The 57438-nt window shown below is 69.8% G+C and carries 52 protein-coding genes (2 of these 52 only partly in view); 26 read left to right on the top strand and 26 right to left on the bottom strand.

Features of this window, described 5'->3' with window-relative positions; all coding sequences use genetic code 11:
• The 5 genes from LXN57_RS26730 to LXN57_RS26750 form a co-directional block, all read left to right on the top strand.
• Window positions 1-2266, top strand: the 3' end of a protein-coding gene (locus LXN57_RS26730) for an RHS repeat-associated core domain-containing protein (RefSeq protein WP_251800969.1). It extends 3785 nt beyond the left edge of the window; the window shows 2266 of its 6051 coding nt (coding positions 3786-6051); the start codon falls outside the window, past its left edge; the stop codon is at window positions 2264-2266.
• Window positions 2267-2307: 41 nt separating this feature from the next.
• Window positions 2308-2907 (top strand): hypothetical protein, encoded by a 600-nt coding sequence (locus LXN57_RS26735; RefSeq protein WP_251800970.1) that lies wholly within the window; start codon window positions 2308-2310, stop codon window positions 2905-2907.
• A 258-nt stretch (window positions 2908-3165) separates the two neighbouring features.
• On the top strand, window positions 3166-3729 hold the full coding sequence (locus tag LXN57_RS26740; protein ID WP_251800971.1) for a TetR/AcrR family transcriptional regulator: 564 nt from the start codon (window positions 3166-3168) through the stop codon (window positions 3727-3729).
• Window positions 3726-4811 (top strand): glycosyltransferase, encoded by a 1086-nt coding sequence (locus LXN57_RS26745; RefSeq protein ID WP_251800972.1) that lies wholly within the window; start codon window positions 3726-3728, stop codon window positions 4809-4811. The genes LXN57_RS26740 and LXN57_RS26745 overlap by 4 nt, the downstream gene beginning before the upstream one ends.
• Window positions 4812-5090: 279 nt before the next feature.
• Window positions 5091-6599 (top strand): ATP-binding protein, encoded by a 1509-nt coding sequence (locus LXN57_RS26750; RefSeq protein ID WP_251800973.1) that lies wholly within the window; start codon window positions 5091-5093, stop codon window positions 6597-6599.
• Between the two features lie 123 nt (window positions 6600-6722).
• Here LXN57_RS26750 and LXN57_RS26755 read toward each other — a convergent pair whose 3' ends face one another.
• The 10 genes from LXN57_RS26755 to LXN57_RS26795 all read right to left on the bottom strand — a co-directional run bounded on the left by LXN57_RS26755 (window position 6723) and on the right by LXN57_RS26795 (window position 15589).
• Entirely contained in the window at window positions 6723-8300 is a 1578-nt protein-coding gene (locus LXN57_RS26755; protein ID WP_251800974.1) for a right-handed parallel beta-helix repeat-containing protein, read from the bottom strand.
• A 130-nt stretch (window positions 8301-8430) separates the two neighbouring features.
• Complete coding sequence (locus LXN57_RS26760; RefSeq protein ID WP_251800975.1) at window positions 8431-9654, bottom strand: pectate lyase; 1224 nt, start codon at window positions 9652-9654, stop codon at window positions 8431-8433.
• Window positions 9655-9775: 121 nt separating this feature from the next.
• On the bottom strand, window positions 9776-10141 hold the full coding sequence (locus tag LXN57_RS26765; RefSeq protein WP_251800976.1) for a SpoIIE family protein phosphatase: 366 nt from the start codon (window positions 10139-10141) through the stop codon (window positions 9776-9778).
• A 192-nt stretch (window positions 10142-10333) separates the two neighbouring features.
• A complete protein-coding gene (locus LXN57_RS26770; RefSeq protein WP_251800977.1) occupies window positions 10334-10696 on the bottom strand; it encodes a lactonase family protein in 363 nt (120 codons plus the stop codon).
• A gap of 239 nt (window positions 10697-10935) precedes the next feature.
• A complete protein-coding gene (locus LXN57_RS26775) occupies window positions 10936-11802 on the bottom strand; it encodes a cytochrome c biogenesis CcdA family protein (protein WP_251800978.1) in 867 nt (288 codons plus the stop codon).
• 40 nt (window positions 11803-11842) lie between these two features.
• Window positions 11843-12400, bottom strand: coding sequence for a TlpA family protein disulfide reductase (locus tag LXN57_RS26780; RefSeq protein WP_251800979.1), 558 nt, complete (start codon window positions 12398-12400; stop codon window positions 11843-11845).
• Window positions 12401-12676: 276 nt separating this feature from the next.
• Window positions 12677-13219, bottom strand: a complete 543-nt coding sequence (locus tag LXN57_RS26785) for a DUF4395 domain-containing protein (protein ID WP_251800980.1) — start codon at window positions 13217-13219, stop codon at window positions 12677-12679.
• A gap of 118 nt (window positions 13220-13337) precedes the next feature.
• Entirely contained in the window at window positions 13338-14360 is a 1023-nt protein-coding gene (locus LXN57_RS26790; RefSeq protein ID WP_251800981.1) for a class I SAM-dependent methyltransferase, read from the bottom strand.
• Entirely contained in the window at window positions 14332-14457 is a 126-nt protein-coding gene (locus LXN57_RS48000; protein ID WP_285904679.1) for a hypothetical protein, read from the bottom strand. The genes LXN57_RS26790 and LXN57_RS48000 overlap by 29 nt, the downstream gene beginning before the upstream one ends.
• 55 nt (window positions 14458-14512) lie before the next feature.
• Window positions 14513-15589 (bottom strand): class I SAM-dependent methyltransferase, encoded by a 1077-nt coding sequence (locus tag LXN57_RS26795; RefSeq protein ID WP_251800982.1) that lies wholly within the window; start codon window positions 15587-15589, stop codon window positions 14513-14515.
• 147 nt (window positions 15590-15736) lie between these two features.
• On the opposite strand from LXN57_RS26795, the gene LXN57_RS26800 reads away from it, so the two are divergent.
• Complete coding sequence (locus LXN57_RS26800; RefSeq protein WP_251800983.1) at window positions 15737-18565, top strand: AfsR/SARP family transcriptional regulator; 2829 nt, start codon at window positions 15737-15739, stop codon at window positions 18563-18565.
• A 50-nt stretch (window positions 18566-18615) separates the two neighbouring features.
• Here LXN57_RS26800 and LXN57_RS26805 read toward each other — a convergent pair whose 3' ends face one another.
• From LXN57_RS26805 to LXN57_RS26815, 3 genes are all read right to left on the bottom strand, one after another.
• On the bottom strand, window positions 18616-19887 hold the full coding sequence (locus LXN57_RS26805; RefSeq protein WP_251800984.1) for an RNA polymerase sigma factor: 1272 nt from the start codon (window positions 19885-19887) through the stop codon (window positions 18616-18618).
• Between the two features lie 7 nt (window positions 19888-19894).
• The gene (locus LXN57_RS26810) at window positions 19895-20254 is read right to left on the bottom strand and encodes a YciI family protein (protein WP_251800985.1); all 360 of its coding nucleotides are present in this window, start codon (window positions 20252-20254) and stop codon (window positions 19895-19897) included.
• Between the two features lie 240 nt (window positions 20255-20494).
• The gene (locus LXN57_RS26815; RefSeq protein ID WP_251800986.1) at window positions 20495-21496 is read right to left on the bottom strand and encodes an RNA polymerase subunit sigma-70; all 1002 of its coding nucleotides are present in this window, start codon (window positions 21494-21496) and stop codon (window positions 20495-20497) included.
• A gap of 120 nt (window positions 21497-21616) precedes the next feature.
• Here LXN57_RS26815 and LXN57_RS26820 point away from each other — a divergent pair, with 120 nt between their 5' ends.
• Window positions 21617-21964 carry a VOC family protein gene (locus LXN57_RS26820; protein ID WP_251800987.1) on the top strand — a complete coding sequence of 116 codons (348 nt, stop codon included), beginning with the start codon at window positions 21617-21619 and terminating at the stop codon, window positions 21962-21964.
• 140 nt (window positions 21965-22104) lie between these two features.
• On the opposite strand, the gene LXN57_RS26825 is transcribed toward LXN57_RS26820, so the two are convergent.
• Window positions 22105-22563, bottom strand: coding sequence for a hypothetical protein (locus tag LXN57_RS26825; protein WP_251800988.1), 459 nt, complete (start codon window positions 22561-22563; stop codon window positions 22105-22107).
• A gap of 72 nt (window positions 22564-22635) precedes the next feature.
• On the opposite strand from LXN57_RS26825, the gene LXN57_RS26830 reads away from it, so the two are divergent.
• Entirely contained in the window at window positions 22636-23538 is a 903-nt protein-coding gene (locus tag LXN57_RS26830) for a LysR family transcriptional regulator (RefSeq protein WP_251800989.1), read from the top strand.
• Between the two features lie 105 nt (window positions 23539-23643).
• Here the strand turns inward: LXN57_RS26830 and LXN57_RS26835 are convergent, their stop codons facing one another.
• A complete protein-coding gene (locus LXN57_RS26835) occupies window positions 23644-23988 on the bottom strand; it encodes a hypothetical protein (protein ID WP_251800990.1) in 345 nt (114 codons plus the stop codon).
• Between the two features lie 157 nt (window positions 23989-24145).
• On the opposite strand from LXN57_RS26835, the gene LXN57_RS26840 reads away from it, so the two are divergent.
• Both LXN57_RS26840 and LXN57_RS26845 read left to right on the top strand, forming a co-directional pair.
• On the top strand, window positions 24146-24544 hold the full coding sequence (locus LXN57_RS26840) for a nuclear transport factor 2-like protein (RefSeq protein ID WP_251800991.1): 399 nt from the start codon (window positions 24146-24148) through the stop codon (window positions 24542-24544).
• 40 nt (window positions 24545-24584) lie between these two features.
• Window positions 24585-25301 (top strand): helix-turn-helix transcriptional regulator, encoded by a 717-nt coding sequence (locus LXN57_RS26845; RefSeq protein WP_251800992.1) that lies wholly within the window; start codon window positions 24585-24587, stop codon window positions 25299-25301.
• A 77-nt stretch (window positions 25302-25378) separates the two neighbouring features.
• Here LXN57_RS26845 and LXN57_RS26850 read toward each other — a convergent pair whose 3' ends face one another.
• Entirely contained in the window at window positions 25379-28915 is a 3537-nt protein-coding gene (locus LXN57_RS26850; protein ID WP_251800993.1) for a ThuA domain-containing protein, read from the bottom strand.
• A 326-nt stretch (window positions 28916-29241) separates the two neighbouring features.
• On the opposite strand from LXN57_RS26850, the gene LXN57_RS26855 reads away from it, so the two are divergent.
• From LXN57_RS26855 to LXN57_RS26880, 6 genes are read left to right on the top strand one after another with little or no spacing between them, the layout of a single operon-like run.
• On the top strand, window positions 29242-30756 hold the full coding sequence (locus LXN57_RS26855) for a sugar ABC transporter ATP-binding protein (RefSeq protein WP_251800994.1): 1515 nt from the start codon (window positions 29242-29244) through the stop codon (window positions 30754-30756).
• Window positions 30753-31724 (top strand): ABC transporter permease, encoded by a 972-nt coding sequence (locus tag LXN57_RS26860; protein ID WP_251800995.1) that lies wholly within the window; start codon window positions 30753-30755, stop codon window positions 31722-31724. Before LXN57_RS26855 ends, LXN57_RS26860 begins: the two co-directional genes overlap by 4 nt.
• Window positions 31725-31726: 2 nt before the next feature.
• The gene (locus tag LXN57_RS26865) at window positions 31727-32698 is read left to right on the top strand and encodes an ABC transporter permease (RefSeq protein ID WP_251800996.1); all 972 of its coding nucleotides are present in this window, start codon (window positions 31727-31729) and stop codon (window positions 32696-32698) included.
• Between the two features lie 9 nt (window positions 32699-32707).
• Window positions 32708-33886, top strand: a complete 1179-nt coding sequence (locus LXN57_RS26870; protein WP_251800997.1) for an ABC transporter substrate-binding protein — start codon at window positions 32708-32710, stop codon at window positions 33884-33886.
• A gap of 5 nt (window positions 33887-33891) precedes the next feature.
• The gene (locus tag LXN57_RS26875; protein WP_251800998.1) at window positions 33892-34743 is read left to right on the top strand and encodes a sugar phosphate isomerase/epimerase family protein; all 852 of its coding nucleotides are present in this window, start codon (window positions 33892-33894) and stop codon (window positions 34741-34743) included.
• Between the two features lie 51 nt (window positions 34744-34794).
• Window positions 34795-36102 carry an RICIN domain-containing protein gene (locus LXN57_RS26880; RefSeq protein WP_251800999.1) on the top strand — a complete coding sequence of 436 codons (1308 nt, stop codon included), beginning with the start codon at window positions 34795-34797 and terminating at the stop codon, window positions 36100-36102.
• Here the strand turns inward: LXN57_RS26880 and LXN57_RS26885 are convergent.
• Window positions 36093-36755 carry a hypothetical protein gene (locus tag LXN57_RS26885; RefSeq protein ID WP_251801000.1) on the bottom strand — a complete coding sequence of 221 codons (663 nt, stop codon included), beginning with the start codon at window positions 36753-36755 and terminating at the stop codon, window positions 36093-36095. The genes LXN57_RS26880 and LXN57_RS26885 overlap by 10 nt on opposite strands.
• Before the next feature lie 419 nt (window positions 36756-37174).
• Between LXN57_RS26885 and LXN57_RS26890 the strand changes: the two genes are divergently transcribed.
• On the top strand, window positions 37175-37876 hold the full coding sequence (locus tag LXN57_RS26890) for a FadR/GntR family transcriptional regulator (protein ID WP_251801001.1): 702 nt from the start codon (window positions 37175-37177) through the stop codon (window positions 37874-37876).
• Between the two features lie 24 nt (window positions 37877-37900).
• Here the strand turns inward: LXN57_RS26890 and LXN57_RS26895 are convergent, their stop codons facing one another.
• From LXN57_RS26895 to LXN57_RS26920, 6 genes are all read right to left on the bottom strand, one after another.
• A complete protein-coding gene (locus LXN57_RS26895; protein WP_251801002.1) occupies window positions 37901-38932 on the bottom strand; it encodes an ABC transporter permease in 1032 nt (343 codons plus the stop codon).
• Window positions 38925-40439 (bottom strand): sugar ABC transporter ATP-binding protein, encoded by a 1515-nt coding sequence (locus LXN57_RS26900; protein WP_251801003.1) that lies wholly within the window; start codon window positions 40437-40439, stop codon window positions 38925-38927. Before LXN57_RS26900 ends, LXN57_RS26895 begins: the two co-directional genes overlap by 8 nt.
• Window positions 40436-41503, bottom strand: coding sequence for a sugar ABC transporter substrate-binding protein (locus LXN57_RS26905; protein ID WP_251801004.1), 1068 nt, complete (start codon window positions 41501-41503; stop codon window positions 40436-40438). The genes LXN57_RS26900 and LXN57_RS26905 overlap by 4 nt, the downstream gene beginning before the upstream one ends.
• Window positions 41504-41670: 167 nt before the next feature.
• Entirely contained in the window at window positions 41671-42969 is a 1299-nt protein-coding gene (locus tag LXN57_RS26910; protein ID WP_251801005.1) for an enolase C-terminal domain-like protein, read from the bottom strand.
• A 161-nt stretch (window positions 42970-43130) separates the two neighbouring features.
• Complete coding sequence (locus LXN57_RS26915) at window positions 43131-43811, bottom strand: permease prefix domain 1-containing protein (protein WP_251801006.1); 681 nt, start codon at window positions 43809-43811, stop codon at window positions 43131-43133.
• On the bottom strand, window positions 43793-44131 hold the full coding sequence (locus tag LXN57_RS26920; RefSeq protein ID WP_251801072.1) for a PadR family transcriptional regulator: 339 nt from the start codon (window positions 44129-44131) through the stop codon (window positions 43793-43795). The genes LXN57_RS26915 and LXN57_RS26920 overlap by 19 nt, the downstream gene beginning before the upstream one ends.
• A 101-nt stretch (window positions 44132-44232) precedes the next feature.
• On the opposite strand from LXN57_RS26920, the gene LXN57_RS26925 reads away from it, so the two are divergent.
• From LXN57_RS26925 to LXN57_RS26950, 6 genes are all read left to right on the top strand, one after another.
• Entirely contained in the window at window positions 44233-46491 is a 2259-nt protein-coding gene (locus LXN57_RS26925; RefSeq protein WP_251801007.1) for a PEP/pyruvate-binding domain-containing protein, read from the top strand.
• Between the two features lie 391 nt (window positions 46492-46882).
• Complete coding sequence (locus LXN57_RS26930) at window positions 46883-48013, top strand: alpha/beta hydrolase (protein WP_251801008.1); 1131 nt, start codon at window positions 46883-46885, stop codon at window positions 48011-48013.
• A gap of 69 nt (window positions 48014-48082) precedes the next feature.
• On the top strand, window positions 48083-48832 hold the full coding sequence (locus LXN57_RS26935; protein ID WP_251801009.1) for a response regulator transcription factor: 750 nt from the start codon (window positions 48083-48085) through the stop codon (window positions 48830-48832).
• Complete coding sequence (locus LXN57_RS26940) at window positions 48822-50174, top strand: HAMP domain-containing sensor histidine kinase (protein ID WP_251801010.1); 1353 nt, start codon at window positions 48822-48824, stop codon at window positions 50172-50174. Before LXN57_RS26935 ends, LXN57_RS26940 begins: the two co-directional genes overlap by 11 nt.
• A gap of 317 nt (window positions 50175-50491) precedes the next feature.
• Window positions 50492-50875 (top strand): thioredoxin, encoded by a 384-nt coding sequence (gene trxA, locus LXN57_RS26945; protein ID WP_251801011.1) that lies wholly within the window; start codon window positions 50492-50494, stop codon window positions 50873-50875.
• Between the two features lie 60 nt (window positions 50876-50935).
• Window positions 50936-51205, top strand: a complete 270-nt coding sequence (locus tag LXN57_RS26950) for a metal-sensitive transcriptional regulator (protein ID WP_251801012.1) — start codon at window positions 50936-50938, stop codon at window positions 51203-51205.
• Window positions 51206-51384: 179 nt separating this feature from the next.
• Here LXN57_RS26950 and LXN57_RS26955 read toward each other — a convergent pair whose 3' ends face one another.
• Entirely contained in the window at window positions 51385-52077 is a 693-nt protein-coding gene (locus tag LXN57_RS26955) for a DUF2202 domain-containing protein (RefSeq protein WP_251801013.1), read from the bottom strand.
• A gap of 201 nt (window positions 52078-52278) precedes the next feature.
• A complete protein-coding gene (locus LXN57_RS26960) occupies window positions 52279-53469 on the bottom strand; it encodes an NAD(P)/FAD-dependent oxidoreductase (RefSeq protein ID WP_251801014.1) in 1191 nt (396 codons plus the stop codon).
• A gap of 364 nt (window positions 53470-53833) precedes the next feature.
• On the opposite strand from LXN57_RS26960, the gene LXN57_RS26965 reads away from it, so the two are divergent.
• From LXN57_RS26965 to LXN57_RS26975, 3 genes are all read left to right on the top strand, one after another.
• Window positions 53834-55195 (top strand): MBL fold metallo-hydrolase, encoded by a 1362-nt coding sequence (locus LXN57_RS26965; protein WP_438872919.1) that lies wholly within the window; start codon window positions 53834-53836, stop codon window positions 55193-55195.
• A gap of 85 nt (window positions 55196-55280) precedes the next feature.
• The gene (locus LXN57_RS26970) at window positions 55281-55883 is read left to right on the top strand and encodes a rhodanese-like domain-containing protein (protein WP_251801016.1); all 603 of its coding nucleotides are present in this window, start codon (window positions 55281-55283) and stop codon (window positions 55881-55883) included.
• Window positions 55880-56812 (top strand): sulfite exporter TauE/SafE family protein, encoded by a 933-nt coding sequence (locus tag LXN57_RS26975; protein ID WP_251801017.1) that lies wholly within the window; start codon window positions 55880-55882, stop codon window positions 56810-56812. Before LXN57_RS26970 ends, LXN57_RS26975 begins: the two co-directional genes overlap by 4 nt.
• Window positions 56813-56897: 85 nt before the next feature.
• Here LXN57_RS26975 and LXN57_RS26980 read toward each other — a convergent pair whose 3' ends face one another.
• Window positions 56898-57438 carry the 3' portion of a DUF302 domain-containing protein gene (locus LXN57_RS26980; protein ID WP_251801018.1) on the bottom strand. The gene runs 164 nt beyond the window's last position, so only the last 541 of its 705 coding nucleotides appear in the window; its start codon lies off the right edge, out of view; the stop codon is at window positions 56898-56900.

Consider the following 57438-nt stretch of genomic DNA (forward strand, 5'->3'; position numbering starts at 1 on the left):
CGACCAGCTCACCTCGGCCTGCTACGGGGTGGCGTCCTGCACCGACAAGACGGTCAAGCCGGTCGGGCGCATCGATTACCGGTACGACCTGGTCGGCAACCGCACCAAGCAGGTCCGCTCGGGCACGGCCGGCAACGACGTCACCGAGTACGAGTACGACGATGCCGACCAGTTGGTCGAGGAGGAGCTCGAGGGCCCGGACCACGAGCGTGAGACCGAGTACCGCTACGACGCCCGCGGCAACCAGATCAAGGCGGGCGGCGACCGGCTCGAGTACAACCTGGACAACACGATCGCCAAGGCGACGCTGGCGTCCGGGCAGGCCACCACGTTCCGGTACGACGCCGGGGGTCTCCGGATCGCCTCGACCACGGCGTTCAAGGCGGAGTCCACGACGCAACGCTGGTCGTGGGACGTGGCCGGGACGCTGCCACAGATCGGCCTGGACACCGTCGAGCAGGGCGGCACGGTCGTCGAGAAACGCGGCTTCGCGTACGGGCCGGACGACGAGCCCCTCGCGCTGCTGGACCCGGCGTCCGGGGTGCACCCGTACACCCATGACTGGCTGGGCGGCACGTCGAGCCTGCTGTCACCGTCCGGTGTGCCGCAGGAGAGCTACGACTACGACCCGTACGGCAACCCGCGGGATGGGCCGACCCTGGCCGGGCAGCAGCGGCCGGAGGCGAGCGTCGAGAACCCGATGCGGTTCGCCGGCGCCTACCAGGACGACACGTCGGGCAAGGGCAACTACTACCTGCGGGCCCGCAACTACGACCCGGGGACCGGCCGTTTCGACAGCCGCGACCCGATGCCGACCGGGGCGGGCGCGAGCTCGGAGTACACGTACGCCGCGAACAACCCGGTGGCGTTCAGCGACCCCACCGGCATGGTCCCCGATGCCGGGCCGACCACGACGGCCACGACGCCGGCCGCCACGACCGGTCCGTCGCCGGAGGACCTGGCCAAGGCCAACCAGCTGCAGTCCAAGAGCACGCTCGACGTGATCCTGGAGGCCGGTGGGCAGATCCTGATGGAGTTCCTGGGGATCAACGACATCCTCAACTGCCTCAAGGGCGACCTGGTCGCCTGCGTCTCGATGGTCGTCGGGGCGCTGCCGTGGGGCAAGATCTTCAAGGCCAAGAAGATCGGCGAGGCCATCTTCCGGGCCGGCAAGGCCGTGGTCACCTTCTTCCAGGAGCTGAAGTGGGCCAAGGCGATCATCAAGGGCGCGGAGGACGCGGCCAAGGCAGCCAAGGAAGCAGCGGCGGCAGCGGCCAAGGCGGCCGCCGAGAAGGCAGCCGCCGCCCGGGCCGCGGCTGAACAAGCGGCCAAGAAGGCGGCCGCCGAGGCTCAGGCCAAGGCGAAGGCCGTGGCGGCCAAGGCCAAGGCCAAGACGAAGAAGGAAGCGGGGGACGGATCCGCCTGCCCCACGCCGCACAGCTTCGTCGCCGGCACGCCGGTGCTGCTGGCCGACGGTTCCACCAAGCCCATCGAACAGCTCGAACCGGGCGACACCGTACAGGCCGGCGACCCGGAGACCGGCGAGGCCGGCGACCGGCAGGTCACCCACACGATCCGCACTGACGACGACAAGGAGTTCGTCGACGTCACGGTCGGCTCCGACACGGTGACGACCACCGCGCACCACCCGTTCTGGTCGGTGACCCGTGAGAAGTGGGTCGACGCGGGCGACCTGCGCGACGGCGAGGTGCTGCGGACCGCGGCGGGCACCTACGTCCAGATCTCGGCGGTGGATTCCTACGAGCACGAAGAGATCACGTACGACCTCAGCGTCGACGACCTGCACACGTACTACGTGGTCGTCGGCGACGCGCCGGTACTGGTCCACAACACCACGTTCGACGCGACGACCTGCAAGGTCTCGTACGAGACCAATGACGTGGGAATTCACCGGAACCTGTCTCCGCAGGCCAACCGGGCGCCTGGTCACACCAACACCATGGCCGACAACCAGGTTCAGAGTCATCACGTCATCCAGGACGAATGGGCGAGAAGGCAGAGCATTCCCGGCTATTCGCGTGGCGCCGCGCCGACCATTCTGATTCAGTCGTCGTCCGGTCTGCCGCATGCCCAGATCAGCGGGATGCAAAGGGCCTTGCGGAACCGTGTGGGGTACGGTACGTCCATCCAGGACGAGTTCCGGTCGTCGTATCAGCAGATGATATCGGCCGGTGTGCCGCAGAAGGCAGCGAGAAAAGCAATCGCACGGGCCTATAAGTATTTCAACAATCTCGGGGCCATCTAGCGCCTGCCGCCGTCGGCGGTGACGACGGAAAGGAGTCGGAGGTGGAGATGATCGAGCAGTTGGTCGCCCGGACGGACCCCGCCTACCAGCGGTGGCTGGGCGAAGCCACCGACGATGTCGTCACCGCCGCCGGAGCGGTCGTGTACCGGCGGGAATCCCTGCCGGAGCGCAACACCACCTACGGAGTCGGCGAGTGGCTCGCGGGCTACCTCATGATCGGCCAGGAAGGCGATCGGGGATTCTTCCTCAGGTGCGACGGCGGCGGCCCGGTGTTCTGGGCCGACCTGGGCGGTCTCGGCGAAGCCGACCTCGAGATTGCTGCTCCCGCATTCGAGGCGTGGCGGAGTTCCGGCTTCGCCCTGCCGCCCGATCCGGTGCCGGACATGCCGTTGACCGCCGACGTCTATGTAGACAGGATCCCGCTCGACGGAGTGGCGCTGCTCATGCGCGCCAGGAAACTGCTGGGCGCGGACTGGCCGGTCGGAGAACTCCGGAGCATGCTCGCCGTCCAACCGTTCCTGGCCGCGCGATCAGCTCATCCGTACGCGCTGCGGCGTGAGCTGGAATCCGTCCCCGAGTTGCGGCATCACCTGTTCTATTCCAGTGATGCCGGCCTGGAGGCGGTGTGGGCGAAATGTTGACAGCCGCGAATCGGTGGAACTCGTCGAAGGGGTCTTCGCGGTCGGCGACCTCCGGTCCGGCTCCACCAGGCGAGTAGCCACCGCCGTCGGCGCCGGCGCCGACGGCGGTGCGATGAGGGATTCGGTCGGCGTCGTCGTGAGAGCGGGTCGGCGCCCAGGCGGAGTCCCGGTACAGGCCAGGACGGCAGACCGAAACGAGACCGAAGTGGTGCGCGTCGTACCCGTCGCCGCAGCGCTTTCATGTTAATGTGGATTAACATGAAAGCATCGCGTGGGTACACCCAGACGGCTCGTGCCGAGTCCGCGGCCGCCACCCGGCAGCGCATCCTTGAGGCGACGGTGACGGCGTTCGGTCAGCTGCCGGAGGTGACCCTCGCCGGCGTCGCGGCTCTCGCCGGCGTCAGCGTGCAGACGGTGCTGCGCCACTTCGGCAACCGTGACGCGTTGATCGCGCAGGCGGCATCGATGCTCGCCGACGAGCGGGCGGCGCCGGCCGGCGATCCCGGGCATGCCATCCGGGTGCTCTACGACCAGTACGAACGTCGCGGCGATGCCAACATCCGGCTGCTCGGCAAGGAGGACACCGCCCCGCACGTCAAGCGCCTGATGGACCGCGGCCGAGCCATGCACCGCGACTGGGTCGAGCAGGTGTTCGCGCCGATCATCAGTGGTCTGACCCCGGTCGCTCGCGAGGCGCTGATCGACCTGCTGATCGTCGCCACCGACGTCTACACGTGGAAGGTGCTGCGCCGCGACCGGCGGCTCAGCCGGCGTTCGGCGGAGTCCCGCGTGCGACAACTCGTCGAGAGGATCCTGCAGTGAGCGACGTCCTGGTCGTCACGTGGGACGCCGGCGGCACCGTCGCCCCGGCCGTGGGGATAGCCGCCGAACTTCGGTCTCGCGGTCACCGCGTGCGGGTGCTCGGCCATGCCCCGATGCGTCGGACGGTGGAGTCCGAGGGTCTTGCCTTTCACGGGTACCAGCGGGCCCGCGGCTGGCAACCACGTGCCCGGCTGAGTACCCGCCGGGCCGAATTGGCCTATCTTGGCGCATGCGTCGACCGGGGCGCCGGCCGGGACGTCGTGGCCCTGCTGCGTGAGCACCCATGCGACGTAGCTGTTGTCGACTGCATGCTGCTGGGCGCGCTGGCGGCGGTCCGGCGGGCCGGTGTACGACACGTGTCGCTGGTACATACCCTCTACGGGTACTTGCGGCAGGAATTCGGCACCGGAGCGCTCAACGCGGTCGCAACGGTGAAAGGCATGCGGCCACGTCGCCTCTGGGACGGCGCCGACCGGACGCTGGTCACCACCGTGGCGTCACTGGAGCCCACGTCCCCATTGCCGGCCAATGCGCGAGTCGTCGGCCCGATCGTGCCACCTGCCGCCCCGGCCAGCTCTGCCGGGAAGCTGTTGGTGAGCCTGAGTTCGCTGTACTACCCCGGCCAGGCCGGCACCCTGCAGGCCATCGTGGACGCGGTCGCGGACCTGCCGCTGCCGGTCGTGCTCACCACGGGCAACGCCGTGCGGCCCGAGGAGCTTCAACGGCCGTCCACCATGGAGGTGCTCGGATACGTGCCGCACGCCAAGATCATGCCGGACGTGTCACTGGTCGTCGGCCACGGCGGTCACGGTACGACGATGCAGGCCCTCGCGCACGACCTGCCGATGGTGATCGTACCGATGTTCGATCGCAGCGATCAGCCCCTGGTCGGCTCGCTCGTCCAGCACGCCGGCGCCGCCGAGGTCGTGTCGCGGCGGGCAGATCCGGCAACCATCCGTGCCGCCGTCGACCGCATGCTCGCCCCCGGCCCGCACCGGGCCGCCGCCGCTCGCCTCGGCGCGGAGATCCGATCCTCGCCCGGCGCTCCCCATGCCGCCGACGAGATCGAGGCCCTGCTGTGACACGGAACGGTACGGCGGCAACTGGTCGAACCAAGCTCAACGGTCAGGTCGTGCATATCGCAACCACGTTCCCCAAGATCACGTGAGCGGTGCGCGAACATAGCCGATGAGATTGTGTCGACTGTGGAAGCGTTGACTGTGTGATGCTGCTTCGGCTGCCGTATCCGGGCTGAGTAAATGGTTTCGAGCCCTGGGAAATGGTCCTGTGGGTCATGGACTCGTCTTTGGTGGTCCGTAGCTCTGGTGTGCTCGGTCCGCAGGAGAACCTAGGATCGCCCGATGATGGCACGGTGGCGGCAGGCGATCTCGGACGAGCGGCTGCGGCAAGCTGGATGGCTGGTCGACGAGGCGACCCGGCTGTCCATCGCGGGCCGCCGGGACGAGGCGGCCGAGACCGGCGAACGCGGGCTTCGGATGGTGCGCGACGTCGCGCGCTGGGCGCCGGGGGAGGCGTTGCCCCTGCTCGCTCGAGCCACGGCCGACCAGTCGTGGTACCTGGCCGGGCTCGGGCGGCACAGTGCCGCGCTCGAGCTCGCCGAGGAGGCACTGAGCCTGGCACGCGCTGCTCACGACGTCCCGTTGCTGGCAAGGGCGTTGATTGCCGCGGCCGACAGGCTGCTCGAATCGGGCCGAGCGCAGGAGTCCCTGGCCCGCAGCCGGGAGCTGATCGAGCTACCCCGCCTGCGATCCGACACCTGGCTGGCCGACGGCCTGGCGACTCTGTCGATGTCACTTGCCGAGACCGGGCAACATGAAGAGGCGTACCAGATCAGCGAGCAGGCATTGCGCATGTGGCAGACGCTCGCGGCTGAGCAGCCGTCCCTGGCGGTTCACTCCGTGTACGGGCGGATTCTGCTCAACCACGCCAATCGGCTCTACCTGATCGGCCGCTGGACGGAGGCGGCGGAGACCGCCACCCAGACGATCGCGTTCTATCGCGAGATGCCCGGCGTGGACGGCTTGGTCCGGCTCCAGAAGCTGGCCTTGGCGTTGGGCAACTGCTCGATCATCCTGTCCCGGATCCGGCGCCATGACGAGGCGTCGGCGATGTCCACGGAGGCGGTCGCGATCAGCCGCATCCTGGTGGCGGCCCAGTCCGGGCACCGAGCGCAGCTCGCTTCCGGGTTACGGTCGCATGGTGGCCGGCTTGCTGCCCTCGGCCAGGCCGAACAATCGGTGGAAGTACTCGCGGAGGCTGTGGCCATCTACCGGGAACTGGCCGCCGAAGAGCGGAGCAGCTATCTGTCCAAGCTCGCTGAGGCGGTCAGCGACCTGGCGACCGCGTCCGACACCGAGAACGCCACAGCGCTCGCGGAAGAAGCGGTTGATCTGCGTCGCGAGTTGGTTGCCGGCAACCGAGCCGTGCACCTGCCGGGTCTGGCGCTGTCGCTGTCGATCCTGGCGGACAAGCAGGGCGCGGCCGGCCGGCTGGCTGCTGCGCTGCAGACCGGTGACGAGTCCGTACGCCTGATCCGCGAGGCAGCCGAAGCCAACCGGGCCGGCGTGCTGCCGCGGTACGCGTTCCTGGTGCAGGAGCAGACCGAGCGGCTGGATCGGGCAGGCAGGGCGGCCGAAGCCTTGGCACTCGGGGAGGAGGCCATCGGGGTCGCTCGGCAAGCGCTCGGTACGCATCGGGCAGCCGGCCTGGGAGGGCTGGCCGACGCGTTGCTCGCGCAGGCCCGGCGATTGACCGCCGGGCCAGGCCGGAACAAGGCAAACAAACGGCGGGCGAGGGAGCTGAGCCGCCAAGCGGACAGGCTCCGGACAGAACGCAACGCCATGGACTGACCCGGGCCTCCAGCCCACAGCGTCTCTGGTTCGTCATGGCATAGGTTCCTAGGACGATTGACGAGCTGTGTTCCCGCTCGCCCTTGCGCGGTGACCCAGAAGTATCGATCGGCGGATTGTCAGTTAGAACCGGGCTCCGATGTCAGCTCCGTCGGACGGGCGCAGGAAGCCCGAGGCCGGTATCGAGCCGTCGGCGTCGCGCGGCCCGGTGATGATGCTGGGGTTCGTGCTGACGAACGACCAGGTGCCGCCGATGTTCCACGAGTTGCCCGAGCCGCTGGAGCTGGCGCCGAGGTTGACGTTGGTGGCGTTGGCGACCGCGAGGTTCTTGGTCAGAGTGCTGTCGGATCGGTCGAAGTAGAACCCGCCCGATGCGTTGTCCCACGCGGTGCAGTGGTCGACGAGGTGCTGTCCGGGGTTGTTGTTGTCAATCACGCCGCTGCGGGCGTTGTCCCAGGCCATGCAGTTGCGCACGGTATGACTGGCGGACACGGCATTGCCGCCGAGCTTGAATCCGTTGCCGTCGCCGACGAAGTCGGGCAGGTTCCACCGGTTGAAGCCGTTGCCCCAGGCGATGCTGTTCTCGAGCAGGATCGGCGACTGGAACATCCAGAAGTCCAGGCCGTCGTCGGTGTTGTTCCAGAGCCGGGCGCCGCGTACCACGTTGCCTGTCCCGGACCCTTCCTTGATGGCCAGGCCGTCGGCGCTCTCGCCGTTGTTGCGCGGGTCGCGGTTGCCGTACGAGTCCAGGTTGATGATCTGGTTGTTGCTCGATGTGAGGAACAGGTGGAACCCGGACTCGTAGTTGTCCCGGGTGATCAGGCGTTCGTAGTAGTTGTTACTGGAGTCCAGGCCGAAGAGTCCGTACGGGCCGTGAATGACCTCCAGCCCGATCAACCGCCACCAGTCGCCCTCGATGTGGACAGCGCCGCGGTCCGGCCGGGGAATGTCGGAGTCGACCGCACCCGGCGTGTACGGCATGTTCTCGCCGTCGATGATGACCCGTTCGGTGCCGTAGTTGCGCATCGTGATGGGCTGGCTGGGCGTGCCGTCCTTCAGGATGCGGATGTTCGAGCTCGGCGCGTAGGTGCCGCCGCGGATGAAGATGGTGTGCCCGGGCTGGGCCAGGTCGATCGCGCGCTGGATGGTCAGCAGCGGCGCGGCCAGAGTGCCGGCGTTGTTGTCGCTGCCGTTCACCGCCACGTACAGGCTGTCGGCTGGTGCGGGAGTGCTGCCGGTATCGGCCTCGAGGTAGTCGATGTTCGGCAGGCCGGCCGAGGCGGTCGGGTTCAGGCTGATGGTGTTGCTGCCGGCGTTCACCGGCACGGAGAGGGTTTTGGTGACCCAGTTCGACCAGGCTCCGGTGCCCTCGAACGACGGCGACTGCACGGTGGCGCCGTTGACGATCAGGTTCGTCGCCCGGGCCGTGGTGGTGCCGTTGGCGAACCGGACCCCCACAGTGGCTGTGCCCGACGCGGCCGTGTTCACGGTGAATCGCACGTACGCGCCCGCGGCATTGGTCGCGTTGCAGAAGCCGCTACCCGAGAAGCCTGTCCAGTTCGCCTCGACGGCCCCGGTGCATACCGCGGGAGCGGACTCCGCCTCATAGCGGACAGGCGCCGCATGAACGGCCGACGGTGACAGGGCAACGATGGCGCCGGCCAGCAGCCCGGCGGAGGCGATCATGTTTTCGACTCGCATGTAGGTCTCCCTGGCCTCGACGTGGTTTCCAGAGGGATGCGCGCGCGGCCGGTCGGATCGAGTTCGCGGTGGCAGCCGGCACCGGTCACAGGAGGAGCGCCGGGCGCTCCTCCTGTGACTCGGGCAGGCTTTAGCGGTACGTGATGTCGCTCTGGCTGACCTTGCAGTTGCTGTCGTTCCAGCCGGCGCCGAGGTACTTGGGCTCGCTGCCCTTGGCGACGCCTTGGTACTTGCCGCAGACGGTGGCGCTCGAACTGTTGCTGAGGGTGACGCGGGTGATGGTGGCCGTGTCACCCCAGTTGGAGTTGATGCCGGCGACCATGTCGATGTCGTTCAGCAGCACGTTGTCGATGCGCACGTGGCGTGTGTACGAGCTGGTGCAGTTGCCGCAGCCGCGGTACAGCTTGCCGGAGCCGCTCAGGTAGAAGCCGGAGATGTTGACCGTGCCGTTGCCGTTGTGCTGGAACGTCTTGTCGCTGCCGTTCCGGGCGCCGCCGCCGATGACGTAGCTCGTGCCGTTGCCGGTGCCCTTGAAGGTGGCGGCGTCCTCGCCGATGTCGTTCCACCACACGTTGCGGATGGTGCAGGTGCCCTCGCAGTGCACGCCGTCGCCGGCCGGGGAGCCGAGGATGACGTTCTGCAGGGTGCCGCCGTTGGCGATCTTGAACATCGGGTCCTGGGATTCGTTCTGCGAGCCGTCACCGATGCAGCAGTACGTCTTCATGCCACCGTCGAAGGTGCCCGAGACGTTGACCGTGCCGGAGACGCTCGCCGAACCGGCCGAGGACGGCCAGGCGCCCGTCGGCGTGCCGCCGCCCGGGTTGCTGGTCGGGGTCGGGGTCGGGTTGGGCGGGTTCGTGGTGGGGCCGGTGGTCGGGGTTGTGCCACCGCCGCCGGCGTACGTCTCGAACTCGGCGATGCGCGGCGCGCCGGACGCGCTCGTGATGTCGAAGGTGAGCTTCTTCAGCGATGTCGAGGCGAACGAGATCGTGCTCGGGCTGCCGCTGCCACTGGTCAGCACGGCGCCGGTGTCGGCGTTGAGCACCCGCCAGGCGCTGATCGAGCCGCCGCCCGAGGCCTGCCTGATGGTGGCCGAGGAGACCGTCGTGGCGCTGCTCCACTTGACCGAGACGTATCCGGTCGCGCCGGCCGGTGACCAGTAGGTGCCGGTGTTCCCGTCCTTGACGTTGCCGTAGCTGGTGCCGCTGGCCTTGCTGGAGCCGTCGGCGCCGCCGCCCAGGCTGAGGTTGTCGGCCGCGAGGGCCTGGGTGGCCGGCAGCGTCATCACGATCGCGGCGGCGGTGATCGCGGTGGCGGCTCCCGCCGACCATCGTAGGGCGACTGATCGTTTCACTTTGTCTCGCTTCCATCGTCGGGGGTTTCGCGCCGCCCTCCCCACGACAGGAAAGCGCTTACCTCGGGACGATAGGCATCCGTCGATATCAAGACAAGGAGTTGCAGGATTTGCATTCCGGTCAGCCGCCGGGCCGGCCTCGGCTCGTAGCCCGCCAGGGCGACCGGACCGCCTCGTCGAAGTCGCGCTCGGCCTTCCAGCGCAGCCGGGTCGCCGGCTCATCGCGTCGCTTCTCTCCGAGACGTCCGAGGCCCAGGGGTGAGCCAGCCCGCTCAGCCCGCGACCGTTCCACCATCATCATGGTGGTGTCATCCACTGACGGGCTGCGCCGGGAGTCACCGATGTCGTGCGCCATCAGCCCCAGCGTCTCAGCCGGAGGGAACCCGCTGCCGGCGTGGCATTCGGCCAGCTCGATCAGAGCGTCGACGCCGAACTGCCGGCCGTCGCCCAAGCGCGTTTCGGTGACCCTGTCGGTGTAGAGCAGCACGGCTGCAGCACAGCGGTGACCGTCACCTGATCGGTGCAGGCGGTCAGCGGGGGAAGCAGCTGCCACAGCAGTTCTGCCGCTGCCGTCATCTCCCGGGACCGCTGGCCCTGCAGCAGCCGGTCTCCTCGCGACAACGACCCCGTGATCAAATGACCGATCACCCCGGCCAGCATCTCGCAGTTCTCCCGGACGTCATCGCCCTCCACGCCGCCGTCGGGCACGGGCGAACGCCACCACCCCGAGCCGGTCACTGCCATCAACCATCGGCAGCCACCAAACCCGCTCCGGCCCCGAGCCGGTGAGCAGCGGTTCCAACCCCGTGAAAACCTGACCGGCCAGCGAGCCCTCGACGTGCACCGGCGGCAGATTCCCCGTCTGCGGTCGTCCCAGCGGCCGCAGTGACCGCTGTTCGACGTCAATCTGGTAAATCGTCACCCGGATACCCAGACGCGCGACGGCACGCTGCACGGTTGCGGCGAGCTCACCCGGGCGCCACAGGTGCGAGCGAGCGATGACCTCACGCAGTACCGCAGCCCACGGGTCACGATCACTCATAGCGATCCCTAATCCCGTCGTTCTCTCTCCGCAGGAACGCCAACAGCGCGCCCGTGCGCATGCCTCGGAAGGACTCAGCCGCTGCCGGTCGCCGACTGCGCGCCGCTGTCAGTAGCCGATGTCTCCCGGTGTCGGACCGACGCCGGCGGCGATCTTCCCGCTTCGCCGGCCCCGCGCACCTGAGCTCCTGGGCCGGACTGACGCCCAAGCACCGTGAGTCGGGCGCCGCCCCGCCCGAATCAGCGGAGCTGCTTGACGGCCCGCCTGCGCGACCAGGACCACCAGACTGCGGCACCCGCGCTGGCGAGCACGGTGGCGAAGGTGAACGCGACGACGGGCACGCCGAGGTCGGCAACAGCGTTCGAGAACCAGCCCTGCACTGTGAGGGCGGCGCTGATGACAGGGTCGTCCGCCGTGGCACCGCGCAGCACACGCAATTCGTACCAGCCGTAGTAAGCGACGTAGGCGCCGGCGAGAGCGATCACCACACCGCCGGCTCGCGAGATCAGCGGGGCGAGCCGGCGCATCCGGCCGATCACCGACGTTCGCGCCAGCGCCAGCGCCAGCGCCGCGATGCCGACGACCATGCCCATGCCGGCCGCGTACGCGAGGAAAAGCAGGACCCCCGTGAAGGGTGACCCGGCCCGGAAACTGGACACGACGATCGCCAGGAACGGCCCGATCGTGCAGCTCAGCGACGTGAGGGCGTAGCCGGCGCCGAAGGCTGCCATCGACGGGATCGTCCGGACCGCCACCGGCCCGCGCCCGGCCAGCAGGCTGATCCCGGGCAGACTCCGGCCGCAGAGCAGCCACACACCGAGCCCGGCCAGGGCCAGTCCCAGCACGATCGTGAACCACGGCAGGCGCGCCTGCACGAGTCCGGCGACCGGGGCGAGCGCGAGCCCGAACAACGCGAACACCGCCACGAACCCGGTCACGATAGCCGCCGTGCTGATCATCGCCCGGGCCACCGCTCTCGCGCGGGACGCCTGGTCACCGTCGGTGATCAGGACGGTCAGATACACCGGCAGCAACGCGAACCCGCAGGGGTTGAGCGCCGCCAGTGTGCCCGCGGCCACCGCCAGCGCGAACGGCGCCTCGGTCATTGTGGATCACCATCCCGTACGAACGGTGAGCGTCGTGCCATCACGCGCCGGCCAGCAGCTCTTTGACCTTGCCCGTCACCTCTTTCGCGCTCAGCACGCCGTGACCGGTCTGCTGTCCGGCCGCGTCGAGCAGCACGAACGTGCTCTGGGAGGTGATGCCGAAGTGCTTCCAGATTGCGCCGGGCTCGTCCGCGAGATTGGTGATCGACTCGACCTTCGCCAGTCGGACGAATTCCGGCATCGCGGCGGCCTTGTCCAGGCCGGCTACCCCGACGATGGTGACCTTGTCGCCGTACTGCTCGGCGGCGGCCCGCACCCCCGGCGCCTGCTGCAGGCACACCGGGCACCACGGCGCCCAGAACCACAGCACCGCCGGTTTGCCGGCCAGGGACTTCCCGTCGAACGGTTTACCGTCGATCGTGGTACCGGTGAACGCCAGCAGCGAACCGCTCGATCCGGGATCGGCCGCACTGCCAGTACTGGTGCCGCCCGCGCCCGTCGTGCCGGTGCGCTCGCCCCCGGAACCGCAGCCGCTCAGCAACATCGCGGCGACCACGCCGATAACACCCAGCCTGCGAATCATCATCGTCGGCCCCATCCCGTTCGCCGAATGCTGCACCGAGAATACGTTTGAGTGCCCGGGCGAAATCCTTACAGCTCGATGAACGCAGATGCCGGTGCCAGCACCGCGCGGGCGGTGTCGCTCCTGGGACGATGCTGGACGTCGTGCCGGCCCACGACGCCTGCCGCAGCCGAACGCTCGAGCAGCAAACCGTGCGGGCGGGGCGTTCGCTGCGCCAATTAGATATTCAGCGGTTCACGGGACCCGAAGATGCCGGAACCGCGTTCCCTGGGGGAATCGACATCCTTTCCGTCAGGCCGGTTTCAGTCGGCGGACCAGATGGTAAGCCTTGCAACCCAAACACAGCCCGGTGGATGCGTTGAGGGCTGTCAGGCCGAAGGCGAGAGCGGTGAGGCCGTAGCCGGCGACATCGGCGCCGAGTGTGAAGGCGGTCAGCGCCGGAGCGGTGACCACAAAGCCGATGAATTGGGCGAATCTCGGTGGCCGGGCATCCTCCAAGTCGGCCGGCGCTCCGATCCGCGGCCAGATGACACGGGCAAAGATCTGCGCCCACAACGACCACTGAAAACTCACGAACGCGGTGAACGCGAACACGGCGACCTGGGAGGCGAGCAGGCCGAGGCCCAATGGCCGGGCAACGTCAACGATGACCAGCACGCCGGCGAGCACGCTCGCGGTGGCACCGGCGCTGAATCGCAAGAGGCGTGGATCGATGTGGGCGCGGAGCGGGCACGCGCCAATTCTGGTGCCGCGCATGTGGTTCTCCAGACAGTGAGAAGCCAGCTGATCCAGTGCGTTCCAGTCAGGGTACTGAGACCACATCTGCGCGGCCATGGACCGCCGACGCCTCAGTTTCCAGAAATTGTCGACCGGGAATCGTCTGCTGGTCAGCGATCAGTGCCGCGGCACCAGCGCCGGCTCGGCGGTCCTGGGCGCCGCAGGTGGTCCGGCGTCACACGTGCAGCCGGTAGAACCGGAAATTGATCTCCGCTGGCGAGGGCAGGATCTCGATCTCGCTGAACCCTGCCTCCAGGGCGTACCGGCGCAGTGTCTCCGGCCGCATGACGGTGCCGGTGCCGGCGCTGACTTCGTGAGCCATGCCGTCGACCAGGCAGGTCGTGACCGAGAAGCCGTAGAGCACCCGCTCCCAGGGCCCGGCCGGCGCGGTGAACCGCTCCTCGGTCAGCTCGTCCATGACGACGACGAACCCGTCGTCGGCCACGGTGCCGCGCACGGTCCGGAGGAAGCCGACCGGGTCGGAGAGGTCGTGCACGCACTCGAACGCGAACACCGCGTCGTACGGTGTCCCGTCGCCGAGCCGCTGGGCAGCGACGTCCTGCAGCGTGAACGTCACGCGGCCGGCGGCGTCCGAGCCGAGGGCGTGCCGGCGGGCGGCGTCGACGGACGCCGCGTCGACGTCATAGCCGTCCACCGTGACCTCGGGGTAGCCCGTCGCGATGCCGATCGAGGACCATCCTTCGCCGCACCCCACGTCCGCGACCCGCGCGCCGGACCGCAGGCGCGCGTCGAGGCCGGCGACGCCGGGGAGCACCTGCTGCGCGAGTGCGTGGAGGAACAACGGGCGGTTGATCGCGGACTGGCCCTCGCGGGCGTTGCGGCCCAGCCGCTGCCAGCTCACGCCGGCGCCCGTGCGGTACGCCTCGACGATGTCGTCGAGGTGGAGGCCGCTGGCCGCGACCATCCGGGCCAGGGGTGCGAGGTGGGCGAGGCTGTCGTCGTCGAGGAGCACCTCGGCGTGCGTGGCGGGTAGCCGGAACCGCCGGTCCTGCGGTGCGGCGGCCGCGTCGTCGACCGTCAGGTAGCCGCTGGCGGCTTGATGCTCCAGCCACTCCCGGGCGTAGCGCTCCGCGGTCCCGGTGGCGTCGGCCAGTTCGGTCGAGGTGAGCCGGCCCCGCTCGTGCAGCGCGCGATACCACCCCAGCTGGTCACCGAAGTAGACGGCGTACATTTCCATCGTGCCGCCGCTCGGCGAAAGCGTCGGCAGGCAGGCCGGGGGGCGGGGTGTTCAGCAGGTCGGCGTGGTGGCCGGCCGGCTCGAGCGTTGTGGTCATCGCGAGCTCCTTCGTTGTCGATCACACCACCCTGGCGGTGGTGAGTTGTCCGGGGTCAGACGTGGGCGTCGATGACGAGGTTGGTCATCGTCGACGCGGCGACCCGCGCGGAGGTGAAGCCGGCGTCGCGGAACGCCTGGGTGAGACGGGCTGGGCCGGCTTGGGCGCCGAGCGCCGCGCCGCCCTCGGAGATGCTGTGGGGGACACACAGGGCCGAGCTGCCGACGTAGAACACGGGGGCGATCGGGTTGGCCAGATTCGCCTCGAGCGTGTCCTCGGCATAGGGCTCGATCGCCACGACCCGGCCACCAGGCGCCAGAACGCTCCGGGCGTGCGCGAGGGCGGCGACAGGGTCGCCGAAGTCGTGAACCGCGTCGAAGAACAGGACGAGGTCGTACGCGCCGTCATACGATTCCGCGTCACCGACGGAGAACTCCACGCGGTCGGAGACTCCGGCCTCCGCCGCCGCAGCGACAGCCTGCCGGATCGAGTCCTGGTGGTAGTCGACGCCGATGAACGTGGAGTTCGGGAACGCCTCCGCCAGGAGGATGGTCGGGACGCCCAGACCGCAGCCGACGTCGAGGACGCGGATGCCGGTCTCGAGCTGCTCGATCAAACCGTCCACCGCGGAGAACCACTCGCTGAGCATCGAGTTGCGGTACATCGTGCCGTAGAAGCGGGCGACGGCGGTGAACAGGCGGGGGTCGTGCTCGTGCCAGCCGAGTCCCTCGCCGGTCGTGTAGACGTTCGCGAGTTTGTCGCCGGCGGCCCACACCGCGGCGATGAGCTCGAAGCCGGACATCAGCGCAGTCGGGCTCTGCTCGTCGGCCAGGCAGGAGGCGGCCTCGGGCGACAGCGTGAACGTTTTTCCGGCGGCGTTGTAGGTCACGTAGCCGTTGGCGGCCTGGGCCGCGAGCCACTCCTGAAGGTATCGCGGAGCGACGCCGGCGTGTTCGGCGAGTTGGGCCACGGTGGTCGTGCCGAGCGTCGCGAGTGATCGCCAGATCCCCAGCCGGTCGCCGAGGTAGACGAGGATCGCGTTGTACGCTGCCGCCTGGTCGCCGGCGACCTTGGCGGCGAACTCCTCGAGCGTGCCGGAGTCCAGGACGGGTGCGTCGAGCTGTGCGGTCATGATGCGTTGTCGCCTTTCATCGGGGCGCCGGGTTGCGCTGTTGACGAGTGTGGAGGAGCCCGATCCCACGGCCCTGTCATCGCGGTGACAGCGCCGTGACGCCGCAAACTGCGTGACTGCGCGCCCGCGCTGCGGCACAGTGCGGGAATGGACCGATCCCGGCTCCCGCTACGTGTTGACCTTCTCGGTCCGCTCGCCGTCATGGTCGAGGGCCGAGCCGTCGACGTCCCCGGCAGCCGGCGGCGAGCCCTGCTGGCGCTGCTCGCTCTGCAGGCCGGGCGCACGGTGGGGGTTCAGCGGCTGATCGAGGCGTTGTGGCCTGACGACCCACCGGGCAACGCGGTGCAGGCGCTCTACAACCACATCTCCCGTGTGCGCGGTCACCTCGGTCAGTTGGCAGGGCGGCTGGAACGCCGAGGCAACGGCTACCGCCTCCACCTGGAGCCGTGGGAGCTCGATGTCGATGCCGTACGACGCCTGGCTCCCGACGACCCCGGGGCGGCGCTGTCGCTGTGGCGGGGGCCTGCCTTGGAGGAGTTCCGCTCGCTGCCCGAACTGGAGAGCGAATCGGTCCGGCTCGGCGAGCTGAAACTGGAGCTGGTCGAGGAATCCCTGGAGCGACGCCTGGCCACAGGCGAGCATGTCGCCGTGGACGCTGCGGCCGCGGCAATGGCCGCGCCGCTACGTGAGCGGACTGCGCTCCTGCAGGTCCGGGCGCTGGCGGCCGAGGGCCGCGCAGCGGAGGCGATGACGGCGGCCCGGACGTTCCGCCGCCGGCTGGTCGATGAGACTGGGCTGGACCCGACGCCCGTGCTGGCCGAGCTGGAGAAGCGGGTCGCAGCCGGGCTGCTCGGACGCCCCGCGGTCGCCGCGCGTGTCGCCAGACCGAGCGGTCCGATGGTCGGTCGACAGCACGAGCGCGAGGAGGTGCTTCGACTCCTCGCCGATCACGCGGTGGTGATTCTCACCGGTGCGGGTGGGGTCGGCAAGACGCGGTTGGGACTCGACATCGCGGCCGACGTCGACGAGGCGGTGGTCGTACCGCTGGCCGTGGTCGACCGGGCCGAACACGTGTGCCAGGCGGTGGCGTCCACGCTCGGGCTGCGGATGACCGGCGAGGTCGAGCCGGCCGATATCGCGGCCGCTGTGGCGGACCGGTCGCTGTTCCTCGTGCTGGACAACTGTGAACACGTCGCCGCCGCCTGTCGCGATCTGGTGGTCGCCGTCCGCCGCTCGTCACCGGGCGTGCGCGTGCTGGCCACCTCACGCGTGACGCTGCAGGTGCCGGGGGAGTACGTCGTGCGGCTGCAGACACTCCCGGTGCCTCGCGATGCGGCCGACCTCGACGCGTTGCGTCGCATGCCCAGCGTGCGCGCCTTCGTGGAGCACGCTCGGCGGCGCCGGCCGTCCTATGAGCTGGCTGCCGAGGAAGCGGCCGATCTTGTCGAAATCCTGCAACGCCTCGACGGTCTGCCGCTCGGCATCGAGCTCGCGGCCAAACAGGTGGGACTGATGCCGATGCGCGATGTGCTCACCCGCCTGGACCGAGCCCTCGACCTCGCGACCGGACTCGAGGGCCCGGAGGCTCAGCGACAGCGGACCTTGCGTGCGACGATCGCGTCGTCGTATCGCCTGCTCACGCCGGACCAGAAGTGGCTCCTGCGCGCGATCGCGCCCTTCGCCGGCGGGGTGGACGTCGCCACGGTGGAAGCACTGTGCGTCGGCCTGCCCGACGACCCCGTGGACCTGTTGCACGGGCTAGTGGACGCGTCGCTGCTGGTCGCGGACGCGGTCGCGGGTCGCTTCCGGCTGCTGTTCACAGTCCGTGCTTTCCTTCACGACGACATCGAGCTCCTGGCCGAGCGCGACGAAACAACCGCGCGGTTCGTGTCCCGGTGCCGCGTCGTCGCCGAGGAGATCGGCATCCGGATGTCAGGGGCCGACGAGGCGCGCGTCGATCGGAGGCTCCGGGCCGAGCTCGACAATCTGCGCGCCGCGCGCGGCCTGGCGTCCTTCGACGACCGGGTGGCGATCACGCTTGGCGTGAACCAGGCTGCCACGTGGCGCGATCTACCCGAGATCTGGTCCTGGGGCACGGAGCTCGCCGCCGACTCGCTGATCGCCGGTCACCCCGGTCACCCCGCTCGCCCCGCCATACTCGCCGCCGCGGCGGAAGCCGCGCGTCTCACCGGCGAATTCGACGAGGCCGAACGGCTTGCCCGCGAAGCCATCGACGCGGGCGACGAGATCCGCGGCTGGAGCGTGCTCGGGGTTGTCGCGCACTTTCGTGGTGACTTCGGCGCGGCTCGAGAGTGCTGGCTGCGCGCCGCCGTGACACCCAGCCCCGACGAGGCGACGTTCGTCGGCTCCGCCGCGCTCGCCGCTGCGTACGACGGCGACCGCGCATCGGCCCGTTCGCTGCTGGACCGGGCGCGGGTGACCTCCCGGTGCGGATCGCACCGCGCCTTCGTCGCCTACGTCGAGGGCGAGCTGCTGCCATCGACGCAGGCGATCGCGTGCTACTCGGCTGCCGTCCGGGAGGCTGTCTCGGTGGGCTGCAGCTTCATCGAGGGAGTGGCCCGGGTGTCCCTGGCCTTGGCACAGGCACGGACCGGGGACGCGGCGGGCGCGGCCGACGGCTTCGCCTACCTCATTGAGTTCTGGCGGCGCACCGGGCAGATGACCCAGCTGTGGACCACCGCCCGCAACGCGGCCGAGCTGCTCGCCTCGGCCGGCCGGCAGTCAACCGCGGCCCTCCTGCTGGTCGTGGCCGACGCCATTCCCGGAGCTGCCGCCGTCAGCCCGGAGATCGCCCGATACAGCGCCCGGTCGTTCGTGCGGGTGGAGGAGATCGTGGACGAGGACGAGCTGCACCATGTGCGCAACGAAGCGGCGCGGCTGGGTGGGCCCGCGGTGCTCGACCGCGCTGTGACAGAGCTGGGTGAGCTGGCGTCCCGGCCCCTGCCGATCAGCTGACCATCCCGCTGGAAAAGATCAAATCAGGTGCCGTCGCGGTATCAAGAGGATCAGATGTCATCGCAAGGGCCCGTCGGTTCGGTAGCGGTCGGGACGGTACGCAGCAGCGCCGCGCGGCGGGTGAGGTAGCGCTGTTCGGGCAGGCTGGCGGTCATCCGCGCGGCGCGCAAGTAGGACTCGCGGGCGGCGTACGGGTCGCCGGCTTGTTCGAGCAGGTGGGCGCGGACGGCTTCGAGGCGGTGGGTGTGCGTCATCCGCTCGTCGGCGTCGAGGGTGCCGATCAGGGCGAGGCCGGCTCGCGGGCCGTGCACCCGGGCCGTCGCGACGGCGCGGCTGAGCGTCACCATCGGGCCGGGGGCGATCTGGACGAGGACCTCGTACAGGGCGAGGATCTGGGGCCAGTCGGTGAGTTCGTCGTCGGCGGCCTCGTCGTGGACTGCGGCGATCGCCGCCTGGATCTGGTACGGGCCTACCGGCCCGGCCCTCAATGTGCGGGTCAGCAGCTCCTGCCCCTCGGCGATCGCGGCGCCTTCCCACCGGCTGCGGTCCTGCTCGGCGAGCGGGACGATCGACCCCGCGGCGTCGGTACGCGCGGCGCTGCGGGCGTCGGTGAGCAGCATCAGGGCGAGCAGCCCGGCCACCTCGGTGTCGCCGGGCAACAGGCCGTGCAGCAGCCGGGTGAGCCGGATCGCCTCGGTGGTGAGCTCGCCGCGGTGCAAGCCCGGCCCCGAACTGGCGGTGTAGCCCTCGTTGAAGACCAGGTACAGCACGTGCAGGACCACGCCCAGCCGCCCGGCCCGCTCATCCGGCGGCGGTAGCACGAATCGGGCTCCGGCATCACGGATGCGTTGCTTGGCCCGGCCTATCCGCTGCGCCATCGTGGTCTCCGGAACCAGGAAGGCGGCGGCGATCTGCGCGGTGCTCAGGCCACCCACCGCCCGCAGGGTGAGCGCGAGCTGCGACGGCGGCGACAGGACCGGATGGCAGCACAGGAACAGCAACACCAGCGTGTCCTGCGCCTCGGGCGCGGACACCCGCGTCGGATCCAGCGCGGCGGCCGCCTCCCGCCGGCGGCGGGCGCTGTCGGTGCGCCAATGGTCGACCAGAGCCCGGGAGGCCACGGTCAACAGCCAAGACCAGGGCCTTTCGGGTACGCCGTCAGCAGGCCACTGGACCGCGGCAGCGAGCAGCGCCTCCTGCACGGCGTCCTCACAGGCGTCGAACTGCCCGTGCCGGCGGATCAGCGCGCCGAGGACCTGCGGCGCCAGCTCCCGCAGCAGGCCCTCCACCGCTGGTTCGGCGTTCACGGGTTCCCGCCGCACCGGCCGCTCACTCCTGCGCCGACTGGTCCATGATTCGCCGGATCTCCATCGGGTACTCGGTGATCGCGACGACCTGAGACGCGATCTCGACTGCGCGCTGGTGACTGCCGTCGACGATCCAGTACCCGGCGAGGGACTCCTTGATCTCGGCGAACGGTCCGTCCGTCGGCGTCGGGGCGCCGTTGCGGAAGCGGACCGTGGTGGCCTGACGGGAATCCATCAGGTGCTGGCTGTCCACCACCTCGCCGGACGCGCGCAACTCGCCGTCCATCCGCATCATCGCGGACTGCATCTCCTGGATCCACTCGGGGCTCCGGTCGGCCAGTGATGCGCCCAGCCCGCCGAACATCATGATCATGTACTTCATGGTGGTCCCTTCGTCCGGCACCTCTTGGCGGGTGCCGGCGCACGGTCGGAGCAGCCACCCCGATACTCGACATCCTCCACCAAGAATTTTTCTCTTCGCTGGGTCCGCTCAATCGTTCTCGGGCGAGGTGAGCTGCCAACGGTCGTCGCCGTGTCGGCGGGGCGCGACATCGCCGCCGGCGTGGCGGCTTCGGCACGGCACCGGCTACCCATCCGCTGAGCTGGGGGGGGCGAAGGCCGGTCAGGTGCCGGTGGTGGGCAGGTCGAAGATCGGGAAGAGGTCCGGACCGGGAAAGCCGGTGATGGTGGCGACCTGGTCGTCGGTGATGGTCAGGACCATGATCCCGTAGCCCCGGCAATCGCCGGTGTGCTGGTCGGGCAGATAGGCCGCGAGGGCGGGATGACCGTTGGCGCGGGTGACGACCAGCCGGACGAGATCGAGGCGCCCGGCGGCGGGCACGGTGGCGAGGAAACCGGCGACGGCGTCGCGACCGTCGATCCGGATCGCCTCGGGCGGCATGGTCAGCGTGACATCGTCGCGCAGCAGAGCGGCGAGGGCGGGGATGTCGCAGGCATGCCAGGCCCGCAGGAATCCGTCGAGCACCTGCTGTTCCCGGGCGTCGAGGTGTTGTCTGCCGGTATCGGTCGCGGATGCGCCGGCGAGGCTGGCACGAGCCCGTTGCAGGGCGCTGTTCACCCCGGCCACGGTGGTGTCGAGCAGCCCGGCGACGTCGCGGGCCGGCCAGCCGAGGACCTCACGCAGGATCAGCACCGCCCGCTGGGTGGCCGGCAGCAGTTGCAGGGCGGCGATGAACGCGAGGGCGACGCTCTCGCGGCGTTCGGCGATCGTGGCCGGGTCGGCGTCGTCGGCGGGTAACTCGTCGAGCAGCGTGTCGGGGTAGGGCTGCAACCACGCCGCCTCGGTCGAGGAGGCGAGCGGGTCCCGCGCCCGCCGATCGATCATCTTCAGGCAGGTCGTGGTGGTGATGCGGTACAGCCAGTGCCGTAGCGGTCCGGTGCCCTGGTAGCCGCCCAGCCCGCGCCAGGCACGTACGGTCGCCTCCTGCACCGCCTCCTCCGCATCGGTGTAGGAGCCGAGCATCCGGTAGCGGTGCACGTGCAACGCCCGCAGGTGCGGCGCCACCAGCGCCCGGAACGCCTCGCCGTCCCCGGCGCGGGCGGCAGCCAATGCCGGTTCGATGTCCGGATCCGCGGCGCGTCCGAGGCGATGCGAGGTGGTCACCGCGACACCGTAACGCCTCGGTACGACAGCACCGATGAGTTCGCGCGCGGATCGGGATCAGACATCAATGAAGGGGTCGCACCGGCCCCGCGACATTCCGACGGCAGGAAGGTACGGCTGATGGCTGCACCGTTCGTATGGTTCGACCTCACCAGCAGCGGCGACGACGTGCGGGACTTCTACACGCGACTGTTCGGCTGGACGATCGGTCCCGGCAGGGGCGACTATCAGGGCTTTGCCACCGACGGCGAGCAACCCTGGGCCGGGCTGCTGCCCGCCGACGCCGCGAGCGCCGGACGCTGGATTCCCTACGTCGTGGTCGACGATCTCGACGCCGCCGCGAAACAGGCCATCGGCCTGGGCGGCAGCATCGTGCGTGACAGAACCGTCGGACCGGCCGGCGCCGCCATCGTGGTGACCGATCCCGGCGGGGCGGCCGTGGCACTGTTCACCCCTGCCGCTGGTTGACGTTCCGGCCACCGGCCGTGCGGGTTGCCGTGGCCGACCACGACCCGCACGGCCGGCAGCCGACGTCGACAACAACGCCCCGGAACCGCCCCGCGGAAACGCAATCCGGGGTCCGAGTCGCATCATCGCCGCCGGGTTCCTCAGGCATGACGGCCGAAGCGCTCATGGGTCAGGGTAGCGAGGACGCCGGCGACCTTGACCTCGACGACGAGCTGTCCGACATTCCACACGGTCCCCATACCGGACGGGGCGCCGAACATGTTGAGGGCGGCCGGTGCCAGCGACGCACGATCTTGTGTCTCCGGGATGAACGAAACAAGGTACAGCTCCTGCCTGCGGTTGAAACCGTACTGCGTGTACGCCATCGTGATTCCGCAGAATTCCTCGGGCCCCTCCCCGGTCACCCACCACCCGCCACTGGTGAGGTCGGCATGGGGAAATCGGTTACGGAACTCGGCCAAGGCGCTGCCCCAGGGCAGTCCGTTCCAGCCGTACGCCAAGGTTGCCGGTGCCATGGGGTCAAGGGGACCCTGGCTTGCCGAGTCCACGTCGCGGCGTCGTCGCAGCCGCCTGATCCAGTCGCTCATCACGTCTTCCATGGACTCACGGCACACTGTGGACTGTCCAAGACAGGGCACTTACCGGTTGATAAGCAATGCTTATGATGGTGCATGGACCTGCGTCGGCTCCGCTACTTCGTGGTACTCGCCGAGGAGCTGCATTTCACCCGGGCGGCCCGGCGGCTGCACCTCGCGCAGCCCGCGCTGAGCCAGCAGCAGCGAATTCTGGAGCGAGAGCTGGGCGCGCGGCTGATCGAGCGGGGCCAGGGCGGCTGCACCCTGACCCCGGTCGGCTTGGTCGTCGCGGCTGAGGCGCGGGCTCTGCTCGAGCACGTCGACAGCGCACGTGCGCGTATCGAGGGGGCCGTCCGCGAGCAGGGGGGCCGGCTCCGCCTCGCTTACACCAGATCCGCGCGGGGCGGAGTGGTCGACGCCCTCGTGTCGCGGTTCCGCGAGGCCAACCCGCATGTCCAGGTGACCGCCGAGACGGGGTGGACAGCGCCGAATGTCGCCGGGCTGCTGTCCGGCCGGTTCGACGTGGCGTTCGTCCGACCGCCACTGTACGAGCCCGAACTGCACTGCCGGATCGTCGACACCGAGGAGCTGCTCCTGGCCGTTCCCGCCGGCCATCCGTTGGCCACGATGCGACGCATCCCGCGTGACGCCGTCGTCGGCGTGCCGGCCGTGATGTGGCCGCGCGAGAACGGACCCGGGATGTTCGACCGGACCGTCGAGCAGATCTGGCCCGACGGCAGCTTCCGTCTGGTTCGCGAGGAACCCGACGACGAGCAGCTGCTCCGGGCAGTCGCCGGTGGTTCTGTGGTGGCGGCAGTGCCAGCCGGTCGGGCGCGGGCGTTGCGTCTGCCCGGCGTCCGGCTACGCCACTTCACCGCGCCGGCGCCAACCGTCGACGTCGGGCTCGCGTACCACCCTCGCCGCCTGACCCCTGCTGCGGAGCGACTGCTCTCAGCTCTGGACGATCCTCGCCATTCGGATCCCCCTGCTCCCGCATGAAACAGAGCCCCACGCGCGAAGGCTTGTGCGCCGACCGCCAAGGCCACGTTTGCCGAAGATGAACCACACTGTGCGGCGGCTGAGTGGGTGTTTGCAGGGCGCCGGTTACCCGATGTTGACATCCTGCACCGCGTCGGGGTCCAGCCCGGCGAGGATGGACCGTAGGAATTCCGCACGCTCGGCCACGACCTCGGCGTATTGCTGCGACAGCTCGTTGATCGCGTGGCCGCTGAAGATCTCCAGCTCGCGCAGCACGGCCGGGAAGTCCTCGCCGGTCAGGCTGATTCCGCCGATGAACAACGGGATGTACTCAAGTCCCAGGGATTCTGCCAGCGGAAGCCAGTGCTCGATGAACGTCCGCTGCGTCGCCACCGGAATGTACTTCCAGTAGGGGAGTCCCGGCTGGGGTGCGGCCCCGGGCTTGAGTGTCACCAGCGCCGCGACCGTCATGGCGGTCTCCTCCCGGACAGCAAGCCGAGCGGCTCGGCTCGTACTGATGTGCACCATTCTATTGTTCGATCGCGATGCGAGGAGGGACGCTCGGCACCGGGGGAAATCTCAGGAACACCGACATACTGGTGTCGCGTCGGCGTCCAAGAGTGGATGCATGACTGAGAACACGAACCCCACGAGCGGCTCCACCGCACGGCAATCGCTCGACCTGTGGCTGACGATGTGGAACACCGACGGCGACATCGCGCGGCGGATTTGCGCCGAAGACTTCCGGATCCATTTCGCCGTGACCGAGCGCGACGGGTCGACCCCGGCGGACGCCATCCGTACCGCCGAGGATTTTGCGAAGTATCTCGACTGGTGGCACGAGCATCACCCGGGCGTCGTCTTCACGAAGGTCGCCGATGCCATCGACGGCTACCACGGCCGGCTGCTCTGGGACGTCGAGTCCCCCGATCAGCGCGCGGGCGGCGTCGACGTGTTCGACTTCGCGGAGGACGGCCGGATCCGACGTGTCTGGTCTGTCGGCGGACAGCGGAGCATGCGGAGCTGACGCGCGTACCAGCGGCGACTGCCTCTGCCAGACTTGCGGCATGAAGCGCGCCGAGCGGCAGTACGCCCTCGTCGACCTGCTCCGCGGAGCAAGCCGGCCCTGGTCCGCCGCTCGGCTCGCCGGCGAGTTCGGGGTGTCCTCGCGCACCATCGAACGCGACATCGGTTCGCTCCAGCTTGCCGGGGTCCCCATCTACGCGGACCACGGGGCGGCGGGCGGCTACTCGATCCTGCGTGAGTACTCGCTGCCGCCGCTGAACCTGTCCGCCGCCGAGTCGCTGGCGGTGCTCGCCGGGCTCGCGCTGCTCGAGTCCTCGCCGTACCAGGGGGCGGCCCGACGGGCACGCGCCAAGATCGCTGCCGTCATGGGGGAGGAACAACGCGCGCCCGTGCAGGAGCTGCTCGGCATGATGCAGGTCATTGACGCCGTCGCCCCGACGGGCGACGCTGTGCCGCTCGGGATGCTCTCCGACGCGATTGCCGCCCGGCGCGTGGTGCGGCTCACCTACCTGGGGGAAGACAAGGGCGACGGCCCGGATCGCGCCACCAGCACCGTCCGCGACGTCGAGACGATGGGACTTCTCCGTGCGGGCGACGCCTGGCTGCTCACCGGTTGGTGCCGGCTCCGTGATGCGATCCGCGGCTTCCGCATCGAGCGGATCACCCGGCTCGAGATCCTCGACGAGGTCCCGCCACCTCGTGATCCGACGATCCTCGAGGCAGACCTCGCGCGGTGGCCGACGCGGCGTCTCGGTTGAACCGCCATGAAATGACCGGGCACGGGCGGACGGGCGGGGCCGGCCAGGAGCGGCCGGACCCGCCCGTCCGCTGTCTGTCACACCGGGCTGAACCGCCACTGCTGGTTGAGTGAGCCCTGGCAGGTCCATTGCAGGAGCCGCGCGCCGTCATTGTTGGCGGCGCCGCTGACATCCACGCAGAGCCCGCTGGACACGCTGCGCAGGGTGTAGACACCGGTCGTCCCGGTCGGTGTGGCGGTGAACTTCTGCTGGTTGCCGCTGGTGCAGGTGGCCTGTTGCAGGAATGCGCCCGCCGCGGAGGAGTTGCCGGTCACTTCCACGCACTTGTTGCTGTGCAACGCTTTCAGGTTGACGGCGCCACCGCCGGCGTCCACCGCCTGCCACCTTTGGTTCGCGCCGCCGGTGGCCGCCCACTGGTTGATCGTGGCGCCGTCGGCGGTGGAGGCGCCGCTGACGTCCATCAGCTTCGTGCTGTGCTGAGCGGTCAACGTCCAGGTCTTGCCCGCCACGCCGGTGTCGGTCGGCACGCCGACGCCGCTGCCGCCGAAAGTGTGCGAGTCGAGGTCGAAACCGCTGCCTCTGAACACCATGTAGAGCGTCTGGGTTCCGGCGTTGCCGGTGAGGCTCACCGGGGCCGTGGACTGGTAGTTGTTCCAGCCTCCGGTGCTCTGGACCGTCGTGGTGGCGAGCAGGGTGCCGGTCGGCGAGCCGGCGCGCAGCTCGATCGACCCGCCGCCCGATGGTGACGACACGCGGTAGCTGACCGTCGAGATGCCGGCCAGGCTCATCGGGGTGAAGGCCACCCAGTCGCCGGCGGAGATGTCCCCGATGCGTTTGCCGCTCTCCGCTGCGGTCTGCTCGACGACGCGGGTGCCGGACTGACTGGAGTAGTACTCGGACTGTTTGTGCTTGGGCTGCAGGATCGCCTGGGCATGGCCGGTCAGCGGCGCCGCGCCGCCCGCGCCGCCGTTGTCGGTGTATCGCGCGTTGAGGACGTAGAAGAGGTTGGCGCCGTCCGGGTGCCCGCCGAGGAGTTCGGTGCGGATCGTGCCCGAGCAGCCCGGGTATTCGGTGGTCTCGTGCGCGTGGTCGTCGTGCCCGAGAGCGGGGTTGACGAAGACCTTGGTGCAGTCGACCGCGGCGCCGCCCGGGTCGGTGACGCTGACCGTGTACGACACCCGGTCCCCGAAGTCGAGCATGCCTCCGCTGGCAGGTGTGGTGATGGTGACGACCGGAGCGGTGTTGCCCACCGTGATCGTGACGTTGGAGAAGCCCGACTTGCCCGACTGGTCGGTGACCTTCAGTTGGGCGGTGTAGTTACCGTTGCTGGTGTAGGTGTGGCTGGGGTTGGCGGCCGTGGAGGTGGTGCCGTCACCGAAGGTCCACTGGTAGCTCAGCGTGGAGCCGGGATCGGGGTCGGTCGTGCCGGCGCTGCTGAACTGGACGGTCAGCGGCGCCGTGCCACTGGTGGGCGTTGCGGCGGCTTTGGCGACCGGGGACTGCCCGCCCTGGACGTAGTCGATCCGGTAGAGCCCGGAGTCGCTGTTGCCGCCGCCGAAGTTGGTGCCCCACTCGAGGAGGTAGAGGGAGCCGTCGCGGCCGAACTCCATGTCCATCGGCTTGTTGAAGCGTCCGCCCGGCAGGAACGGGTTGGTGCGGGTCACCGCCGTGCCGGAGTCGAAGTGCACCTCCTTGACGTAGTTGCGGGACCACTCGTAGAAGAAGTGGACGCCGTCGTAGTAGGCCGGGAACTTCGTGTCGGACGGGTTGGCCGCGTCGTACCGGTACACCGGTCCGCCCATCGGCGCGGAGCCGCCCGAGCCGAGCTCCGGGAAGGTCGGCGAGGTGCCGTAGCCGTACCAGATGTTCGGGGCGACGACCGGCCGCAGGCTGCTCAGCCCGGTGTTGTTGGGCGAGTTGTTGACCGGTGACGAGCAGTTGAACTTGGCGCCGACCACGCCCGTGTCGGGGTTGAAGGGGGCATAGGGCTGGTTGTCGCCGTGGCAGAACGGCCAGCCGTAGTTGCCCGGCGCCTTGATCACGTTGAGTTCGACGAGACCTTCCGGCCCCCGGTTCGTGGTCGGCGGGTTGCGGTCGGGTCCGTAGTCGGCCAGGTAGACCCAGCCGGTGTCCGGGTCGATGGAGAAGCGGAACGGGTTGCGGAAGCCCATCGCGTAGATCTCCGGCCGGGTCTGCGCCGTTCCCGCCGGGTAGAGGTTCCCCGACGGCACGGTGTAGCCGCCGCCGGCCTGCGGCCGGATGCGCAGCAACTTCCCTCGCAGGTCGTTGGTGTTGCCGGCGGTGCGGGCCGCGTCGAGGTTGGCCTTGCCGTTCCGCCAGTCCAGCGGGGCATAGCCCTGCCAGTTCGGGTCCAGGTTCGGCGGCGTGTCGTCACCGGTGCCGATGTAGAGGTTGCCGTCCGGGCCGAACTCGATGTATCCGCCGGTGTGCCCCGGCTCGGGGAAGGTTCGGTCCCGGTAGGCCGGGATGTCGATGACAGTGACCCCGCTGGAGACGTTCAGCGTGTCGCCGGTGAGCGTGAAGCGGGAGACCCGGTTCACGTCAGTGGTGCTGTTCGCGGGCGAGTGGTACAGGTACACGTATCCGTTACTGGCGAAGGCGGGGTCCAGTGCCAGCCCGGTCAGACCGTCCTCGCCGCCGGTGTAGACGCTCAGCGTGCCCGCCGTGACGGTGCTGTTCGACGAGGGCTTGAAGATCTTCACCTGTCCGCCGCGCTGGACGTAGAGGACCCGTCCGTCCGGCGCGACGGCCAGCGCCATCGGGTCGGTGGTGCCGTCGTCGAGCGTACGTTTCTGGAAGTTGCTCCAGACCGTCCCGCCGCACTCGCCGGGCTCGGCGCCGGCGGCCCACTTCACCCCGCCCAGGACGTGGTTGCGGAAGTTGGTCTCGCTGTAGGACTCGGCGGCGTGACCCATCCCGGTGGCCCACACCCGGCCGCCGGCGGTGTTACGGCACCAGGAGATCGGGTGATCGGGGCCCATCGCGCGCGAACCCGGGTTGTACGTCCGCTCGTCCGCGGTCACGAGGACGTGTACGTCGCCGCGCGGGTTGCGGTCGAAGTTGTACCACTCCTCGTTGCGGATCCAGCGGTCGGGCAGGCTCGCTGTCGAGGGGTGCTTCTTGTCGGCCACGATGGCGGTGCCCTGCAGGACGCCGGGGGAGTGCTCGGGCATGTGCGCGCCGGCGTTGACCGTCTGGTCCCACCACGGGTATTCGCCTTCGATGCCCATGTCCGTGGCGTTGTGAACGGCGACGATGCCCTTGCCGGAGGCGAGATAGCCCTCCACCGCCTGGCGCTGGGCGGCCGACGTCCACACCATGCCCGAGGTCTGGAACATGATGAGCACGTCGAAGGTGGCGAGGTTGGCCGGGGTGAAGACACCGGCGTCCTCGCTGTGCACCAACTCGAAGTTGTTGGCGGCGGCCTGCTGTTGGAACATCGAGATCCCGGCGGGGATCGAGTCGTGGCGGTAGCCCGCCGTCTTGGTGAAGAGCAGGGCGCGGAAGGCCGGAGCGGCCGATGCCGGGGCGACGAGCGCGAGCGAGAGCAGCATGCCCGCGATCAGCCCGATGGTCAGTGTAGAACGGCGCATGCGTCTCTCCTGGTCGTGGTGGTCAGCGCCCGCCCGAAAGTCACGGAGTGTCACATAGTGCCGTGATCTCTCCTCCGGGACAACGCGCCGAAGATCCATTTCTGATCAATGAGCTTCGATCTCTGCAAGATGGCTGGGGCGGTGGGTCGGCGACTGATGGGAACGCTCCCACTTGGCGCTCCGATCGCCTATCACCTGTTTTGAGTGACGATTGCCTTAGCATCGAGGAACATCTATCTTCATACGTGTGATGTTTCATCGCTGTCAAGCATTGACTCCTCGTGGGCCGTCCCGCGTGACGGTTGCCGGATTCCTGGAAGCCGCGCATGACTACTTTGGGTAATGATCCATCGCTGCTGGTCCTCCGGGCCGTCAGCAAGTCGTTCGTCGGCGTGCGCGTCCTCGACCGGATCGATCTCGACGTGGCGCCCGGCGAGGTGCACGCCGTCGTCGGCGAGAACGGCGCGGGCAAGTCGACCCTCATGAAGATCATTTCCGGCGCGTACGCACCGGACGAGGGCAGCGTCGTGTTCGCAGGCGAGACGCGGGTGTTCCGCGGGCCACGGGAGGCCCGGCGCGCCGGGATCGGGATGATCCACCAGGAGCTGACCCTGCTGCCGGACCGCACGGTCGCGGAGAACGTCCATCTGGGCCACGAGCCGGTGCGCCGGGGCCTGGTCGACCGGCGCGGGATGCTCGCCCGCACGTCGGCGCTCCTCGCCTCGATGGGCGCGGGCCCGTTGCCGGTGGACGTCCCGGTCGGCAGGCTCGGCATCGCCCAGCGTCAGGTGGTCGAGATCGCCAAGGCGCTCGCCCTCGACGCCCGGCTGCTCATCATGGACGAGCCCACGGCGGCGCTCGCCGACCATGAGGTCGAGCTCCTTTACGCCCTCGTGCGGCGGCTCCGGGGCCAGGGCATCGGGCTGCTCTATGTCTCGCACCGCCTCGCCGAGGTCTTCGACCTCGCGGACCGCATCACCGTTCTGAAGGACGGCAAACGGGTGACGACGGTGCCGGCCGCGGAAACCACCACGGCTGAGCTGGTGCGGCACATGGTCGGCCGGGACCTGTCCGGTTATTACCCGGGCCGGGCCGCGCCCGGCGACCAGGGGCCGGTCCGGCTCGCCGTCAGCGGCGGCGGCAACCGCAAGCTGCGCGACGTCAACCTGCGACTGCGGGCCGGCGAGGTCGTCGGCGTCGGCGGCCTCCAGGGCTCGGGGCGGTCCGCGCTCGCCCGGGCGCTCTTCGGCGTCGCGCCGTTCACCACCGGCGAGGTCCGCCTGGATGGCCGGCCGGTCCGGGTGGCCTCGCCACGCGCCGCGATAAGGGCGGGCATCGCGTATGTCAGCGAGGACCGCAAGGGCGAGGGCATCATGGCTCGTCAATCGGTGCTCGACAACGCGTTGCTCGCCGCCCGGGCGATCGGTGGCCCGTGGTCCGGCCGGGCCGACCGCACCACGCGGATGCGGGAACTGCTCGGCGCCGTGGATGTGCGAACCGCGGGCGTGGACCAGGAGATCCGCTTTCTGTCCGGCGGCAACCAGCAGAAGGTGGTGCTCGCCCGCTGGCTCGCACTGGGCCCGCGGGTCCTGCTCTTCGACGAGCCGACCCGGGGCGTCGACGTGGGCGCCACGTCGGCCATCCACGACGTCGTCCGCCGGCTCGCCCGCGAAGGGGCCGCGGTCCTGATGATCTCGTCCGACCTGCCGGAGCTGCTCGGCATGAGCGACCGGATCGTCGTCATGCGCGAGGGCAGCATCGCCGGCGAGCTGTCCGGCGGCGCGTCCGAGGCGGACGTCGTCGCCCTGGCGGTGGGCGCGGCGCCGGGTGTGGCCGCGTGAGCGCCCTGTCGCTCGTGGCCCGGCGACCCGTCCCGGGCGTCTATGTGGCCCTGGCTCTCACCGCCGTGATCGGCTGGCTGGTGGTCACGCTGCGCGGCGGCGCGCTGTTCAACCAGGCGACGATCGTGAGCCTGCTGCACGTCGCCGCCGGCCTGGGACTCGTCGCCGTCGGCCAGACCCTCGTGATCCTCGGCGGTTCCCTCGACCTGTCGGTGGCGTACGTGGTCAGCCTCAGCACCCTCGTCGCCGCCGAGACGATGAACGGCGGCAACGGGGCCCTGCTGCCGGGTGTCCTGCTGGCGCTCACGGTCAGCGCCGGCGTGGGGCTGCTCAACGGCCTGCTGATCGCGCGGGCCCGGGTCAATGCGTTCATCGCGACCCTCGGCGTCGGGCTGCTGCTCAAGGGTTACCTGGACAGCGGTTACGACGGCCCGGCCGGAAGCACCTCGCCCGGGCTCGTGCAGACCCTCGGCTATCAGCGGATCGGGCCGGTGCCGGTGTCGTTCGTGTTGATGCTCGTGGTCGCGGCGGCCGCGTGGCTGGCGCTGAGCCGCACCCGTTTCGGGCACCACCTCGTCGCGGTCGGCGGTGATCCGGAGGTCGCGCGGCTCTCCGGCGTCCGCACCGGCCGCGTTCTCGTCGCCGCCCACGTCCTGTGCTCGCTGTGCGCGGGACTTGCCGGCGTCTATCTCGCCGCCCGCCTCGGATCCGGTGCGCCGCGGGTCGGCACCGAGGGCCTCTACGACCTGGAGTCCATCGCCGCGGTGGTGATCGGCGGCACCGCCCTGGCCGGTGGCCGCGGCGGCGTGGCCGGCACGGTCGGCGGTGTGCTTCTGCTCGCCGGCATCGACGCCGTCTTCAACCAGCTCGAGCTCGACGCTTTCGCCAAGCAGGTGGTCCGGGGCGTGGTCATCATCGGCGCGGTGGCCGTCTATGCCCGCCGCGCCGCGCGGAAAGGCCGGTGGTGACGATGGTTGACACGCTGCGGGGGCGCCTGCCACGCGTACGCGCCGGTGGCCCGCTGCCGATCCTCGCGATCCTCGGCGTGCTGCTGGTCCTCGTCGCGATCCGGCAGCCCGACTTCCTCGCCCCGGCGTCGCTGATGTCGTTCCTCGGCCGCTCCGCCCCGATCATCCTGCTGGCCGCCGGTCAGTACTTCGTCATCGTCTCCGGCGAGTTCGATCTGTCGGTCGGCTCGCTGGTCACCGCCGAGGTCGTGATCGCCGCCCGACTCATCGACGGCGAGCCGGCCCGCACCTGGCCCGTGGTGGCGCTGGTGCTCGTGTCCGCCGCGTTCGTGGGGTTGGTCAACGGCGTCATCACGACGTGGCTGCGGGTGCCGTCGTTCATCACCACCCTCGGCATGCTGCTGATCCTCGTCGGAGCGGTCTACCTCTGGTCCGACGGCTCCCCGAAGGGCGAGCTCTCGGAACAGTTCCGGCGGTTCGGCCGGCGGGCCGTCGAGGACGTCCCGGTGCTCGGCCGGGTGCCGTACGCGCTGCTCGTGGTGCTTGTGCTTGGCCTGCTCGCCGTGGTGCTGATGCGTTCCGACTTCGGGCGCACCCTGATCGCCGTGGGTGATAACCCGCGCGCCGCCGAACTCAGCGGCGTGCGCTCCGGGCGCGCCCGGACGATCGCGTTCGTCCTGAGTGGCGGCGCGGCCGGAGCGGCGGCGATCCTTCTCGGCGGATACAGCGGAGTGTCGTTCCAGGCCGGCAGCGGCCTGGAGTTCACCGCCATCACCGCGGTGGTCCTGGGGGGCGTCGCCCTGGGCGGCGGACGCGGATCCGTCGCCGGCGCGATGCTCGGCGCGCTGACGCTCGAGCTGTTGTTCGCCCTCATGAACTTCTCCGGTGTCTCCGGCACGGTCCGACCGGCCGTCCAGGGCGCCATCATCCTGCTCGCCGTTGCCGTCACGGCAGCGCGCTCGCCGTCCAGATAGGGGAACATTGTGCGACGTTCCATTCCATCGCTGGCCGTTGTCATCGTGCTGGCCCTCGCCGGCTGCGCCACCGACGAGCCGGCGACCAGCGCCTCCGGCCCGCCCGCCGCGGGAGCGGGCACCGGGGACCAGTCGAAGTTCTTCGTGCGCAGCGACTACGACGCCGAGCTGGCGATGCTCGGGGCCACCGCGACAGGGCCGGCCGGCAAACCGTGGGAGCAGGTGCTCAATCCGAGCATGGTGGAGACCGCCTCCTTCAAGAAGACGGGCCCGCACAAGATCTGCTTCTCCAACGCGGCGCTGAACAATCCGTGGCGCCAGGTCGGGTTCAAGACCATGCAGGCCGAGGTCGAGACCCACCGCGACCAGATCTCCGAGTTCGTGCACGTCGACGCCGAGGGCAAGGACCAGAAGCAGATCGCCGACATCAACGACCTGCTCGGCAAGGGCTGCGACGCGCTCATCGTCTCGCCCAACACCACCGCGACGCTGACCCCGGCGGTCGAGGCGGCGTGCCGCACCGGTGTCCCCGTTGTCGTGTTCGACCGCGGCGTCGAGACGACGTGCCCGGTCACCTACATCAACCCGATCGGCGGATACGGGTTCGGTCACGTCGGGGCGGAGTTCGTCGCCCAGAAGATGAAGCCCGGTGGCAAGGTTCTCGCCCTGCGGATCCTGCCGGGGGTCGACGTGCTCGAAACCCGTTGGTCGGCCGCGAAACTCGTCTTCGACCGCGCGAACGTGGACGTGGTGGGCGTCGAGTTCACCGACGGCGACCCGGCGAAGACCAAGAAGATCGTCGACGACTACCTCCAGCGGCACGGCACGATCGACGGCGTCTGGATGGACGCCGGCGCGGTCGCGGTCGCGGCGGTCGAAGCGTTCCAGGACGCGGGCAAGCCGGTGCCCCCGATCAACGGTGAGGACCAGCTCGACTTCCTGCGCCTGTGGAAAGACCAAGGACTTACGGCCATCGCGCCGACCTACCCGACCTACCAATGGCGTACGCCCATCATCGCCGCACTGCGAATCCTCGAGGGCCGGCCGGTCTCCGACCCGTGGAAGCTGCCGCAGCCCACCATCACCCAGGAGAACCTCGACGACTACCTCGACCCGCAGATGCCCCCGCTGCACTACGCGATGTGCGGCTGCACCGGCCTGCCCGGCTATCCGCAGCGGTGGAAGTAGCCACCGTGCGCGCTGTCGGTGTCAACCCCTGGGTGTGGGCCTCGCCGGTCGACGACGAGGCCCTGGCCGTGCTGATCCCGCGGATCGCCGCGTTCGGCTTCGACACGGTCGAACTGCCGATCGAGCAACCCGGCGACTGGGACCCGGTCCGCACCCGCGACCTGCTGGCGGAGCACGGGCTGACCGCAGCCGGCGTCTGCGCGGTCACGCCGCCCGGCCGGGACCTCGTCGGCACCGCCCCGGCCGTCGTCGAGGCGACCGTCGCCTATCTGAAGGGCTGCGTGGACAGCGCGGCAGCGGTCGGCGCGCCGTGCGTCGGCGGGCCGGTCTACGCGGCGGTGGGCCGGACGTGGCGGATGACCGACGCGGCCCGCACGGCGTGTTACGCGGAGTTCCGCCGGGCGATCACGCCGGTCGCCGACCACGCTGGTGAACGCGGAGTGTCGATAGGCGTGGAACCGCTCAACCGGTACGAGACGAGCGTGGTCAACACCATCGGGCAGACCCTCGAAATGATCAGCGGGCTGCCGTCCACGGTCGGCGTAATGATCGACACCTATCACCTCAACATCGAGGAGGCCGACCCGTACGCCGCTCTGGCCACCGCCGGAACCCACATCAAGCACGTTCAGGTCAGCGGCACCGACCGTGGGGCGCCCGGGGCGGACCACTTCGACTGGCGCCGCTTCCTGACGGTGCTGGACGGAACCGGCTACGACGGCGCGGTGTGCATCGAGTCGTTCACCGCGGAGAACGAGACGATCGCGACCGCCGCGTCGATCTGGCGCCCGCTGGCCCCGTCACAGGACCGCCTCGCCCTCGACGGGCTGAACCATCTGCGAGGGCTTCTGCGGTGAGGGTGCGGGGCCGACACCTATTTCTGTACCTCTATTGAAAGGAACTGCGTGATGTCCAAGCACAGATTGTTCTCGGGATCGGCGGTGGTCGCGCTCCTGCTCGTCCTGGCCACCGGGGCCGCGGCGGAGGGCAGTGCGGCCGGCGGGACAGCGCCGGCTGCCGCCCCCGTGGCGGCCGCGGCGACCCCCGGGTGCGGCAAGGCCCCGGCGCTGGCCAGCGGGACACACACCATCCAAAGCGGTGGCAAGAGTCGCTCGTTCATCCTGAGCGTCCCCGCCAACTACGACAGCAACCGGCAGTACCGGCTGATATTCGGCTTCCACTGGTGGGGTGGCACGGCCGAGGCTGTCGCGTCGGGCGGGAGCGACGGGGACGTCTACGCCCACTACGGACTTCGACGGCTGGCGGACAACAGCGCGATCTTCGTCGCGCCGCAGGGCATCGGTAACGGCTGGGCCAACTCCGGCGGTGAGGACGTCACCTTCGTCGACGACATGATCAGCCGGCTCGACAACGCCCTGTGCATCGACACGGCACAGCGCTTCTCGCTGGGCTTCAGCTACGGCGGCGCCATGAGCTACGCGCTGGCGTGCGCCCGGCCGACCGTCTTCCGTGCGGTGGCGGCCATCGCCGCTCCCGGGCCGATCAGCGGATGCAGCGGCGGCGCCCAGCCGTTCGCCTACATGGGGATTCACGGTGTCGGTGACAACCCCGCCGCCGGGCGGGCGCTGCGGGACCGGTTCGTCCGGAACAACGGCTGCACCACGCAGAATCCGCCCGAGCCGGCCGCGGGCAGCCGGACCCACATCACCACGACGTACTCCGGGTGCCGGGAGGGCTACCCGGTGGTCTGGGCCGCCTTCGACGGCGGGCACCAGCAAGGCCCCGTGGACGGTTGCGCCGGCTGCGAGAGCGGTGCCCGGAGCTGGGTCAAGGAGGAGGTGTGGCGGTTCTTCACCGGCGGGACGAGCCCGAACCCCACCACCTTCCGGCTGCGCGGCGAGTCGTCCGGCCGCTGCCTCGACGTCAACGGCGCCAGCTCCGTCAGCGGGGCTCAGATGATCATCTGGGACTGTCACACCAACGCCAACCAGCAGTTCACCCGCGATGGCCAGACCCTGCGGGTGATGGGCAAGTGCCTGGAGATCCCCGCGAACGCCGGTGCGGGCACCCGGGCGCAGATCGGGGACTGTGGCGGCGGCGCGAACCAGCAGTGGAACGTCAACAGCAACGGCACGATCAGCAACGTCCAGACGGGGATGTGTCTCGACGTCAACGCTGCCGGCACCGCCAACGGCACCGCCGTGGTCGTGTGGAGTTGTCACACCGGCGCGAACCAGCGTTGGAGTCAGGCCTGAAGCAGACGTGAGCGAGACGAAGGCCCGCTTCGCCGCGCGGGTGTCCAGGTCCAGAGAGCGAACCCGGCGCCCATGGCGAGCATGGTCAGCACCCCTCGGGGTGAGAAGATGTGGCTGTCGATGAAGGACCAGCCGGCGGCAAGCAGTACCACGGTGCCGGGCAGCACCCGGATGCCACGCTGGCCGCCGGCCAGCGACACCGCGGCGGCCAGCGTGGCGGCGAGGAAGGCGTACACGCCGACGGTCCCGAGCCTGCCGCCGGTCTCATACAGCGCGAGCACCAGTCGTCGCAGCTCGGCCGGGTCTCCGTGTTGCCCGGCAACGGTGCCCGCGCCGATCCCCGCCACCGCATCCAGGCCGGTATAGGCGATGGCGTACACCGCGGCGCACACCCAGGCGACCATCCGGGCCACCCTGGGTGTTCTGGCGCATGGGGGTTCCCGCAACAGCACCACGAAGCCCAACGCCAGCAGTGGAAAGACCGGCAGCAGGACGATGTGCAGCCACACCCAGCGATGGGCCGTCGCGGCGGACAGCCCGCTCGGATGAATGAGGCCGGCGAGGGCCAGGAGCACCGGCCCCAGCATCACCAACACCAGGGTCGGCGCCAGCCCGAGGCGGGACGGGCGAGGGTCGCAGTTCGAGTCGGTCATGGCGGTCACCGGATCCTGAGGAGGGGACGAGCGATCGTCCCCCCAGGCTTCCGCGTGCCGCCGCGGCGAGCCTGAAGGGACCATCGACACCTCTTACTGGGCAGAGGTACGCGTTACTAGGCAGAGGTACGCGTTACTGGGCAGAGGTACGCGGCACGCACGGCCAAGGATGAAGGCGCAATAGGTCCGTAAGAAGTTCCCGGCCGTCCGGCGTAAACCGGCTACCGAGCCTCCGGCGGATGCCGGGTGGTTGCCTGCCGGCAGTCGGCTGTCTGGCGACCAGGGCTTGTTTCGGCCTCGTGGCCGCGGCTTCTGTGGCTCCTCCCGAACCCTGTCCCTGCCATTCCGGCACCGCTCATCATGATGAGCGCGGCGGGCAAAGATAAGATGACTGCCTCAATGGCTTGCAGGGGGGCCCGGTGGCGCTGACCGACGAGGCGATCACGAAGATCCGCGGGATGATCCAGTCGGGGGAGTTGCCGCCGGGCGCCCGCCTGCCCACCGAGCAGCAGCTCTCGCAGGAGATGGGCCTGTCCCGCAGCGGGGTTCGCGAAGCCGTCAAGGTGCTCGAGGCGGCGCGCGTGCTCGTCGTGCGCCGCGGTGACGGCACGTATGTGACGAGCCTGGCGCCGCGGCTGCTGCTGGAGGGTCTGGGTGTCGCGGTCGAGCTGCTTCGCGACGACACCCTGCTCGAGGTGATGGAGGTGCGCCGGATGCTGGAGCCGGTGGCCACCGGTGTCGCCGCGTTGCGGATCACCGACGCCGACGTGGACCGGCTGGGCGAGATCCTCGAGGACATGCGCGGTGCGGCGGACGACGCCGAGCGGCTCATCCGGTACGACGCCGAGTTCCACCGGACCGTCATCGCGGTTACCGGCAACGAGACGCTGACCTCGCTTCTCGACGGCCTGTCGGGGCAGACGCTGCGGGCCCGGGTGTGGCGCGGGTTGATCGAGGGTGGCTCCTCCGGCGTCACGCTCAACGAGCACGAGGCGATCTACCGGGCCCTGAGCGACCGTGACCCGCTCCTGGCCCAGGCGAGCGCGCTGATCCACGTGAATACGTCCGAGTCGTGGTTGCGTACCGTGCTGGCCGCGGCACCGCGGCAGCCGGCACCGTGATTCATCAGATGAGTTTGACGCCGGTCAGGTCTGTGCCTTGCCGCCGGTGACCCGGGAGACGACCAGCGCGACGAGGATGACCGCACCGTTGAGGAAGTTCGTCCACTGCGCCGGCACGCCGGCCAGCGTCAGCACGTTGATGATCAGGAAGAGCAGCAGGACGCCGGTGAACGCTCCGAAGACGGTGCCCTTGCCGCCGTTGAGGCTGACGCCCCCGATGACGGCCGCGGCGAACACCTGGAAGATCGCCCCGTCGCCCTGCGCCGCCGTGACCGACGCGAGCCGCCCGCTGATGAGCAGCCCCGCGAGCGCAGCCAGCGTGCCGGCGACGACCAGGGTCAGCCACACGACCCGGTCGGTGCGGACGCCTGCCGCCCGTGCGGCGTCGGCGTTGCCGCCGATCGCGTACAGCGACCGGCCGGCCCGGGTGTAGCCCAGGACCACGACCGCCACGGCGAACAGGATCAAGCTGATCCAGATCGACGCGGGCACGGCGAGCCACGAGGCGGAGCCGAGGTAGGTCATGGACTCCGGCAGGGCGAAGAACGTCTTGCCGCCGGAGATGCCGGTCAGCAGGCCGCGCAGGACGATCAGCATGCCGAGCGTGACGATGAAGCCGTTGAGCCCGAACCGGACGATCAGCAAGCCGTTGAACGCGCCGATGAGCGCGCCGGTCAGGAGCACCAGCGGGATGGCCAGGGCGCCCGGCACGGCGTGCAGGCCGAGGCCGTGCGTGACGGCCGGGTCGACGATGAGCCAGGCCGCGATGCCCGGCGCCAGTCCGAAGGTCGACTCCAGCGACAGATCCATCTTTCCGGTGATGAGCACGAGGGTCTCGGCGAGCACGACGATGGCGATCTCGGACATGCTCTGCAGCACGTTGATGATGTTGTCGGTGCGCAGGAACACCGGGCTGACGATGTATCCGACGATGGCGACCGTGACGATGGCCGGCACCAGAGCGAGGTCACGGAGCCGGGCCAGCGCGGGGATCCGGCGGGTAGCCGGAGGCGGCGGAGCCTCGGCGGCGGTGGTGCTCGACAGCGTGTCAGACATGGTCGAGATCGACCCCTTCCATCGCGGCTACCAGGTCGTTGTCACGCCAGCCGGCCTGCATCTCGCGCACGATCCGGCCCTGCACCATCACCAGGACGCGGTCGCAGATGCGCAGGTCGTCGAGCTCGTCCGAGACGATCAGCACGACGCTGCCGCGACCGCGCACCTGATCGACCACGCCGAGCAGGGTCTGCTTGGATCGCACGTCCACGCCGGCGGTCGGGGTGACGAGGACCAGCAGCTTGGGATCGCCGGCCAGGGCGCGGCCCATGACCACCTTCTGCTGGTTGCCTCCGGAGAGGTCGGAGACGGGCACGTGCGGCCCGGAGGCTTTGATCGCAAGGTCGGTGATGAACCCGTGGGCGATGGCATCGCGCCGAGCCGGCGAGATGAGACCGTGCCGGCCGATCCGCCCGGGAACGGTCATGGTGACGTTCTCGGCGATGGACAGCAGGGGTACCAGGCCTTGCCGGTGCCGGTCCTGCGGGACGAGGCCCACGCCGGCCGCGAGGGCGTCCGGCACGCTGCCGCGCCGCAGCGTACGGCCGTCGACGGTGACCTTGCCCCCGGCTGGTTTCGCGAGTCCGACCAGAGCCTCAGCCACCTCGAACTTGCCGCTGCTGCCGCCGCCGGCGAGCCCGACCACCTCGCCGGTGCGTGCCTCGAACGACGCGCCGGCGCCGGAGGCGGTCACCAGATCACGGACGACGACCCGGACTGCGGCGTCGGCGGGCGGTGGCGGGCGGTACGTGTCTCCGGCGAGGCTCACGTCCTCACCGGTCATCGCGGCCACCAGGGCCGCGCGATCGAGCTCGGCGACCGGGGCGGTCACGATGTGCCGGGCGTCGCGGAAGACGGTCACCACGTCGCAGATCTCATAGATCTCCTGCAGGTGGTGACTGATGAACAGGAACGTGACGCCCTGGGCGCGCAGGGCGCGGATGCGGTCGAAGAGCCGGCTGATGCCGGTGCCGTCGAGCTGGGCGGTTGGTTCGTCGAGGATGATGAAGCGGGCCCCGAACGACAGCGCACGGGCGATCTCCACGAACTGCCGTTGCTCGACGGTGAGCGCCGACGCCGGCTGGTCGACGTCCACGTCGACCGACCAGGCCGCCAGCAGTTCGCGCGCGGAACGGCGCAGCGCCCGCCACCGGATGAGGCCGCCGGCGCCGCGATCGTGCCGGTTGAGAAAGAGGTTCTCGGCGACGGTGAGGGCTCCGATGATCGTCGACTTCTGGTAGACGCAGGCCACCTGCCGGCGCCAGGCGTCCCGGTCACCGGGCGGCGGGGCGGCCCGCCCGCCGAAGCTGACCCGGCCCGTGTCCGGCGCCTGGAGCCCGGTCAGGATGTCGACCAGCGTCGACTTTCCGGCGCCGTTGCGGCCGACCAGGGCATGGGTCTCGCCGGCCCGCACAGTGATGCCGGCCCGGTCGAGCGCGACGGTGGACCCGAAGCGCTTACCGATGTCCACCGCCTCGACGACCGGCGCCATTTCTTCGTACGTCATGAGTTGTTGCCCCACAGCGACGTGTCGTCGTACTTCGCCGTCTTCTCACCGCCGATCGTCGCGCCGTCCGCCGTGACCAGTGGAGCGGAGAGCTGATCCTCGAGCAGGCCCTCGCGCACCTTGATGATCGTGCTGTCGTGGTCGGTCGGTCCGGGTTGGAACGCCTTGCCGTCGATGGCGGCTTTGATGTAGTGGAGGCCGTATTTCGCGTACAGGTCGGCGGGCTGGCTGACCGTCGCGTCGATGAGTCCGTCCTTGATGTTCTTGAGCTCCTCGGGAATCCCGTCGTTGGAGACGATGAAGACGTGCTTCGGGTCGCTCGGTGGCACCTGCAGGCCCTTCTGCTTGAGCACCTGCAGCGTCCCGGAGAGGGCGAACGACGACTGCATGTAGACACCCTTGACGTCGGGGTCGGAAGCCAGGCGTGTCTGCAGTTTGGACGCCGCGACGTCGCCCTTCCAGTCGGTCACCTCGCCGAAGACGCGGATGCCGGGGAAGTCGTTCTTCATGCAGTCGTTGAACGCCTCGGTGCGGTCGCGGCCGTTGATCGACGCGAGGTCGCCCTGGAGCATGACGACCTTGCCCTTCCCGCCGAGCTTGGCCCCCAGGAACTGGCATGCCTTGGTGCCGTAGGCGCGGTTGTCGGCCCGCACGACCATGTAGACCGAGCCGGTGTCGGGCCGGGTGTCGATCGTGACGACCGGGACCTTCTTGGTGGCGAGCTGCTCGAGGGTGGGTGCGATGGCGGCGGTGTCCTGCGGGGCCATCACGACGCCCTTGACGTCCTGGCTGACGAACGTCTGCACGTTCGAGATCAGCGCGGCGACGTCGTTCTGCGAATTCGTCGTCTTGAGCTCGACGCCGACCGCCTGAGCCGACGGGGGAACGTACTTGATGTAGGAGTTCCAGAAGTCGGTGTCGGACCTCGGATAGTCCACGCCGACCAGTGGGGCCGCGGCGCCGGCGTCCGTGGCCGCCGGCGAGTCGCGATTGCACGCGGCGATGGACGACGTGGCGCCGAGCATCATGACGACCGCCAGACTGACCTGAATCCTGCGGTTCACCGGTGTCCTTCCATGCTGGGGAGAAGGGGAGCGATGGTGGGGGTGTGACGGACGACACTGTAGACATCTGACGTTATGCCTCGAAGTTGTGCCGGTCAACGGATCATCCCGCCCAAAGATCCGCTGTCGTCGTCGAAGCATCTGATGAATCCCGCTGATGGTTCGAACTAGGCGGCGGTCCACTCGGGACCGTCGGGGTACCGGTAAGCGGTGAGCGTCGCCGGGCGCATCTCGGCGCTCATCCCGGCCGCCCGGGGTGCGACGTAGCGGCCGTTCTCGATGTGTACCGGATCGGTGAAATGCTCGTGCAGATGGTCGACGTATTCGATGGCGCGGTCCTGGGTCGTGCCGCTGACCGCGACGAAGTCGAACATGGCCAGATGCTGCACGAGCTCGCACAGCCCGACCCCGCCCGCGTGCGGGCAGACCGGTACGCCGAACTTCGCCGCGAGCAGCAGGATCGCGAGGTTCTCGTTGACCCCGCCGACGCGGCAGGCGTCGATCTGCACGACATCGACGGCGCCGGCCTGCAACAGCTGCTTGAACATGACGGCGTTGTGCGCGTGCTCGCCGGTGGCCACCTTCACCGGCGCCAGCGCCGCACGGATCGCGGCGTGCCCGAGGATGTCGTCCGGTGACGTCGGTTCCTCGATCCAGTACGGGTCGAACGGCGCGAGCTCCCGCATCCACCCGATGGCGTCGGGCACGCCCCAGATCTGATTGGCGTCGACCGCGAGGCGTACCTCCGGGCCGACCGCCCGCCGGGCGATGGCCAGCCGCCGTACGTCGTCCGCGAGATTCGCGCCCACCTTCAGCTTGATCAGCCGGTAGCCGTCTTCGACCGCCTCCGCGCACAGCCGGGCGAGCTTCTCGTCGTCGTAGCCGAGCCAGCCCGGCGTGGTGGTGTACGCCGGATAGCCCTCGTCGAGCAGGACCTTCTCTCGCTCAGCTCTGCCTCCGGTCGCGTTCCGCAGCAGGTCCAGCGCCTCGTCCGGGGTGAGCGCGTCGCGCAGGTACCGCCAGTCGATCTGGGCCACGAGCTGCTCCGGGGACAGTGCCGCGAGCAGCCTCCACAGGGGCTGGCCCGCTCGCCGGGCGGCGAGATCCCAGACCGCGTTGACCAAGCCGCCCGCGGCCATGTGCACGACCCCCTTGGCCGGGCCGAGCCAGCGGATCTGACTGTCGCCGATGAGCCGCTGAGACAACACCCCGGGGTCGGCGACGAGTTCGTCCACCGGCTGCCCGATGATCATCTTGGCGAGCGAGCGGATGGCGGCGACCTCGATCTCCGTGCCGCGGCCGACGGTGAAGACGAACCCGTGGCCTTCGGCGCCCGCGGTGGTGCGGAGCACGATGTACGCGGCGGAGTAGTCCGGGAAGGGGTTCATCGCGTCGGATCCGTCGCGATGCCTGGACGTCGGGAACCGGATGTCGAAGGTGTCGATGGACAGGATGCGCTCGGTCACTGAGCCTCCGCTCGGTGGGGGCTCCTCCGCTTCAGAAGCCACATACATCAGATGTATTTATACGTCTCCGGTCTCCTTGCGTCCATGGGAGCGACTTGGTGAGCTTCCTGGAGAAATTAATCAGATGTATCGGCCTGGCGATGCAGGACTGAGATGTGTTGTCACGCGGCACTGCGGCGTCGGCTCATCCTCGTCGCCCGGTACAGGACCGCTGTGCTGCAGACGATGCGGCTCACGCTGGTGGCGACGGCCATGATGGCGAGTAAAGCTGATGCCGTCGCCGAAGCCGCGAGGAGTCCGATCATGGTGAGGTCGGCGGCGACGCTTACGCCGGCGACGGCGATCGTGGCGGCCGCGGCCCCCTGCGGTGATGTCTCCGGCAGCCAGCGCATCAGGCGTCCGGTGGTGGCGAGGGCGCCGCCGGCGACGGCGATCGCGATGGCGATCAGCGGAAGAGCGGGGATCGCGGCGATCATGGCGATCGGGCCGGTCTGCCACGGATCCGGGCGCAGCAGCAGAAGCCACCAGATTCCGACGAGCGGTCCGGTGGCGATGTAGGTGGCGACGACGCGCCTTGCGTAGGTGGTGGTCAGCTCGCCCGCGAAGGCGTCGGCGACCTCTTGCGGGCTGCCGAACTGGGCGACTGCCGCCGCCTGCGCCCGCTCGGCCGTCATTCCGGCGGCGAGGTGCACTTCGGTGGCCACGTCCAGTCCGTCGCGCAGCTCGATGAGGATCTGGCTGCGGTGCCGGCGCGGCCCGGGCAGCTTTGTGCCCAAGTCGTCGAGGTAGGCGGCGACGAGTGTGCGCGACCCGGTGGTCGGGTTCAGGCCGTGGCCGGCCATGGTCGCCTCGCGAGGACGGCGGTGACGGCGGTGGCGAACTGGTCCCAGACGGCGCGCTGTTCGACCAGCACGCCTTCGCCGGTGGGCGTGAGGTGATAGCCGCGGCGACGGCGTCCGCCGACGGTTTCCCAGTTGCTCGCGATGAGCCCGGCGCGCTCGAGCCGGTGCAGCGCCGGATACACGGTGCCGGTGGGCAGGTCGAGTGCTCCGCCGCTGTCGGCGCGCAACGCCTCGATGACCGCGTACCCGTGTCGTGGGCCCTGCTCGAGCACTGCCAGCAGCAATGCGTCGAGGTGTCCTTTGAGTAACTCCGGCCGCATCGGCAGCATGCGGGTCACCTCCGCGAATCCCTGGGTTCCCAGTACGGCACGCCAAGCGTAGTATCACAATACTTTGCGATGCTACATATGAGGTGACCGGGATGGCTGCCTTCCACGCCGTGCTGGACCTGGCCGACGCTGGTGTTGCCGCACGCGATCTGGTGGGCGGCAAGGCTCAGGTGCTCGGCGAACTGGCCACGGACGGTCTGCCAGTTCCCCGAGGGATGGTCGTGACCGCTGCGGCGCTGGACATCGACGGTTGGGAGACGTCTGTCGCCGAAGCCGTTCGCGGGCTGGGGGCGACACGCTTCGCTGTGCGGTCGTCGGCCGGGGCCGAGGACCTGTCCGACGCGTCTTACGCCGGACTTTACGAGAGCTACCTCGACGTGCCCGTCGACGGCCTGGCCGACGCCGTACGCCGATGCTTCGCCGCCGCCACTGCCGGGCGAGTGTCGGCGTATCACCACCGGCGCCACGGCGGGGGCGCTGACGCCATGGCGGTCCTGGTGCAGGTGATGGTCGAACCAGCTGCGGCCGGGGTGGCATTCACGGTCCACCCGGTCACCGGCAACCGTGACCAGACGGTCGTCACCGCCGTGCGCGGGCTGGGTGACGCGCTGGTGTCCGGCGAAGCCGTCGGCGAGGAGTGGACGATCGTCGGCGATGTCACCACGATGACCAGGCCGGTTCGTCGCGGGGAGGCAGCATTGACCGCCGAGCAGGCGCACGCGGTGGCTGACCTCGCGCGGCAGGTCGCCGACCGTTACGCGCGCCCACAGGACATCGAGTGGGCCATCGACCGCGGTGGTCGGTTGTGGCTGCTGCAGGCTCGGCCGATGACAGCCGTGCCCGAGACGGTGTCCTGGGTACCGCCTGGGCCGGGGCTGTGGATGCGCAACTTCCGTCTCGGCGAATGGCTGCCGGAGGCGGTCACGCCGCTGTTCGGCACCTGGCTGCTGCCGATCCTGGAAGACGGTTTCCTCGACGGCATGCACGCCAGCGTCGGAGTCCGGGTGCCGTTCCGGTACGCGTTGGTCCACGGCTGGTACTACAACGCCACCCCGATACCCTCTCCGAAGCTGCTCGCCGGCGTGCTGTGGCAGGGACGCGGTCACGCGGTCAAAGTGTTGTACAACGCGCTGGTCCGCGTCGGCCGGAATCCGGCGGCCGCAGACCGGGCCGTGTTGTCGGGCCTGGGCCGTCACTGGCGCGATGTTCAGCTGCCCGCGTACCGCCGGCTGGTCGCCGGCGCCGAGGCCGAGGTTGCCACGGCATCGCCTGATCGTTTGGCGGGTCTGATCGATGTGCTCGGCCGAGAGGCCGGGATCCATTTCTGGTATCTGGCGATCGTTGGCGGGTCGGCGTGGAAGATGGAAGCCTGCCTGACCCGCTTCACACGCCGCCATTTCCCGGATGTGCTGCCCGAAGCCCGCGGCGGTGCCCAAGTCTTGCTGCGCGGGTTGTCCGGTATCCAGCACATGGGCGTCGGCCACGCGGTGCAGAGCGCCGACTGGTACCACCCGGCAGCCGCCGAACTGCCGGACGCCGCGACCACCGCTGACACCAGCCGCCGTCACGCCCAACTGGTTGAACAGCGTGCCGCCGCCGAGCAGGCATGCCGGGCCGCACTCGGTCAACGGCCACACCTACTGGCCGAATACGAGCGCCTGTTATTGGTCAATCAGCGGTACGCGATCATCCGGGAAGAGCAGGCTCGCGACTTCACCCTCGCCTGGCCGGTGTTGCGGATGTGCGTACGCCGCCTCGGCGAACACCTGGCGTCGGCCGGGCACCTTCGCCGGCCGGGGGACGTGTTCTTCTGCACCCGCAACGAGGTGGAAGCGGGCCTGGCCGGCCGGCCCGAGCCGGCAGGGGTGAGCGCCGTCGAAGAACGTCGGCAACAGTGGCACCGTCAGCGTGGACTGGCCGCGCCGTTGACCCTCGGCGCGCCGGCCCGCCTGATCGGAGACGTGATCGACCGGGCGGTGCAGCGGGCCCGTGGGCCCCATGAGGTGGTCGCCGGGGTGATCGAGGGACATCCGGCATCGGCGGGGCGGGCGACCGGTCCGGTCCGCATCGTCAACAGCCCGGACGACTTCGACGCGTTCCGCGAAGGCGACGTCCTGGTGGCCAAGGCAACCCTGCCGGCGTGGACGCCGCTGTTCGCGCGTGCTGCGGCCGTCGTCACCGATGGTGGAACCCTTGCCGCACACGCGTCCCTGATCGCCCGCGAGTACGGCATCCCCGCCGTGTGCGGCACCGGGGATGCTACGACCCGGCTGCGGAATGGGCAGTCGGTGACTGTCGATGGCGGGGCCGGGACAGTGACCCCACACGAACTGCCTGCCCCGCATATCTGATCAGGCAGCGACTCGCGGTGCTGAAAGCGCTGTCTCGCTGGAGAAACGGTTGATCGGCGCGCCTCCTGCCTCAAAAGTCGTCGAGGTTAGAGGGATCGGTCATGAACGCGTTGGCTCGATGCGCCGGGGAAGTGACTCAGCCGGCGGCGCCGAGTAGCCGAGGGGGCGATCCGGCGCCTCGGCCGGGGTCGTTTGCCTCTGTTGCAGACGCTTCCGCGCCGACCAAGGTGAGGGGGCCATCGGCGACGGCGGAGGGAAGGCCGTGGGAGTCTCTGAGCGGTACAGCCGGACGGGTCTGCCTCGCGTGGCGCCCGCTCTGGTGGTCGCCGTGGGCGCAGCCGTGGGTTTCCTGACGGGCCGGGACGGAACAGCGGCTTGGCAGGTCGCCCGTGTGGCGGTCCTGCTCGTTCTCACCGTCGGCGCAGCAGCCATCGTCAGGAAAGGTGAGCCGCTGACGCGGGCGGCGGTTGCTACGGTCGTCGGGTTACCGGCGGTCGCCACGGGTGCCGGAATCGCGCTTCCGCACCTCAGCAAGACCGGCATGTCCGTGGTTGCCGTGGCGGGTTCTGTCGCGCTCGTGGCGGGTGCCGCGCTCGTCTCGTACGGATCGGTGGGACTGATCCGCAGCACGTGCGGATGGTGGCGAGTCGGGACAGGAGCGGTTCTACTCGCCGTCACCATGATCGGATTGTTCACCGGCGGCCAGGCCGTGGCTGCCACCAACGTACCCCGAACAGGTCTGCGGGTGGAGACGCCGGCAGATCGAGGTTTCCGGTACGAGGACGCGACTTTCCGAACGCCGGATGACGTCGAACTGGCGGGGTGGTATCTGCCTGCGGCGAACCGCACGGGCGTGATTCTCCTGCACGGTGCGGGCTCGACCCGGTCCGACGTGCTCGACCATGCCGCCGTGCTCGCACGGCACGGGTACGGGGTGCTGATGGTCGACGCCCGTGGCCACGGGCGAAGCGATGGTCGTGCGATGGACTTCGGCTGGTACGGCGATGAGGATGTCGCCGGGGCGGTGTCGTACCTGCAAGGCCGCCCTGACGTGGACCCGGGCCGGATCGCCGTGATCGGTCTCTCCATGGGCGGGGAGGAGGCGATCGGGGCGGCGGCGACCTCTCCGGCCATCCGTGCCGTCGTGGCCGAGGGCGCCACTCAGCGCGTCGCGGGTGACTCGGCGTTCCTCGAGGACGCCTACGGCGTGCGGGGCCGGATCCAGCGTCAGGTCAACGGCCTCACCACCGCGCTGACGGATCTGCTCACGGATGCCCAGCCGCCCGTCACCCTGCGCGCAGCGGCGGCAGCCACCGCGTTGCGGCCGATCCTGTTGATCACCGCCGGCGAGGTGCCGGACGAGACGTACGCGGCCAGATTCATCCAGCGCGGCAACCTCAGCGTCCAAGTATGGAAGGTAGAGGGCGCAGGCCATACACAGGCTCTGCGTACCCACCCGGACGAATGGAACCGGCGGGTTACAGCGTTTATCGACGGTGCCCTTGGCCGGGCGGCCGGATGACGGCGGTGACGCATGCCCGACGAGTTTCGATCCGCCCACCGTGGCGCCGGAGACGTTTCATGACCGTTCATGGGTCGACCGGCCCTGTGCGCGGTCGTGCACGAGTCGCAGGATGAAGATGTGCCGGGAGCCGTGCTGGTCGTCGAGGACGATCGTGAGCTGAGGAATCTGGTCCGCCGGTATCTGGAGCGGGCCGGCCACGCGGTGCAGAGCACCGGCTCCGGCGCCGAGGCTATCGCTCGGCTCGCCGCCGGCGGCGTCGAACTGATAGTGCTTGATCTCGGTCTGCCCGATGTCGACGGGGGCGAGGTGCTGGCGGCCGCCCGCGCGGACGGCCGTGAAGTTCCTGTTGTGGTGGTGACCGCTCGTAGCGGCGTTGAAGACCGCATCGACGGGTTGCGCCACGGAGCTGATGACTATGTGACCAAGCCGTTCTCGCCGACGGAGCTGGTGCTGCGTGTCGAGGCGGTGCTGCGCCGCGCGCACGGCAGCCGTGGCAGCGATGACGGTGTGATGTCGTTCGGTGGCGGGCGACTGCGACTCGACGAGGTCCGCCACGAAGCCCGCCTGGACGGCGGACTGCTGGATCTGACGCCCACCGAGTGGGGTGTGCTGACCGCGCTGGCCGGTACGCCGGGGCGGGTGTATTCCCGCTATGAGTTGATCAATCAGGTACGTGGCTACGAGTTCCCCGGTTACGAGCGCACCGTCGACTCACACGTCAAGAACCTGCGGCACAAGCTCGGGCCCGACGGAGCGCAGATCGTGGAGACGGTGCTGGGCGTGGGCTACCGGCTGGGGTGGTCGCGTGACCGGTGACCGCCCGGCGCTGGCCGGTCCGCTGGGCCGGCGACTGCTGGCCGCGTTTCTGCTCGTGGCCTTGTCATCGGTTGCCGTGCTCACGCTGGCAGCGCTGGTCGCCACGGACCGCGGGCTGGCCAGCGCCGCGCAGCAGGACCGTCAGCGGGTCACGGACCGGGTAGCCGCGGCCGTCGCAACCGCCTACACGCGGTCGAACGGCTGGGACGGCGCGGACCTGGCCGCCGCGTCGAACCTCGCCGAGGCTGCGGGTGCCCGGCTGGTGGTCCGGGACACCGGCGGCAGCATGGTTTGGCCGGGACGCGGCATGGGCCCCGGCGCGGGCGGCATGCACAGTGCTGACAACGCCGGGCCGATCGTCGAAGGCGTGGTCACGATCGGCGGGCGGCGGGTGGGCAGCGTCCGGCTGGCGTTCCCGGCGAGTACGCCGGGTGGCCGCACGGTGGCATGGTCGTGGATAGCCGGAGCGGCGGGCGTGGCGCTGCTGGCAGCCCTGCTGGTCAGCACGTTCGTTTCGGGCCGGCTGGCCCGGCCACTGGCGGTCGTGGCCACAACCGCCCGCCGATTTGCCGCCGGCGAACGCAGCGCCCGCGCCGGCCTGCGGGCACCCGGCGAGCTTGGTGCGGTCGCGCACGCTTTCGACACCATGGCCGACGAGGTCGTTCGAGCCGAGACCGTGCGTCGCCGCCTGGCCGCCGACATCGCTCACGAGCTGCGCACGCCGCTGGCTGGGCTCCAGGCCGGGCTGGAGGAACTCCGCGACGGCCTGCAACCTGCGGATACCGAGCGGCTGGCTGCTCTGCACGACCAGTCCCTGCGGCTGGGCCGGATCGTGCAGGATCTGGCCGAGCTTTCCGCGGCCGAGTCAGCCGCGCTGTCCCTGCACCCGGTCGACACCGATCTGGCCGGCATCGCCGCGGCGGCGCTGGCCTCGCAGCGGCCGCGGCTCGACGCAGCGGGGCTGGCCGTGACCACGGATCTCGACCGGCGGGCGCCGGTGCGGGGTGACCCGGACCGGTTGCATCAGGCGGTGGTCAACCTGCTCGCCAACGCGGCCCGCTACTGCCGTCCCGGCGACCAGGTCCACCTGCGGGCGTACGTCCAGGACCGGCGGGCCGTCCTGCAGGTCGCTGACACCGGGCCGGGCATTGCTCCCGACGAGCTGCCACACGCGTTCGATCGGTTGTGGCGCGGCCGTAGCACGGCGGGGACAGCCGGCTCCGGTATCGGTCTGGCGGTCGTCCGCGAGCTGGTCACCGCCCACGCCGGTGTGGTCCGCATCGAATCTCCGGCCGCCGGCGGTGTGACTGTGACCATTGCGTTGCCCCTTGCCGTCGCCTGAGCCGGGGCTCAGCGATGGTGACTGCCGCTGACCCTCACCGTCCAGCGGCAAGATCCTCGTTGCCCGAAGGCCGCGCGTGCCGTCGTGGAGGAGGTAGTTGCCGTCCAGGCCTCGATGCGGCGTTCGCATACCCCCGGGGGTATAGTTGAATTCGATGGGGGAGGACGACAGGCGTCTCGAGGAAGCGAACGCCGACGTGTGCCGGCCCATGGCGAATGCGGGGAAATCGCGGCCCGCTGCAGAACTCGTCCTGGCGCTGGGTGAACCCACTACACGACTCCGGTGTCGGCGCGGCCGGCGAGAAGGGGAGGAGCATCATGAGCACGACAGGTCTGACGGCGGGCACCTTCGAAAGGACCGTCGCCGGTGAGGGCATAGTGCTGGTCGACTGGTGGGCGTCCTGGTGCGGCCCGTGCCGCCGCTTCGCCCCGGTCTACGAGCAGGCCAGTGAGCGGCACTCCGATATCGTCTTCGCCAAGATCGACACCGAGGCCGAGCAGCAACTCGCGGTCGCGGCTGGGATCTCCTCGATCCCGACGCTGATGGCGTTCCGTGACGGAGTTCTTGTCTTTTCCCAGCCGGGCGCGCTGCCGTCCGCGGCGCTGGAGGAACTCATCACCGCCGTGCGGGGGCTGGACATGGACGAGGTGCGCAGCAAGGTCGCGCAACAGCGCGGCAGGGGCAAGCCGGCAGCGGCATGAAGCCAGATGACCAGCATACCCAGCGGGGTATGCTGGTCATCGGCTGTTCTGGAGGTAAGCATGGAGATCGAGGGCGACGTCCTCACCGACGTGATCAAGCGCCTGCGCCGCGCCGAGGGTCAGATCCGTGGCATCATCGCCATGCTGGAATCCGGCCGTGACTGCGCCGATGTGGTGACCCAGTTGGCCGCGGTTTCGAAGGCCCTGGACCGCGCTGGTTTCAAGATTATTGCGACGGGTCTGCGGCAATGCGTGATCGCGGAGCAGGACGGCAAGGAGCCGACCGTCGACATGGCGCAGATGGAAAAGCTCTTCCTGTCGCTGGCCTGAGAACTCGCCCAGCGAGCGCGTCGAGCGCGGCACGCACCCGGGTGGTCGCCTCGTCGGCGATCCTCCGCAACTCGGCGCGCTCGGTGACCTGGACCACGATCCACGGATCAAGCGCTGGTCCTCTGTCGTGCTCCTGTGGTGGGTGGGGCGGTCGCCCCGCCTCCACCCACCACGGGTTCTTACCGGTTCGCCCAGCGGGTGAAGGCGGCCAGGTGTCGTTCGGATGCCGTGAGCAGGTTGGCGTACACCTGCTTGACGTCCGGGGCGGTCAGATCGGTGAGGGCGGTTTTCAGGTCGGCGATGTCGGTGCGTTCGACCTGCTGTCCGGCGGCCAGGGCGGCTGACAGGTTCTGCTTGCCCTGCGCCAGCAGCTTGTCGTAGGTGGCTTGGACGGCAGGGTCGGTGAACGTGCCGGCTGGCCGGTTCGCGGTCGGATCGCTCACGGCGTAGCGCTGCAGCAGCGTGCGTACTGCGGTCAGGTGCTGGCTCTCCGCGGCGGCGATGTGGTCGAAGACGACCGCGTCGTAGCGGGCGGCGAACGCCACATAAAGGTCGTGGGCCAGTTTCTCCTCCTGTGCCATGGACGCCAGCGTGCTCTTCTGGGCGGCTGTGAGGGTGCCCTGCTGAGCGGTGACTGCCGACCCCATGCAGGTGCCGTCGCCGAAACCGGACCCCATGCCGTACCTGTAGCCGGATCCCATTCCAGAGCCGTAGCCCATGCCGGGCCCGGACGGCTGGGCGGTGGCGGTGATGGAATGCCCGGGACCGAACGGGCCGGCGCCGGCGAGCGCCGGTGCCGCGACCGCGAGTCCGCCCAGGCCGAGCGCGCCGGCCGCCACCAGGGTGGCTGTGCGGCGAGTGATGGTCTTCATGACTTCTCCTTCCTTGTTCTTACACCCCTACGGTCGTCCTCCGGCGTGATGGCGGAGTGCAGCCGAGGTGCAGAACGCATGGAGAAGCGTCAGGGCCGAGCCCGATCAGCGATGGGCGATCGCAGGTCGCTGCCGTCGTCCTCCACCCTGCCCGGCCATGGCTTTGACGCCGACGGTGAAGACTGGCCGCGAACGATGCGCTCAGAAGCGGCCGCGGAGCATGCCGTGCCAGTACAACGCGGGCAGCCCGTATCGCTTGAGCAACCACATGTCGTAGCGGGGCCGCATGGTGTCGATGACCGGGAAACTCGGGCGCGGGGTGAGCGTGTAGTCGAATTCGGCGAGCAGCATCCGGTTGTGGGCGGTGACCAGCGGGCAGGAGGTGTAACCGTCGTAGCGGGCCTGCGGCGGTGCGGCGCGCCGTGCGGCGAGCAGGTTCGCCACCACCACCGGTGCCTGTTTGCGGATGGCGGCGCCGGTCTTGGAGGTGGGCAGGTTCGCCACGTCGCCGAGTGCGAAGACGTTGGGCCAGCGGGGGTTTTGCAGGGTGTGCTGGTCGACCTGGACGTAGCCGAACGGGCTGGCCGGGTCGGCGAGCGGCCCGGTTTTGATCCAGTCGGGGGCGCTCTGCGGCGGGGTGGCGTGCAGCATCGTGTAGTCGATGGCCTCCTTGGTGCCGGTGTTGTTGTCCAGTAGCACTGCGCGGCGGTGGGGTCCGTCGACCTCGACCAGTTGGGTGTCGTGCCGGATGTCGATGCCGTAGCCCGCAGCGATGCCGCGCAGTACCTCGCCCCACTGGGGCTGGCTGAACATGGCCGCGGTGGGCAGCACGAGGATGGGCCGGATCTGGTCCAGGGCTCCTTGCCGGCGCCACCAGTCGGCGGCCAGATAGGCGATCTTCTGCGGTGCGCCGGCGCACTTGACCGGGCCCGGGGGCATCGTGAACAGTGCGGTCCCGCCGCGCGTCTGCTGGATGAAGTCCCAGGTGCGCGGGGCCAGGTCGAAGCGGTAGTTGGTGGAGACGCCGTTGTGGCCGAGCGTCTCGTTCAGCCCGGTGATCGATTCCGGGTCGAGTTGGAGTCCGGCCGCGAGGATCAGGAAGTCGTACGACAGCTCACGCCCGTCGTCGAGGGTGACGCGAGTTCCATCGGGGTCGACGGCGGCCGCTCGCTGTCGTATCCAGCGCACCCCCTTGGGAACAAGGGTCTCCTGCGGGCGGACCGACTCGTCGGCGTCGGCGCGGCCGCCGCCGACCAGCGTCCACAGGGGCTGGTAGAAGTGCCGATCGGACGGCTCGACGATCGCTACGTCCCGGACCCCGGCCCGGCGCAGCCGTGCCGCGACGCTGATTCCGGCGGTGCCTCCGCCGATGATGACCACCTCGTGACTCATTGCTGTCTTCCCTCTCCGTCGCGGTGCAACTTATACCCCCGGGGGTATGCCGAACTGTAATCAGATCCATCGCCGATCGCCAATCCCCAGCGTGCGGATGGTCGCGGTGGCGTCGGCGGAGCGGCCGGAAGCCCACGGGGGATCGGCGGGCTTGACGCGGCGGCCGATCGGCGCGCTATGGTGAAGGACAGATACCCCCGGGGGTATGCGAATGAGGAGATCTCGAAGCTGCGTGAAGTTGACCAGACGACTCCGGCCGCATACCGGGACGGCACCGTCGTCGATGTACGCGAGCGGTTCGAGTACGTCGGCGCGCGAGCCGTGGCCTGACCCCCGATCGATGACAGCAGAGGGAGTTCTGAACGTGTTGCGAATCCTGCCGATCGACACCCCGACCCTGGGTGACCGCAGCTACTTGGTGCACGACGGCCGGGTGGCGTTCGTGGTCGACCCGCAGCGCGACATCGACCGGGTGCTGGGCCTGGCTGCGAGCGAGGGCGTCGAGATCACCCACGTCTTCGAGACGCACATCCACAACGACTACGTCACCGGCGGGTACGCCCTGGCCGAGGCGACCGGGGCGGCGTACCACGTGAACGCCGACGACCCCGTCTCGTTCGACCGGGTCCCGGTTCGCGACGGCGACGTGATCGCTGTCGGCGACAACCTGCGTGTGCGGGTGCTGGCCACTCCCGGGCACACGTTCACCCATCTGTCGTACGCCCTTGACGCCGGTACCGAACAGGTGGCGGTGTTCTCCGGCGGCTCGCTGCTGTACGGCTCGGTCGGCCGGCCCGACCTGCTCGGCCCGGACCACACCCACGCCCTTGTGCGGCACCAGTACGCCTCCGCGCAGCGTCTCGCCGCCGAACTGCCTGACACCGCTGGGGTGTATCCGACGCACGGGTTCGGCAGCTTCTGCTCGGCCACCCAGAGCGCGGCCGACGCCGCCACCATCGGTTCGGAGAAGCTGATCAACCCGGCGTTGACCCGCGACGAGCAGGTCTTCGTCGACGAGCTGCTCGCCGGCCTGGACGCCTGGCCGGCCTATTACGCCCACATGGCCCCGGCCAACAGTGCCGGTCCCGCCGTCCCGGATCTGTCCCGGCCGGAGCGGGCCGACGCGGACCAGATCCGTAAGCGCATCGCCGCGGGCGAGTGGGTGGTCGACCTGCGCAACCGGGTCGCGTTCACGGCCGGGCACGTCGCCGGGACGCTGAACTTCGGCCTGGACGGCAGCTTCGCCACCTACCTGGGCTGGCTCATCGGCTGGGGCACCCCGGTGACGCTGCTCGGCGAGACTCCCGACCAGGTCGACCAGGCGCAGCGGGAACTGGTCCGCATCGGCATCGACCGGCCCGCGGCCTACGCCACCGGCACGCCCGCCGAGTGGGCCGGGGGCGAGGACCTCGCCACCCTTCCGCGGGCCACCTTCGCGGACCTCACGCAGGTCCGCCATCACCGGACGGTTGCCGTTCTCGACGTGCGCCGCAATCTCGAAGCCGCCCAGGCGCGGATCGACGGGGCCGTGCACATCCCGCTGCACGACCTGCTCCGCCGCCTCGACGAGGTGCCCCTCGGCGAGGTCTGGGTGCACTGTGCCGCCGGTTACCGCGCCACCATCGCGGCCAGCATCCTGGCCGCCCACGGCCGCCGTCCCGTCGTTGTCGACGACGACTTCGACCAGGCCCGGGCCGCCGGCGTGCTCACTCTCGCCGCCGGCTGACCCGATCCCCGGTACCACCGCCGGGCGGCCGCCCCCAGCCGCCCGGCGGGTTCACCCTGCCCGCCATCAAGCCGATCGAGGAGCTATGACCCCCTCCGACCCGACCACACCGGGCGCCGTCGACGCCGGCACCCTGCGCGACCTGCTCACGTCCGCAAACGGACCGCGGGTGCTCGACGTGCGCACACCCGGCGAGTTCGACAGCGCACACATCCCCGGCGCCTACAACGTCCCGCTCGACCTGCTCCGCGAGCACCGCGCCGAACTCCTGGCCCACCTCGACGACCAGATCGTGCTGGTGTGCCGCTCCGGCGCCCGCGCCACGCAGGCCTTCACCGACATCGGCCTGCCGAACGTGAAGATCCTGCAGGGCGGCATGCTGGCCTGGCAGGCCACCGACGCCCCGGTCAACCGGGTCCGGCCCCGCTGGGACCTGGAACGACAGGTCCGCCTCGTCGCCGGCGGCATCGTGCTGGCCGCCATCCTCGGCTCCCTGCTCCTGCCCGGCCTGCAATGGCTCGCCGCCCTGGTCGGCGCCGGCCTGATGGTCGCGGCCCTCACCAACACCTGCGCCATGGGCATGCTGCTGGCCAAACTGCCCTACAACCGCGGCACCACCACCTGCGACCTGGACAGCATCGTCGGCCGGCTGCAAGACACCGCACCACAACCGGAGGCCCGGCCATGACCGCCACCACCCTGGTCCTGACCGTCGTGCTCGCGGTCGGCGTCGGCGTCAGTCTCGGCCTGCTCGGCGGCGGCGGTTCCATCCTCGCCGTCCCCCTGCTGGTCTACGTCGCCGGCCTGCCCGCCAAGGAGGCCATCGCCACCTCGCTGCTCGTGGTGGGCACCACCAGCGCCGTCGCCGTCATTCCGCACGCCCGAGCCGGACGGGTCCGCTGGCGTACCGGCCTGATCTTCGGGGTGGCCGGCATGACCGGCGCCTACGCCGGCGGCCGGGTCGCCGCCTACATCCCCGGCACCGTCCTGCTCGCCGGGTTCGCGCTGATGATGCTCGCCACCTCGATCGCGATGATCCGCGGCCGCCGGCCGAAACCCGGAAAACCCGTTCCGCACGAGCTCCCGGTCCTGCACGTCATCGCCGACGGCATCATCGTCGGCCTGGTCACCGGTCTCGTCGGCGCCGGCGGCGGCTTCCTCGTCGTACCCGCCCTGGCCCTGCTCGGCGGGCTGCCCATGCCCGTCGCCGTCGGCACCTCCCTGCTGGTCATCGCGATGAAGTCGTACGCCGGCCTCGCCGGCTACCTCTCCACCGTGCACATCAACTGGGCACTCGCGGCCGCGGTCACCGCCGCCGCCGTCCTCGGCAGCCTCGCCGGCGGGAAACTCGCCGGGCGGATCCCCGAGCCGCTGCTGCGCAAGGCCTTCGGCTGGTTCGTCGCGATCATGGGCGTTTTCGTCCTGGCCCAGCAACTGCCCACCAGCCTCTACACCAACCCGATTCTTTGGGCGGGCGCCGCCGTACTCGTCGCCGCCGGGGCCATCTGGGCTCTCTCCCGCCGCCGGTCCGCTCACCCGACCGGCACGGCCAGCGCCGACGGTCGGGACGAGTCGCCGGGCCGGCCATCGGCCGACAAGCACCGAGTGCCGCGGTGAACCCGGTCGCCTGCCGAACCTGCCGGTGACCGTCTCTCGGCTGCTGTGCGACGGCCTGGCCGGTTGCAGCCGGCCGGTCCGTCGCTCAGACCGTGAGCTGGTCGAGGGCGGCGTGCAGGCGGGTGGCGGCGTCGTCGGCGACGGCTTTGAGTTCGGGTCGGCCGGTGACCTGGACCATGGTCTGCGGGTCCAGCGCCTGGACGAGGGTGGCGTCGGGTCCGTCGGCGCGGACGACGACGTTGCAGGGCAGCAGCAGCCCGATCTCCCGGTCGATGTCCAGGGCGCGGTGCGCGAGGGGCGGGTTGCAGGCGCCGAGGATCAGGTAGTCCTCCATGGCCACCCCGAGTTTCGCCTGCAGGGTCGCCCGGACGTCGATCTCGGTGAGCACGCCGAGACCCTGATCTTTGAGCGCGGCGCGGACCCGATCCACCACGGCGGTGGAGAACGGCTGCCGAAGGCGGGTGGTGTATGCGTAGGACATGGTCGGGTCTCCTCGGTTCGGCTGGCAGAGCACGCGCAGGTGCTCGCGGTCGCGTAGCAGCGCAAGACGGCGGTGCAACACGTGGTTGTGCAGCGACTGACTCCGGTGGGCGGTGATCGCCTGCCGTTGGCGGGTGCGGGAGACG

This window comes from Paractinoplanes hotanensis (assembly GCF_023717965.1).
Taxonomy (GTDB): domain Bacteria; phylum Actinomycetota; class Actinomycetes; order Mycobacteriales; family Micromonosporaceae; genus Actinoplanes; species Actinoplanes polyasparticus.

Coding starts and splice junctions, on each gene's coding strand:
- LXN57_RS26925 (WP_251801007.1), top strand. CDS start 44,233: ATGGCTGCCTTCCACGCCGTGCTGGACCTGGCCGACGCTGGTGTTGCC.
- LXN57_RS26770 (WP_251800977.1), bottom strand. CDS start 10,696: ATGAGTGATCGTGACCCGTGGGCTGCGGTACTGCGTGAGGTCATCGCT.
- LXN57_RS26830 (WP_251800989.1), top strand. CDS start 22,636: ATGGACCTGCGTCGGCTCCGCTACTTCGTGGTACTCGCCGAGGAGCTG.
- LXN57_RS26800 (WP_251800983.1), top strand. CDS start 15,737: ATGGACCGATCCCGGCTCCCGCTACGTGTTGACCTTCTCGGTCCGCTC.
- LXN57_RS26825 (WP_251800988.1), bottom strand. CDS start 22,563: ATGGAAGACGTGATGAGCGACTGGATCAGGCGGCTGCGACGACGCCGC.
- LXN57_RS26900 (WP_251801003.1), bottom strand. CDS start 40,439: ATGACGTACGAAGAAATGGCGCCGGTCGTCGAGGCGGTGGACATCGGT.
- LXN57_RS26790 (WP_251800981.1), bottom strand. CDS start 14,360: ATGGAAATGTACGCCGTCTACTTCGGTGACCAGCTGGGGTGGTATCGC.
- LXN57_RS26780 (WP_251800979.1), bottom strand. CDS start 12,400: ATGGGGCCGACGATGATGATTCGCAGGCTGGGTGTTATCGGCGTGGTC.
- LXN57_RS26955 (WP_251801013.1), bottom strand. CDS start 52,077: ATGAAGACCATCACTCGCCGCACAGCCACCCTGGTGGCGGCCGGCGCG.
- LXN57_RS26840 (WP_251800991.1), top strand. CDS start 24,146: ATGACTGAGAACACGAACCCCACGAGCGGCTCCACCGCACGGCAATCG.
- LXN57_RS26795 (WP_251800982.1), bottom strand. CDS start 15,589: ATGACCGCACAGCTCGACGCACCCGTCCTGGACTCCGGCACGCTCGAG.
- LXN57_RS26915 (WP_251801006.1), bottom strand. CDS start 43,811: ATGGCCGGCCACGGCCTGAACCCGACCACCGGGTCGCGCACACTCGTC.
- LXN57_RS26750 (WP_251800973.1), top strand. CDS start 5,091: ATGATGGCACGGTGGCGGCAGGCGATCTCGGACGAGCGGCTGCGGCAA.
- LXN57_RS26755 (WP_251800974.1), bottom strand. CDS start 8,300: ATGCGAGTCGAAAACATGATCGCCTCCGCCGGGCTGCTGGCCGGCGCC.
- LXN57_RS26785 (WP_251800980.1), bottom strand. CDS start 13,219: ATGGCCGCGCAGATGTGGTCTCAGTACCCTGACTGGAACGCACTGGAT.
- LXN57_RS26975 (WP_251801017.1), top strand. CDS start 55,880: ATGACCGCCACCACCCTGGTCCTGACCGTCGTGCTCGCGGTCGGCGTC.
- LXN57_RS26865 (WP_251800996.1), top strand. CDS start 31,727: ATGGTTGACACGCTGCGGGGGCGCCTGCCACGCGTACGCGCCGGTGGC.
- LXN57_RS26950 (WP_251801012.1), top strand. CDS start 50,936: ATGGAGATCGAGGGCGACGTCCTCACCGACGTGATCAAGCGCCTGCGC.
- LXN57_RS26810 (WP_251800985.1), bottom strand. CDS start 20,254: ATGAAGTACATGATCATGATGTTCGGCGGGCTGGGCGCATCACTGGCC.
- LXN57_RS26885 (WP_251801000.1), bottom strand. CDS start 36,755: ATGACCGACTCGAACTGCGACCCTCGCCCGTCCCGCCTCGGGCTGGCG.
- LXN57_RS26775 (WP_251800978.1), bottom strand. CDS start 11,802: ATGACCGAGGCGCCGTTCGCGCTGGCGGTGGCCGCGGGCACACTGGCG.
- LXN57_RS26820 (WP_251800987.1), top strand. CDS start 21,617: ATGGCTGCACCGTTCGTATGGTTCGACCTCACCAGCAGCGGCGACGAC.
- LXN57_RS26970 (WP_251801016.1), top strand. CDS start 55,281: ATGACCCCCTCCGACCCGACCACACCGGGCGCCGTCGACGCCGGCACC.
- LXN57_RS26880 (WP_251800999.1), top strand. CDS start 34,795: ATGTCCAAGCACAGATTGTTCTCGGGATCGGCGGTGGTCGCGCTCCTG.
- LXN57_RS26920 (WP_251801072.1), bottom strand. CDS start 44,131: ATGCGGCCGGAGTTACTCAAAGGACACCTCGACGCATTGCTGCTGGCA.
- LXN57_RS26895 (WP_251801002.1), bottom strand. CDS start 38,932: ATGTCTGACACGCTGTCGAGCACCACCGCCGCCGAGGCTCCGCCGCCT.
- LXN57_RS26960 (WP_251801014.1), bottom strand. CDS start 53,469: ATGAGTCACGAGGTGGTCATCATCGGCGGAGGCACCGCCGGAATCAGC.
- LXN57_RS26845 (WP_251800992.1), top strand. CDS start 24,585: ATGAAGCGCGCCGAGCGGCAGTACGCCCTCGTCGACCTGCTCCGCGGA.
- LXN57_RS26935 (WP_251801009.1), top strand. CDS start 48,083: ATGGGTCGACCGGCCCTGTGCGCGGTCGTGCACGAGTCGCAGGATGAA.
- LXN57_RS26850 (WP_251800993.1), bottom strand. CDS start 28,915: ATGCGCCGTTCTACACTGACCATCGGGCTGATCGCGGGCATGCTGCTC.
- LXN57_RS26740 (WP_251800971.1), top strand. CDS start 3,166: ATGAAAGCATCGCGTGGGTACACCCAGACGGCTCGTGCCGAGTCCGCG.
- LXN57_RS48000 (WP_285904679.1), bottom strand. CDS start 14,457: ATGACCACAACGCTCGAGCCGGCCGGCCACCACGCCGACCTGCTGAAC.
- LXN57_RS26835 (WP_251800990.1), bottom strand. CDS start 23,988: ATGACGGTCGCGGCGCTGGTGACACTCAAGCCCGGGGCCGCACCCCAG.
- LXN57_RS26855 (WP_251800994.1), top strand. CDS start 29,242: ATGACTACTTTGGGTAATGATCCATCGCTGCTGGTCCTCCGGGCCGTC.
- trxA (WP_251801011.1), top strand. CDS start 50,492: ATGAGCACGACAGGTCTGACGGCGGGCACCTTCGAAAGGACCGTCGCC.